The 52,813-nt window shown below is 59.4% G+C and carries 53 protein-coding genes, 1 tRNA gene and 1 pseudogene (1 of these 55 cut by a window edge); 33 read left to right on the top strand and 22 right to left on the bottom strand.

Going from position 1 to position 52,813, the window contains the following annotated elements; all coding sequences use genetic code 11:
- The first annotated feature begins 93 nt into the window (after positions 1–93).
- Positions 94–1,077: a putative bifunctional diguanylate cyclase/phosphodiesterase gene (locus tag N1078_RS01885; protein WP_274086501.1), complete on the top strand. Its 984-nt coding sequence runs from the start codon at positions 94–96 to the stop codon at positions 1,075–1,077.
- A gap of 150 nt (positions 1,078–1,227) precedes the next feature.
- Here N1078_RS01885 and folE read toward each other — a convergent pair whose 3' ends face one another.
- The 5 genes from folE to nhaD all read right to left on the bottom strand — a co-directional run bounded on the left by folE (position 1,228) and on the right by nhaD (position 5,151).
- Positions 1,228–1,776: a GTP cyclohydrolase I FolE gene (folE, locus tag N1078_RS01880; protein ID WP_274086500.1), complete on the bottom strand. Its 549-nt coding sequence runs from the start codon at positions 1,774–1,776 to the stop codon at positions 1,228–1,230.
- An 86-nt stretch (positions 1,777–1,862) separates the two neighbouring features.
- Positions 1,863–2,420 (bottom strand): Smr/MutS family protein, encoded by a 558-nt coding sequence (locus tag N1078_RS01875; RefSeq protein ID WP_274086499.1) that lies wholly within the window; start codon positions 2,418–2,420, stop codon positions 1,863–1,865.
- A gap of 118 nt (positions 2,421–2,538) precedes the next feature.
- Entirely contained in the window at positions 2,539–2,859 is a 321-nt protein-coding gene (locus N1078_RS01870) for a hypothetical protein (RefSeq protein ID WP_274086498.1), read from the bottom strand.
- A 115-nt stretch (positions 2,860–2,974) separates the two neighbouring features.
- A complete protein-coding gene (locus tag N1078_RS01865; RefSeq protein WP_274086497.1) occupies positions 2,975–3,571 on the bottom strand; it encodes a cysteine hydrolase family protein in 597 nt (198 codons plus the stop codon).
- A 290-nt stretch (positions 3,572–3,861) separates the two neighbouring features.
- Complete coding sequence (gene nhaD / locus N1078_RS01860; RefSeq protein ID WP_274086496.1) at positions 3,862–5,151, bottom strand: sodium:proton antiporter NhaD; 1,290 nt, start codon at positions 5,149–5,151, stop codon at positions 3,862–3,864.
- Between the two features lie 221 nt (positions 5,152–5,372).
- Here nhaD and prmB point away from each other — a divergent pair, with 221 nt between their 5' ends.
- On the top strand, positions 5,373–6,287 hold the full coding sequence (gene prmB, locus N1078_RS01855) for a 50S ribosomal protein L3 N(5)-glutamine methyltransferase (RefSeq protein ID WP_274086513.1): 915 nt from the start codon (positions 5,373–5,375) through the stop codon (positions 6,285–6,287).
- A 46-nt stretch (positions 6,288–6,333) separates the two neighbouring features.
- Here prmB and N1078_RS01850 read toward each other — a convergent pair whose 3' ends face one another.
- Positions 6,334–9,810 carry a hybrid sensor histidine kinase/response regulator gene (locus N1078_RS01850; protein WP_274086495.1) on the bottom strand — a complete coding sequence of 1,159 codons (3,477 nt, stop codon included), beginning with the start codon at positions 9,808–9,810 and terminating at the stop codon, positions 6,334–6,336.
- A 239-nt stretch (positions 9,811–10,049) separates the two neighbouring features.
- Here N1078_RS01850 and N1078_RS01845 point away from each other — a divergent pair, with 239 nt between their 5' ends.
- Positions 10,050–10,619 (top strand): GNAT family N-acetyltransferase, encoded by a 570-nt coding sequence (locus tag N1078_RS01845; protein WP_274086494.1) that lies wholly within the window; start codon positions 10,050–10,052, stop codon positions 10,617–10,619.
- A gap of 12 nt (positions 10,620–10,631) precedes the next feature.
- Positions 10,632–11,456: a helix-turn-helix transcriptional regulator gene (locus tag N1078_RS01840; RefSeq protein ID WP_274086493.1), complete on the top strand. Its 825-nt coding sequence runs from the start codon at positions 10,632–10,634 to the stop codon at positions 11,454–11,456.
- Here N1078_RS01840 and N1078_RS01835 read toward each other — a convergent pair.
- A complete protein-coding gene (locus N1078_RS01835; RefSeq protein ID WP_274086492.1) occupies positions 11,453–12,244 on the bottom strand; it encodes a hypothetical protein in 792 nt (263 codons plus the stop codon). The two genes, N1078_RS01840 and N1078_RS01835, sit on opposite strands and share 4 nt — an antisense overlap.
- 68 nt (positions 12,245–12,312) lie before the next feature.
- Positions 12,313–13,296: an alpha/beta hydrolase gene (locus N1078_RS01830; RefSeq protein ID WP_274086491.1), complete on the bottom strand. Its 984-nt coding sequence runs from the start codon at positions 13,294–13,296 to the stop codon at positions 12,313–12,315.
- A 161-nt stretch (positions 13,297–13,457) separates the two neighbouring features.
- On the opposite strand from N1078_RS01830, the gene aroC reads away from it, so the two are divergent.
- The 5 genes from aroC to N1078_RS01805 all read left to right on the top strand — a co-directional run bounded on the left by aroC (position 13,458) and on the right by N1078_RS01805 (position 17,223).
- Positions 13,458–14,549, top strand: coding sequence for a chorismate synthase (gene aroC, locus N1078_RS01825; protein ID WP_274086490.1), 1,092 nt, complete (start codon positions 13,458–13,460; stop codon positions 14,547–14,549).
- A gap of 88 nt (positions 14,550–14,637) precedes the next feature.
- Positions 14,638–15,789, top strand: a complete 1,152-nt coding sequence (locus N1078_RS01820) for an MFS transporter (protein ID WP_274086489.1) — start codon at positions 14,638–14,640, stop codon at positions 15,787–15,789.
- Between the two features lie 61 nt (positions 15,790–15,850).
- The gene (locus N1078_RS01815) at positions 15,851–16,399 is read left to right on the top strand and encodes an acireductone dioxygenase (protein ID WP_274086488.1); all 549 of its coding nucleotides are present in this window, start codon (positions 15,851–15,853) and stop codon (positions 16,397–16,399) included.
- 75 nt (positions 16,400–16,474) lie between these two features.
- Positions 16,475–16,666, top strand: coding sequence for a PLDc N-terminal domain-containing protein (locus tag N1078_RS01810; RefSeq protein WP_090385447.1), 192 nt, complete (start codon positions 16,475–16,477; stop codon positions 16,664–16,666).
- Positions 16,666–17,223: a histidine phosphatase family protein gene (locus N1078_RS01805; RefSeq protein WP_274086487.1), complete on the top strand. Its 558-nt coding sequence runs from the start codon at positions 16,666–16,668 to the stop codon at positions 17,221–17,223. The genes N1078_RS01810 and N1078_RS01805 overlap by 1 nt, the downstream gene beginning before the upstream one ends.
- An 11-nt stretch (positions 17,224–17,234) precedes the next feature.
- Here the strand turns inward: N1078_RS01805 and N1078_RS01800 are convergent, their stop codons facing one another.
- Positions 17,235–17,732, bottom strand: coding sequence for a methylated-DNA--[protein]-cysteine S-methyltransferase (locus N1078_RS01800; RefSeq protein ID WP_274086486.1), 498 nt, complete (start codon positions 17,730–17,732; stop codon positions 17,235–17,237).
- Positions 17,733–17,792: 60 nt separating this feature from the next.
- A complete protein-coding gene (locus tag N1078_RS01795; RefSeq protein WP_274086485.1) occupies positions 17,793–18,824 on the bottom strand; it encodes an AraC family transcriptional regulator in 1,032 nt (343 codons plus the stop codon).
- Positions 18,825–18,942: 118 nt separating this feature from the next.
- On the opposite strand from N1078_RS01795, the gene N1078_RS01790 reads away from it, so the two are divergent.
- The 8 genes from N1078_RS01790 (at position 18,943) to N1078_RS01755 (ending at position 26,901) form a co-directional block, all read left to right on the top strand.
- Positions 18,943–20,418, top strand: coding sequence for a flavin-containing monooxygenase (locus N1078_RS01790; RefSeq protein WP_274086484.1), 1,476 nt, complete (start codon positions 18,943–18,945; stop codon positions 20,416–20,418).
- A complete protein-coding gene (locus tag N1078_RS01785) occupies positions 20,402–21,355 on the top strand; it encodes an alpha/beta hydrolase (RefSeq protein WP_274086483.1) in 954 nt (317 codons plus the stop codon). The genes N1078_RS01790 and N1078_RS01785 overlap by 17 nt, the downstream gene beginning before the upstream one ends.
- On the top strand, positions 21,355–22,116 hold the full coding sequence (locus N1078_RS01780; protein WP_274086482.1) for an SDR family oxidoreductase: 762 nt from the start codon (positions 21,355–21,357) through the stop codon (positions 22,114–22,116). The genes N1078_RS01785 and N1078_RS01780 overlap by 1 nt, the downstream gene beginning before the upstream one ends.
- 305 nt (positions 22,117–22,421) lie before the next feature.
- Positions 22,422–22,757 carry a ribonuclease E inhibitor RraB gene (locus tag N1078_RS01775; RefSeq protein ID WP_090242544.1) on the top strand — a complete coding sequence of 112 codons (336 nt, stop codon included), beginning with the start codon at positions 22,422–22,424 and terminating at the stop codon, positions 22,755–22,757.
- Between the two features lie 112 nt (positions 22,758–22,869).
- Positions 22,870–23,577, top strand: a complete 708-nt coding sequence (locus N1078_RS01770) for a type 1 glutamine amidotransferase (protein ID WP_274086481.1) — start codon at positions 22,870–22,872, stop codon at positions 23,575–23,577.
- Positions 23,578–23,744: 167 nt separating this feature from the next.
- Complete coding sequence (locus N1078_RS01765) at positions 23,745–25,163, top strand: circularly permuted type 2 ATP-grasp protein (RefSeq protein ID WP_274086480.1); 1,419 nt, start codon at positions 23,745–23,747, stop codon at positions 25,161–25,163.
- On the top strand, positions 25,157–26,107 hold the full coding sequence (locus N1078_RS01760; protein ID WP_274086479.1) for an alpha-E domain-containing protein: 951 nt from the start codon (positions 25,157–25,159) through the stop codon (positions 26,105–26,107). Before N1078_RS01765 ends, N1078_RS01760 begins: the two co-directional genes overlap by 7 nt.
- Positions 26,104–26,901 (top strand): transglutaminase family protein, encoded by a 798-nt coding sequence (locus N1078_RS01755; RefSeq protein ID WP_274086478.1) that lies wholly within the window; start codon positions 26,104–26,106, stop codon positions 26,899–26,901. Before N1078_RS01760 ends, N1078_RS01755 begins: the two co-directional genes overlap by 4 nt.
- A 994-nt stretch (positions 26,902–27,895) precedes the next feature.
- Here N1078_RS01755 and N1078_RS01750 read toward each other — a convergent pair.
- Both N1078_RS01750 and N1078_RS01745 read right to left on the bottom strand, forming a co-directional pair.
- On the bottom strand, positions 27,896–28,705 hold the full coding sequence (locus N1078_RS01750) for a c-type cytochrome (RefSeq protein ID WP_274086477.1): 810 nt from the start codon (positions 28,703–28,705) through the stop codon (positions 27,896–27,898).
- The gene (locus N1078_RS01745; protein WP_274086476.1) at positions 28,702–29,061 is read right to left on the bottom strand and encodes a rhodanese-like domain-containing protein; all 360 of its coding nucleotides are present in this window, start codon (positions 29,059–29,061) and stop codon (positions 28,702–28,704) included. Before N1078_RS01745 ends, N1078_RS01750 begins: the two co-directional genes overlap by 4 nt.
- 713 nt (positions 29,062–29,774) lie before the next feature.
- Between N1078_RS01745 and N1078_RS01740 the strand changes: the two genes are divergently transcribed.
- Both N1078_RS01740 and N1078_RS01735 read left to right on the top strand, forming a co-directional pair.
- Positions 29,775–30,980, top strand: coding sequence for an acetyl-CoA C-acetyltransferase (locus N1078_RS01740; protein WP_274086475.1), 1,206 nt, complete (start codon positions 29,775–29,777; stop codon positions 30,978–30,980).
- A 16-nt stretch (positions 30,981–30,996) separates the two neighbouring features.
- Entirely contained in the window at positions 30,997–33,141 is a 2,145-nt protein-coding gene (locus N1078_RS01735) for a 3-hydroxyacyl-CoA dehydrogenase NAD-binding domain-containing protein (RefSeq protein ID WP_274086474.1), read from the top strand.
- Positions 33,142–33,499: 358 nt separating this feature from the next.
- Here N1078_RS01735 and N1078_RS01730 read toward each other — a convergent pair whose 3' ends face one another.
- Positions 33,500–34,159 (bottom strand): hypothetical protein, encoded by a 660-nt coding sequence (locus tag N1078_RS01730; protein WP_274086473.1) that lies wholly within the window; start codon positions 34,157–34,159, stop codon positions 33,500–33,502.
- A 215-nt stretch (positions 34,160–34,374) separates the two neighbouring features.
- Here N1078_RS01730 and N1078_RS01725 point away from each other — a divergent pair, with 215 nt between their 5' ends.
- A complete protein-coding gene (locus N1078_RS01725; protein ID WP_274086472.1) occupies positions 34,375–35,355 on the top strand; it encodes an IS5 family transposase in 981 nt (326 codons plus the stop codon).
- Positions 35,356–35,939: 584 nt separating this feature from the next.
- A complete protein-coding gene (locus N1078_RS01720) occupies positions 35,940–36,668 on the top strand; it encodes an amidotransferase (RefSeq protein ID WP_274086471.1) in 729 nt (242 codons plus the stop codon).
- A 54-nt stretch (positions 36,669–36,722) separates the two neighbouring features.
- On the opposite strand, the gene N1078_RS01715 is transcribed toward N1078_RS01720, so the two are convergent.
- Both N1078_RS01715 and N1078_RS01710 read right to left on the bottom strand, forming a co-directional pair.
- On the bottom strand, positions 36,723–37,445 hold the full coding sequence (locus N1078_RS01715) for a 1-acylglycerol-3-phosphate O-acyltransferase (RefSeq protein WP_274086470.1): 723 nt from the start codon (positions 37,443–37,445) through the stop codon (positions 36,723–36,725).
- A gap of 225 nt (positions 37,446–37,670) precedes the next feature.
- The gene (locus N1078_RS01710) at positions 37,671–38,360 is read right to left on the bottom strand and encodes a crotonase/enoyl-CoA hydratase family protein (protein ID WP_274086469.1); all 690 of its coding nucleotides are present in this window, start codon (positions 38,358–38,360) and stop codon (positions 37,671–37,673) included.
- A gap of 183 nt (positions 38,361–38,543) precedes the next feature.
- Here N1078_RS01710 and N1078_RS01705 point away from each other — a divergent pair, with 183 nt between their 5' ends.
- The 4 genes from N1078_RS01705 (at position 38,544) to efp (ending at position 40,949) form a co-directional block, all read left to right on the top strand.
- Positions 38,544–38,771 (top strand): hypothetical protein, encoded by a 228-nt coding sequence (locus N1078_RS01705; RefSeq protein WP_274086468.1) that lies wholly within the window; start codon positions 38,544–38,546, stop codon positions 38,769–38,771.
- Between the two features lie 92 nt (positions 38,772–38,863).
- Positions 38,864–38,953, top strand: a tRNA-Ser gene (locus N1078_RS01700).
- Positions 38,954–39,196: 243 nt separating this feature from the next.
- On the top strand, positions 39,197–40,330 hold the full coding sequence (gene earP / locus N1078_RS01695; protein WP_274086467.1) for an elongation factor P maturation arginine rhamnosyltransferase EarP: 1,134 nt from the start codon (positions 39,197–39,199) through the stop codon (positions 40,328–40,330).
- A gap of 46 nt (positions 40,331–40,376) precedes the next feature.
- On the top strand, positions 40,377–40,949 hold the full coding sequence (gene efp, locus N1078_RS01690) for an elongation factor P (protein ID WP_274086466.1): 573 nt from the start codon (positions 40,377–40,379) through the stop codon (positions 40,947–40,949).
- Between the two features lie 148 nt (positions 40,950–41,097).
- On the opposite strand, the gene N1078_RS01685 is transcribed toward efp, so the two are convergent.
- On the bottom strand, positions 41,098–42,054 hold the full coding sequence (locus N1078_RS01685) for a LysR family transcriptional regulator (RefSeq protein WP_274086465.1): 957 nt from the start codon (positions 42,052–42,054) through the stop codon (positions 41,098–41,100).
- A 106-nt stretch (positions 42,055–42,160) separates the two neighbouring features.
- Here N1078_RS01685 and N1078_RS01680 point away from each other — a divergent pair, with 106 nt between their 5' ends.
- Complete coding sequence (locus N1078_RS01680; protein ID WP_274086464.1) at positions 42,161–42,916, top strand: sulfite exporter TauE/SafE family protein; 756 nt, start codon at positions 42,161–42,163, stop codon at positions 42,914–42,916.
- On the opposite strand, the gene N1078_RS01675 is transcribed toward N1078_RS01680, so the two are convergent.
- Positions 42,906–43,760 carry a LysR substrate-binding domain-containing protein gene (locus N1078_RS01675; protein WP_274086463.1) on the bottom strand — a complete coding sequence of 285 codons (855 nt, stop codon included), beginning with the start codon at positions 43,758–43,760 and terminating at the stop codon, positions 42,906–42,908. The two genes, N1078_RS01680 and N1078_RS01675, sit on opposite strands and share 11 nt — an antisense overlap.
- 97 nt (positions 43,761–43,857) lie before the next feature.
- Here N1078_RS01675 and N1078_RS01670 point away from each other — a divergent pair, with 97 nt between their 5' ends.
- The 4 genes and pseudogenes from N1078_RS01670 (at position 43,858) to queF (ending at position 46,397) form a co-directional block, all read left to right on the top strand.
- Positions 43,858–44,091, top strand: a complete 234-nt coding sequence (locus tag N1078_RS01670; protein ID WP_274086462.1) for a DUF1127 domain-containing protein — start codon at positions 43,858–43,860, stop codon at positions 44,089–44,091.
- A gap of 84 nt (positions 44,092–44,175) precedes the next feature.
- Positions 44,176–44,645: pseudogene (locus tag N1078_RS01665) on the top strand (DUF3291 domain-containing protein).
- Between the two features lie 124 nt (positions 44,646–44,769).
- Positions 44,770–45,468, top strand: a complete 699-nt coding sequence (pyrF, locus tag N1078_RS01660; RefSeq protein ID WP_274086461.1) for an orotidine-5'-phosphate decarboxylase — start codon at positions 44,770–44,772, stop codon at positions 45,466–45,468.
- A gap of 98 nt (positions 45,469–45,566) precedes the next feature.
- A complete protein-coding gene (gene queF / locus N1078_RS01655; protein ID WP_274086460.1) occupies positions 45,567–46,397 on the top strand; it encodes an NADPH-dependent 7-cyano-7-deazaguanine reductase QueF in 831 nt (276 codons plus the stop codon).
- A 105-nt stretch (positions 46,398–46,502) separates the two neighbouring features.
- On the opposite strand, the gene N1078_RS01650 is transcribed toward queF, so the two are convergent.
- Both N1078_RS01650 and N1078_RS01645 read right to left on the bottom strand, forming a co-directional pair.
- On the bottom strand, positions 46,503–46,769 hold the full coding sequence (locus tag N1078_RS01650; protein WP_274086459.1) for a DUF4404 family protein: 267 nt from the start codon (positions 46,767–46,769) through the stop codon (positions 46,503–46,505).
- Between the two features lie 146 nt (positions 46,770–46,915).
- The gene (locus N1078_RS01645) at positions 46,916–47,626 is read right to left on the bottom strand and encodes an HAD family phosphatase (RefSeq protein WP_274086458.1); all 711 of its coding nucleotides are present in this window, start codon (positions 47,624–47,626) and stop codon (positions 46,916–46,918) included.
- Between the two features lie 233 nt (positions 47,627–47,859).
- Between N1078_RS01645 and N1078_RS01640 the strand changes: the two genes are divergently transcribed.
- Positions 47,860–48,561, top strand: a complete 702-nt coding sequence (locus N1078_RS01640; RefSeq protein ID WP_274086457.1) for an MlaA family lipoprotein — start codon at positions 47,860–47,862, stop codon at positions 48,559–48,561.
- Between the two features lie 65 nt (positions 48,562–48,626).
- On the opposite strand, the gene N1078_RS01635 is transcribed toward N1078_RS01640, so the two are convergent.
- Positions 48,627–48,926, bottom strand: a complete 300-nt coding sequence (locus N1078_RS01635) for a PilZ domain-containing protein (RefSeq protein ID WP_274086456.1) — start codon at positions 48,924–48,926, stop codon at positions 48,627–48,629.
- 215 nt (positions 48,927–49,141) lie between these two features.
- Here N1078_RS01635 and rssB point away from each other — a divergent pair, with 215 nt between their 5' ends.
- Positions 49,142–50,326, top strand: coding sequence for a two-component system response regulator RssB (gene rssB, locus N1078_RS01630; protein ID WP_274086455.1), 1,185 nt, complete (start codon positions 49,142–49,144; stop codon positions 50,324–50,326).
- Between the two features lie 8 nt (positions 50,327–50,334).
- Positions 50,335–50,817 carry an anti-sigma factor antagonist RssC gene (gene rssC, locus N1078_RS01625; RefSeq protein ID WP_274086512.1) on the top strand — a complete coding sequence of 161 codons (483 nt, stop codon included), beginning with the start codon at positions 50,335–50,337 and terminating at the stop codon, positions 50,815–50,817.
- A gap of 47 nt (positions 50,818–50,864) precedes the next feature.
- Here the strand turns inward: rssC and tal are convergent, their stop codons facing one another.
- Positions 50,865–51,791 carry a transaldolase gene (tal, locus tag N1078_RS01620; RefSeq protein ID WP_274086454.1) on the bottom strand — a complete coding sequence of 309 codons (927 nt, stop codon included), beginning with the start codon at positions 51,789–51,791 and terminating at the stop codon, positions 50,865–50,867.
- 41 nt (positions 51,792–51,832) lie between these two features.
- Positions 51,833–52,813, bottom strand: the 3' portion of a protein-coding gene (gene dusA / locus N1078_RS01615; RefSeq protein WP_274086453.1) for a tRNA dihydrouridine(20/20a) synthase DusA. Its footprint extends 24 nt past the window's final position; the window shows 981 of its 1,005 coding nt (coding positions 25–1,005); the start codon falls outside the window, past its right edge; its stop codon occupies positions 51,833–51,835.

Below are 52,813 nucleotides of genomic sequence, written 5' to 3'. Positions count from 1 at the left end.
CGCTGAGTTCGGAATAGGACATAGGGGCAGCACCGTACCGGAAAGGTCAGGTGTTGCACTCAGTTTTCGCGGCCGCCGGGTGTTGAATTTAGGGTGTCTGCCTGTATCGGTCTCACGGTTTACCCTAAAGATAATCGAAGTGTTGACACCCTGCTGCGTCATGCAGATCAGGCGATGTATGTGGCGAAGCAGAAAGGGCCGATGTCATACCATATTTTTGATGTCATTCATGACAGTAAGGTCAAGAGTGGCTTTAAGATAATAAATAGGGTTAAAGAAGCACTTAGGCTTGGTGAGCTGTCACTGTTTTATCAGCCTAAGATTTGTCTGAATGACTGCAGTGTTGTGGGTTTTGAGGCGTTGTTGCGTTGGCATGATCCCGAAAGAGGGTTGGTGTCGCCGTTGGATTTTTTACCGCAAATCGAAAACGATAAAATAATTTGCGACATTGGTGAGTGGGCCATTGAGCAAGCAGTCGCGCAAATCAGTGAGTGGTGCGCCACTGGGCGTAACTGGTCGATCAGCGTGAATATTGCTGCACGGCACTTTCAAGAACAGAGTTTTATTGAGCGGCTAGCGTTAGTGCTGAAGAATGCGGGGCACGTTAACCCAGGGTTGCTGGATATTGAAATCGTTGAGTCGGTTGCGCTGGATAATATCGAGTATGTGAATAAATGCATTGTGGGCTGCCAAGGCCTGGGCGTGACATTCTCGATTGATGATTTTGGCACTGGCTACTCCTCACTGAACTACTTAAAACAGTTGCCCACGCAGACGCTTAAAATTGATCAGTCTTTTGTCCGGGATATGTTGGTGGATGCCGAAGACTTTTCGATTACCTCGGCTATTGTCGGGCTGGCCAAGGCATTCAATAAAGTTGTTGTGGCGGAAGGCGTTGAGACGCAAGAGCACTTTTTTGCACTGAGGAAAATGGGCTGTGACCTTGCCCAAGGTTACTTGATTGCCAAGCCTATGCCCGCGGCCGATGTAGTGCGCTGGGAAGCTGAGTATGTACAGAGCGCTCAGTATCGCGCCTTGCGGCAGGCTCATGGAGTGGCTGAGGTGGCACTGGCATAAGCACGCTTTAGTACGTGTTGTGCTGCTGGGTGATCGCCATAGCAAGGTGGCCATGGTGGATGCGGTGAGCCGATCAGTACCGGCTGTCATGCGTGTTTCAGGCACAAAAAAACCGGCGCTAAGCCGGTTTTTTTGTGTGGCAAGTTTTGCTTAGTTATTAACCAAACTAAGGAATTCGCTGCGGGTTGCGGCGTTTTCGCGGAACTCACCGAGCATCACCGAGGTGACCATGGAGGAGTTCTGCTTTTCCACGCCGCGCATCATCATGCACATGTGCTGGGCCTCGATGACCACCGCCACACCGAGGGCGCCGGTGACGTGCTGGATGGCTTCGGCGATCTGCCGGCTGAGGTTCTCCTGAATCTGCAGGCGCCGTGCGTACATATCGACGATGCGTGCGACCTTCGACAGGCCGAGCACCTTGCCATTGGGGATATAGGCGACATGAGCCTTGCCGATAAAGGGCAGCATGTGGTGCTCGCACAGCGAATACAGCTCGATGTTTTTTACCAACACCATTTCGCTGTTATCGGAGCTGAACAGTGCGCCGTTGGTGACTTCTTCAAGCGTCTGCTGATAGCCCTTGCACAGGTACTGCATGGCTTTGGCGGCGCGCTTGGGGGTGTCGAGCAGGCCTTCGCGGGATACGTCTTCGCCGAGTTGGCCGAGGATCGCGGTGTATTGCTGTTCCAGAGACATGGACACTCTCGTTGGTCTTTGCAGAGCGCGCAGGGTAGGGCGCAGGGATAAGGCTGGCAAGTGTGCCAGCCGTTAGTTGCAGGGGCTTATTCGTCGCGGCCATCCATCATGGTGCGCTTGAGCATCACATAAACCGCGCCGGTGCCGCCGTGTTTGGCCAGGCAGGAGGTAAAGCCGAGTACTTGCGGATGCTGACGCAGCCAGGTGTTGACGTGGCTTTTGATCATCGGCTTGCGGCCGTCCATGCGTACCGCTTTGCCGTGGGTGATGCGTACGCAACGCACCTCTAGCTTGTTGGCTTCAGCGATAAATTCCCACAGGGTGTCGCGGGCTTTTTCCACGGTCATGCCGTGCAGGTCGAGGCTGCCTTCAAAGCTGATCTGCCCCAGCTTGAGCTTGCGCATCTGGCCTTCTTGCACGCCATTGGCTGCCCAGTAGAGTGGGTCTTCGGCGCCGACATCAATGACAAACTGATCAGACAGGCCATCGACCTTGATCGCGTCGACGCGCGCCGTGGCGGCCTGACGCAGGGTGGCCAGTTGGGCACGGTTGGGTTTTGGCTTGCCGGTGTCTGCACGGTCATGCTTGATCGGTCTAACGCCGTGCAACTGGGCTTTGAACAGGGAGAAATCGTCGTCTTGCATTTGGTGCCTGTTACCGTTTAGTTCATGGCCGCGCCGAAACGGCAGCAGGCCCACACTTGCGCGAAGGCCGTTAGTGTAACCAACCTGCCGGTCTTCGTGCTGTGCGGATCCGCCCGGCTCAGTCGCGCTTTTTCATCAGGTGCGGTGCCATGCTCAGGTCGCTGGGGCGGCGCAGGCGGCGCCGACAACGACGCCAGAGCAGTACGCCGACACTCAGCAGCAGCAACCCGCTAACGACGAACACGCTGGCCGTGGCCGGCGACTCGTTCAGCGGGCCCAGTGCGGCAGGCTGGCCAAGCAGGGTGGCGGTGCCTGCCAGGGTCAGCAGCACGCCGAATGCGGCGAACAACGCCCCCAGCCCAGCGCCCAGGCGCAAACGCCAGTTACGGGCATTGCGCGGGCGCAGGCGGCGTGCGTCAAAACCATCGGAGAATTTCATTCCGATTTACTCATGCCAATTTCCTCAGTGGCTATCGGCGATAAGACCGGTGTGTGCTGGCGTGGTTCAACTACGTCGGCCAGCACGGGTAAGTGGCGAGTTGCCCCCGCAGCTGTCAGATCAACGCGCTGGCGTGTGGCACAACGGCGGCAAAGTTGTCGGCCAGGGCGATCATTTCGGCGCGGTGCATGTCGGCGGCACTGATGACCTGACCATCGAGGGTTGGCAGATCACGGGTGGCGCAAGCCGCATCGACTAAGGTGCAGCGGTAACCATAGTCCTTGGTGGCGCGTACCGTGGTGCTGATGCTCGAATGCGTCATAAACCCGCAGACGATCAGGTCCAGGTGGCCGAGGGCTTGCAAGCGCTCATGCAGGTCCGTGCCGTTAAAGGCGTTGGGCATGCGCTTTTCGACGACGATTTCCCCCGGAAGCGGCGCGACTTCGGGCAGGTGCAGGCCGCGGGGGCCGCGGGGGTCGAGCAGGCCGTCGGGGATGCCGAGGTGTTTAACATGCACGATGGCGCTGCCCAGGGCACGTGCGGCGGCGAGCAGCTTGGCGATTTCCTCGAGCGCGGCATCCAGTCCGGGTAATTGCAACACGCCGCTGCGGTACTCCTCTTGCGCATCAATGATCAGCAAGGTTGCATTGCTCAAGCTGGCGGGCGCATGGCTGCGGCCAGTGAGGGCGAACATCGTTTTTACGGCGGACATGGCAGGGAACTCCAGGCTGGCATGGACAGTCTGGCCATTGTCCCCTTGTGCTGCGCTGCTGTGAACCATTGCGCTCAATGATCTTGCTGGCGAGCCGGTGCAAGTGGCGAACCGGGCCTGGTTTTTACCCGCAAAGTCGCTGCGTCATGGGCTGGTTTACCCGGTATTGCGAACATTTACGGCTGTTGTTCGGCCAGGCACTTTCCATCTCGGTACTGCAGCCATGGCGCCTAGAGCATGACGCGCACTGTTCCCAGTCCGCGAGTCATGCTTCGACGCCATGGCGATTGTCAGTAAAGCCCTAGCAATTCGAACTGCAGGTACCAGATACCCAGTGAGCCGAAGAAGTTGACCAGGATGGCGGGTAAGAACTTCAGGTGCACGGCGAAGCTGTAGGTCTTGTCCAGCGACATCGCCATCACGCCGGCCGCGGAACCCACCACCGTCAGCGAGCCGCCGATGCCGACCATCAGGGCATTCAACGCCCATTGATTGAGGCCCAACTCGGGGTTTGACATCAGCGCCGCCGCTTCCACCGGCACGTTGTCCATTACCCCGGACGCCACCCCGAGCACCACGTTGACCGCCGTGGGGTGCAGCACTTCAAACAGTCGCGAGATATACGACAACCAACCGACATGGTTGAGGCACGCCACCGAAGTAATGATGCCGATAAAGAACAGTAGGGCGTTCCACTCGACCTTTTGCAGTTGATCCTGCCAAGGCAGTTCGATGCCGCGGCGCATCAGCAGCCAGGCGTACAACGCGACAATGCCCAGGCCGATGCCGATGGCGAACTCAATGCTGACTTTCAACAGGACATTGCACAGCACTGCGCCGAATACCGCGCAGAAACCGACCAATGCCAGGCCCGCACCGCCGGGCTTGAGGGCGGTTTCTGACTGGTCCGCGAGGTGGATCAACGCTTGGCCATTGAGTTTGCGCAGATAAAAGAAATGCAGGCTGGCAGCAAACAGCAGCCAGCCTATCAGCGCAGAGGGGATCAGCAGGAGCAAGCCGGCGATGCTGATTTTCCCGGCCAGCACCACCATCAGGCTGGTCGAGGTGCCGAGGAACCACACCCCGGAGTTGGAGGCGACCACGATGTTGCACAGCGAAATATGCGTGTAACGCTGGTTGGTCGAGATGCTTTTCACTGTTTTGCCGAAGATCATCGCCGTGGTGATGTTGTTGAGAAACGGCGAGAGCATGGCCGACAGCGCGCCGGTCGCCCAGAACATGCCGCGCGCGCCAAGGCCCTTGCGCATCAAGTAGCCGTTGAGCGCGGTGAAGACGTTCCGCTCATTGAGCAGCTCGACCACCATCCACATAAACGCCATAAAGGCGATCAGGCCAAACAGCTCTTCCTTGATCTCGCTTTGTGCATGCAGGAAGTACTGGAAACCGTTGGGGTCATAAAACGCGTAGTGGGCGCCGATAACGATCAGGCCGGACATCATGAACATCGCCGGCTTGAACTTATCCATCTCCAGTTGTGCTTCAAAAACAATCAGCGTCATGCCAATCAGGAATATCGCCAGCACGAGCAAGCCCGTGAGCGAGAAAGGTTCTATGACCATTTTTAGGGGTTCTTAAGAAAGGATGGGAAGGGTTAGAAATTGGTAACAAAATTATACTGATGCGCGTAAGCCATAGGCAGGTTTACTTTGTGACTGCAGCGGCTTTTATGGTCAACAATGCGTCGTGCCGTTAAACAGCCGCTGAGCCTGGGCGCGGGTAAGCGTGACAGGCTGCTAGAATGGCGGACTTTTACCAGCGGAGAGCTGCCGTGACCGACGCCATACATGCCCACCCAACCCGCCTGCGCACTGTGCGTGACTACATTCGCTGGGCGGTCAGTCGGTTTCATGGTGAGGAGCTGTTCTTCGGCCACGGCACCGACAATGCCTGGGACGAAGCGCGCCAGCTGGTGCTCGGTGCCTTGCACCTGCCGTATGAAATAGCCGATGGCTACCTCGATTGCCGCCTGGAAGACGACGAGCATGCGCACCTGCAAACGCTGCTCACGCGGCGCATCGATGAGCGTGTACCGACCCCTTACCTGCTGGGCGAGGCCTGGTTTTGCGGCTTGGCGTTTATCGTTGATGAGCGCGTGCTGATTCCGCGCTCACCGATCAGCGAATTGATCGAGCAGCATTTCTCGCCATGGCTGGCCGTAGAGCCGGCACGGATTCTCGACCTGTGCACCGGCTCGGGTTGTATCGGTATCGCCTGTGCCTACGAGTTCCCCGACGCCGAAGTGGTGTTAGGCGATCTATCGTTTGAGGCGCTGGAAGTGGCCAACCAGAATATCGAGCGGCATGGCCTGGATCAGCGTGTTTACACCGTACAGGGCGACGGTTTTGATGGGCTGCCGGGGCAGCATTTTGACTTGATCGTGTCTAACCCGCCCTACGTGGACGCTGAGGATTTTGCCGATATGCCGGCCGAGTACCAGCACGAGCCAGAGCTGGGCTTAGCCTGTGGCGATGATGGCCTGGACCTGGTGCGACGCATGCTGGCTGAAGCGGCTGACCACCTGAGCGAGAAGGGTGTGTTGATTGTTGAAGTCGGCAACAGCCAGGTGCATGTCGAAGCCCTGTATCCGGAAGTCGACTTCACCTGGCTGGAGTTTGAGCGCGGCGGTCATGGGGTATTCCTGCTCGCCGCTGCGCAATGCCGTGAGCATCAGGCGCTGTTCCGTCAGCGCCTCTAGCAGGTTGTTGCAAAACTACCTGTCTCGCCAATGGTTCAATCGCCAGCTAGCGCAGTGTTAGGTGCCGGCTAATCAAGGCGCGCAGGGCCGCTGGCTTGACCGGTTTGGGCAGGAAATCGAGGCCGGCGGCATGCACTTGGGCGATCAGTTCGGGGCGGCCGTCGGCGCTGATCACCACACCTGGTAGCGGTTCACCCAGGCGCGTGCGCAGCCAGGCCATCAGTTCGGTGCCGGTTTCACCGTCATCCAAATGAAAGTCCACCAGCGCCAATTGCGGGCGCACGTCTTCACTGAGCAGGTGTTCGCATTCCAGGCGATTACGCGCGGTCCACACCTGGCAGCCCCAGCGTGAGAGCAGGCTGTGCATGCCCGTGAGGATGCTGTCTTCGTTGTCCACGCAGAGCACCTGAATACCGGCCAGTGGCTGACCGTGATGGTCCACCTGGGCAACCGGCGCCGGGGCTTCGGCATGCTGGGCGAGCGGTACGGTGACACTGAATACGCTGCCTTTGCCTGGCCAGGAGTGCACTTGCAGGGTGTGGCCGAGCACTCGGCACAGACCATCGGCAATCGCCAGGCCCAGGCCCAGGCCTTTTTCGGCGCGGGTCTGGTGGCTGTCCAAACGTTTGAATTCTTCGAAAATCACCTTGCGCTTGTCGTCCGGGATGCCCGGGCCACGGTCCCAGACTTCCAGGCGCAGGTGCCGGCCTTGGCGGCGAACACCCAGTACCACGCGGCCCTTGGCGTAGCGGAAGGCGTTGGTCAGGAAGTTCTGCAGGATGCGCCGTAGCAGCTTGATATCGCTGTCCACCCGCAAGCGGCTGCCGCGCAGGCGGAAGTCCACGCCTTGTTCGGTGGCCAGCACCTTGAATTCTGCACCGAGGGTGTCGAACAGGTTGTTCAGCACGAAGGCATGACGATCCGGGGTGATGCGACCGTTTTCCAGGCGTGAGATGTCCAGCAGGTCGCTGATCAGGTCTTCGGCCGAGCGCAGCGAGCTGTCCAGGTGGCGCACCAACTCCCGAGCGTCTTCGGGGAGTACGTCGTCCTGGTGAGACAGGGCCGCGGAGAATAGCCGTGCCGCGTTCAGCGGCTGCATCAAGTCATGGCTGACCGCGGCGAGAAAGCGAGTTTTCGACTGGTTGGCGCTTTCGGCCACGCCCTTGGCTTCGGTCAGTGCCTGATTTAGTTGCGAGAGTTCATAGGTGCGTTCGCTGACCCGTTGTTCGAGGCCTTCATTGGCGGCCTTGAGCGCGCGCTCGGCTTCACGGAACTCGGTGATGTCGGTAAAGCTCATGACAAAGCCACCGCCGGGCATTGGGTTGCCGATCAATTCAATGAACTGGCCGTTGGGGAACAGGCGCTCGGAGGTGTGCGCGGTGCCCTGGCGCATCCAGTGCAGACGCTTGCTGACATGTTCGTCGATATCGCCGGGGCCGAGCAGGCCGCGTTCGGCGTTAAAACGGATCAGTTCAGCCACCGGCCGCCCGACATAGACCAGGCCTTCGGGGTAGTTGAACAGCTGGATATAGCGGTTGTTCCAGGCCACCAGGCGCAGTGATTGATCGACAACGCTGATGCCCTGGGTGATGTTCTCGATCGCGCCTTGCAGCAGTGCACGGTTGAACTGCAGCACTTCGGAGGCTTCATCGACGATGCGTACTACGTCTTCGACCTGCATCTCGCGGCCTTCGATGGCTGCCTTGACCACCGCACGGGTCGACGACGCACCCAGTACGCCGGCCAGTAGGCGTTCGGTGTGGGCGATCCAGTCACTGTTGGCGGTCTGGCTGGGGTCGAAGCCTTTGCCCTGGCGGTAGGCAAAACGCATAAAGCTCTGGCGCGCACGGTCTTCGCCGACAAAGCGGTTGGCCAACAGCAGCAAATCGCCGACCTGCACAGCCAGCATGCTACGGCTACTCGGCTTATTGCCCAGGTCATGGCCAATAAAGCGCCCGGCCTGCCAGTACTCCGCTACCCGCGCGCGGGAAAAGTAGGACACCCAGGCAAACAGCAGGAAGTTACCGGCAAGCGACAACACCACGCCGCGGGTCAGTGGGTCGACCTGAAAACCAATCGGGCCATAGAGCAGGGTTTGGATACCCGGCAACACATCCACGGGCCAGCCGAGGCTGCGGGCGAGCAACGGCATCACCAGGGTGTAGAACCAGATCAGTGCGCCAAAAAACAGCCCGGCAAATACACCCTGACGGTTAGCCTGTTTCCACACCAGCGCGCCAAACATTGCCGGGGCCAACTGGCCGATGGCGGCAAACGACACCTGGCCGATGGTGGCTAGGCTGGCGTTGGAGCCCAGCAGGCGATAGCACACGTAAGCCAGCAGCAGGATTAGCACGATGCTGACGCGGCGCGCGGTGAGCATCCAGTGGCGGAAGGCTTCGAAGGGCCGTTCGGTGTTTTGCCGGCGCAATAGCCAGGGCAGCAGCATGTCGTTGGAGATCATGGTCGACAGTGCCACCGAGGCCACGATGACCATGCCGGTGGCGGCCGACGCACCGCCGATGAAGGCCAGCAGGGCCAGAGCCGGGTGGGCCTCGGCCAGCGGCAGGCTGATAACGAAGGAGTCCGGGGTAACCCCGGCCGGCAGCAGCATCTGTCCTGCCAGGGCAATCGGCACTACAAACAGCGCGGCCAACATGAGGTAAGCGGGAAACACCCAGCGCGCCAGTTTCAGGTCTTTGGGTTCGATGTTTTCCACCACGGCCACATGGAACTGCCGCGGCAGGCAGATGATGGCGATCATCGCTAGCCCGGTCTGCATCATCATCGCCGGCCAGTTCACTGTTTCTGCCCAGAAACTCTCCAGGGCGGGGCTGGCATTGGCCTGGCTGAACAGATCGGCAAAGCCGTTGTACAGGCCATAGGTGACAAAGCCACCGACCGCGAGGAAGGCCAGCAGCTTGACCAGCGACTCGAAAGCAATCGCCAGGACCATGCCGCGGTGGTGCTCGGTGACATCCAGGTTGCGCGTGCCGAACAATATTGTGAACAGCGCCAGAACCAGTGACACGATTAGCGCGGTGTCCTGAGCGCCTGTACCGTTGGCGCCCGCGCCCGCTCCACTGAGCAGGTTAACGCCGAGCACGATGCCTTTGAGCTGCAGGGCGATATAGGGCAACACCCCGACCAGGCAAACCAGCGCCACCACCACCGCCAGTGCTTGGGATTTGCCGTAGCGTGCGGCAATAAAGTCGGCAATCGAGGTGATGTTTTCCTGTTTGCTGATCATCACCATCTTCTGCAGCACCCAGGGTGCGAAAACCAGAATGATGATGGGGCCGAGGTAAATCGGCAGAAACGACCAAAGCTGCTCGGCGGCCTGGCCGACCGCGCCAAAAAATGTCCAGCTGGTGCAGTACACCGCCAGTGACAAGCTGTAGACCCAGGCCCGCACACGCGGCGGCATGGGCGCAGCGCGGCGGTCGCCGTAGAACGCGATGGCGAACAGAATGGCCATATAGATCAGCGCAACCGCGGCGATCAGTCCGCTGGACAAGGTCATGCATACTCCAAAAACAAACGAGAGGGGCGCTGCGCTCGCAATGGGCAGCGCTAGAGCCGCCAAAGCCTAACGCATCAGCGCCCTAGACAGATTATGGGCTGCAGTTTCGCAGCAAAATTACGATGCGTCAGGCACGACCAAGGTCGCACGCGCACAGCTCGTATGACTGTTGTGGATTGTGCACACTGGCACGCGCTGTTAGCGTGTCGCGTCTGCGACGCTGTCCGAGGAGGGACCCTATGTTCAAGCCGCAACTGATTACCCTGCAACGTGGTGGATTGCGCATCGAACCCATGGTCGATGCTGATATTCCGGCGTTGGTGAGCCTGGCCGAAGCCAATCGTGCAGAACTGGTGCATATGAATGGCACTCAGCGTCTGGACTGGTACCGCGAAGGCTTGCTTGAACAGCGCGAAGGGCGCGCCTTGCCCTTTGTCATCCGCCTGGATGATCAGCTGGTCGGTACCACCCGTTTTGCTGATTTTGTCAGCAGCCTGCCGGCCGCAGAAATCGGCTGGACCTGGTTGGACAGCAGCCAGCACGGCACGGGCCTCAATACCCTGATCAAATACCTGATGCTCAAGCATGCCTTCGAGAGTTGGCGCATGGTGCGTGTGCAGCTTAAAACTGCGGCCAGTAACCTGCGTTCGCAACGCGCCATCGAAAAGCTCGGTGCGCTGCGTGAAGGCGTGCTGCGCAACCACCGTCGCTTGGCCGATGGTCGTTTGGACGACACCGTGTTGTACAGCATCACTGACCATGACTGGCCCGTGGTCAAGCAACAGCTGGAGGCGCGTTTCAGCGGTTGATGGATGGCGCAGGTGGGCACCGAACAAACACGGTTTTGGCAGTCACGCGAGTTGGCTGGCGTGGAGTTGCTGCATGCGCAGTTTGTCGAGCAGCGTTTTTCACCCCATGTGCATGAAGGGTTTGTCTTCACTGTGATCGAGCAGGGCGCCCAACGCTTTCGCCACCGCGGCAGTGAGCATCTGGCGCCTGCTGGCAGTATGGTGCTGATTAACCCGGATGAGCTGCACACCGGCTCCAAGGCCCATGAGCAGGGCTGGCACTATCGCGGCTTCTATCCGGACAACGCGCAGGTGTGCGGTGTGCTGGCGGAGCTGGAGTTAGGTCGGCAGGGCATGCCGTCGTTTGCCCTTAGTGTGTTGCATGATCCGCAGCTGCATCGCCAATTTGGCAATCTGCATCAGTTACTGGATAGCCAGGCCTCCGCGTTGCAGCTGCAAACTGCCTGGCGTGAAGCGATTCTGCGGCTGTTTCAGCGCCATGCACGCTTGCCTGAAGGCTTGCAGCCGGGTGATGAGCCGCGCGCGGTGAGTCGCGCCAAAGAACTACTGGCCAGTCAGTTGGCGGCGCCGCCGTCACTGGAGCAATTGGCGCAGGCCGTGGGGTTATCACCGTTCCATTTCGCCCGGGTGTTTCGCCGTGCCACGGGCCTACCGCCGCACAGCTGGCTGATGCAGCGCCGGCTGGAGCAGGCGCGCGCGTTGTTGCGCGATGGCTGCACGCCGCTGAATGTGGCGATGCAGTTGGGCTTTGCTGACCAGAGCCACCTAAGCCGCCAGTTCAAACAAGCTTACGGCGTTGCACCGGGGCAATATCGCCAGGCCCGCGCCATTCGCTAGCGCGTGGCCATCCAAATCAGCAATCCCGCCTGAAACATGCAGAAGGCCACCAGGCAGGTGATGGTGAAACGTAAACTGCCGTCCTCGCGTTTAAACAGCTCGATGCGCTCGGTCAGTTTGCGCACCTTCACATCCAGCTCATGTAGGTTCTGATCGGCTTGCTGCAGCATGCCGGCGGCGTCCAGTAGCTTGATGATTTGCACTTTTTCCGACTGCCAGTCGCCATGCAGCGAACTGACCCGTGGTGCGCTGCACTGTGCCTTGATGTTTAACGGGTCGAGGTACTCAACAGTAAAACCCTGAGCCTTGAGGCAATGATCGCGGCGGGCGCGAGCTTCATCGCTGAAGGCGCTCTGGCTCGGCAGTTGTGTGCTTTCCACTTGGTAGTGGGCGAAGTGCTGCCGCGCCCAGGCAATCCCCTGGGCCAGTAGAAACCGCCCCAGGCCACGGTTTTCAGGCTCTACGCTGAGGCCTTTGTCCGGGCCAAAGCGCACCACCCGTTGCTCATGGTCAGCCCACACGTCGAGGATGTTCTGTTCCGGGCGTACCCGTTGCCCGGGCAGTTGCAGGGTCAAGCGCAGCAGACTTTGCTGCTTACTCTGGCGCTCGACGCGGCCCAGCTGGATAAAACGCAGCGGCCGCACGCCGGTGTGGCGGTCGGTGGGCAAGGGGGCCAGGCGCAATAACAGAAAGTGCTCAGGTGCCAGCTCTGCCCAAGGGTGAGCTGGCTCAGCGACTTCCTCAGAGGCTGCGTCGGTATCCGTTTGCGGCGCGGGGCTGGTGGTCATAAACAGCGGTCCTGTACGCGACGCTGAAACAGTTAGCGCCTGTTTGAGCGCTATCGGCCGTTAGTCGGCTAACTAGAGGCTGGCATTTTGCCGCTGCGCTGAATAAACCGGGCGATCTGCTCGCTCAGCCCGTGCGCCAAGGGTAAGCGAGGATTGTTATAACTGGCCAGTTGCGCGGGTAAATCCAGCGCGCTGATACGCAGCAGATGGTTCATCCCAGGGATGATCAGCAGTTCAGCATCAGGCGTGGCGGCCTTCAGGGCGTGGGCATCGGCGACGCTGACTTGAATGTCATGGCTGCCTTGCACGATCAGTGCGGGAATCTGCAGGCGTGCAAAGGCCTGGCCAGGGTTCTGTTGCAGCAGCGAGATCAAGTAAGGCTGCACGCTGGGGCGAAACAGCACCTGCAACGGCTTGGGTACCTGCGGGGTGAGTTGCCCGGCTAACAAACGGTCGAGGAGCTGATTACTTTGTGCAAGCAACGGCGGAGGAAGACGCGCCGCCAACTGCTCGCGCAACAGTTGGTCAATCGGCCGCGAGCTGCCGGCGATTGCTACGAGGGCGTCGGCGTGGGCTTGTTCGGCGGCTAGGCTGGCAATCAGCGCGCCTTCGCTGTGACCGATCAGAATCAGCCGGTCAAATGCCGGGTTGGCCTTGAGCAACTGCGCCCAGGCCACTGCATCGCTGACATAACGCTCGACACTGAGGTTGCGCTCATCCGGCGTGGCGGCGCGGCTGGCGGCGACCCCGCGCTTGTCGTAGCGCAGGCTGGCGATGCCTTGTTTAGCCAGGCTCTGCGCTAGGCGCTTGAGGCTGTCGCTCTGGCCGCCTTCGGGGTTGTTGCCGTCACGGTCGGTGGGGCCGGAACCGGCGATCAGCAACGCTACCGCTACGGGTGTGGGGCCGCTTGGCGTGAGCAAGGTGCCGTGCAGCGTGCCCTCGGCTGTTTGCAGGTGCAGCGGTTGCTGCACGCTGCTGTGTGAAGCGCTATTGGCAGCGGCTTGAGCCAGGGGCGGGAGTAGGCAAAGGGTCAATAGAAGCGCTCGCAACATGGGTAACAACTGCCAGAGGGGGAACTGTTGGACGGTTATACGCGCTGAAGGTTCGAGGATGAACTGTGCGAACGCCACGGGTATACTCGCCGCCTTTATTCACGTGGGCGCTGCGCGAGTTGGCGTAGGCTCTGAGCTGATTTTCGCGGAGCGTTTTGCACATGTCCGGCAATACCTACGGCAAGCTGTTCACTGTCACCACCGCTGGCGAAAGCCATGGCCCGGCGTTGGTCGCCATTGTCGATGGCTGCCCGCCGGGGCTGGAGATTAGCCTGGAAGACCTGCAGCGCGACCTCGATCGACGCAAGCCGGGCACCAGCCGCCACACCACCCAGCGCCAGGAAGACGACGAGGTGGAAATCCTCGCCGGGGTGTTCGAGGGCAAAACCACCGGTTGCTCGATCGGCCTGCTGATCCGCAATACCGACCAGAAGTCCAAGGACTACTCGGCGATCAAGGATTCCTTCCGTCCGGCCCACGCCGATTACACCTATCACCACAAATATGGCATCCGTGACTACCGTGGTGGCGGCCGTAGCTCCGCGCGGGAAACCGCCATGCGCGTGGCCGCCGGTGCCATCGCCAAAAAGTACCTGGCCACCCAGGGCATTGTGATCCGCGGCTATATGAGCCAGCTGGGGCCAATCGAAATCCCGTTCAAAACGTGGGACAGCGTCGAGCAGAACGCCTTCTTCTGCCCTGACCCCGATAAAGTGCCGGAGCTGGAAGCCTATATGGACCAGCTGCGCCGTGATCAGGACTCGGTTGGGGCGAAGATCACCGTGGTCGCCGAAGGCGTAATGCCCGGCCTGGGCGAGCCAATTTTCGACCGTCTGGACGCCGAACTGGCCCATGCGCTGATGAGCATCAACGCGGTCAAGGGTGTGGAAATTGGTGCAGGTTTCTCCAGCGTGGCGCAGCGCGGCACCGAACACCGCGATGAAATGACGCCAGAGGGTTTCCTCTCCAACAACGCTGGCGGCATTTTGGGTGGGCTCTCCAGTGGCCAGCCGATTGTCGCGCACCTGGCGCTGAAGCCAACGTCGAGCATCACCACACCAGGCCGCTCGATTGATGTTGATGGCAACCCAGTGGATATCATCACCAAGGGCCGTCACGACCCCTGCGTAGGCATCCGCGCCACACCCATCGCTGAGGCGATGATGGCCATCGTGCTGATGGACCACCTGCTGCGTCATCGTGGGCAGAATGCAGATGTGCAGGTCAGCACGCCGGTGCTGCCACAGCTGTGATCAGCCGCGTAGGTTGGCTTGAGCGCAGCGATAGCCAACATTGCGGCCCCTGGGTATCGCTCTGCTTAACCCAAGCTACGGCTAGTTCATGAACAGCGCATTGCCTTACTGGCGCCTATCCGGCTTTTACTTCTTCTATTTCTCGCTGCTCGGCGCCACCGCGCCGTTTCTCGCGTTGTATTTCGACCACCTGGGGTTTTCCGCAGCACGCATCGGCGAGCTGATCGCCATTCCTATGCTGATGCGCTGCATTGCGCCGAATATCTGGGGCTGGCTGGGTGACTACACTGGCCGGCGCCTGGCCATCGTGCGTTTTGGCGCACTCTGCACGCTGCTGTGTTTTGCCGGCATCTTTATCAGCCAGAGCTATGCCTGGCTGGCGTTGATCATGGCGCTGCATGCGTTCTTCTGGCATGCGGTGCTGCCGCAGTTTGAGGTCATCACCTTTGCCCACCTCAAAGAGCAGGCCGCGCGCTACAGCCAGATTCGCCTGTGGGGCAGCATCGGCTTTATTGTCGCGGTGGTGGGCCTGGGCAAACTGTTCGAGCTGCTTAGCCTGGACGCCTATCCCTGGGCGCTGATTTTGATCATGGCTGGCATCGTGCTGAGCAGCTGGTGGGTGCCCAATGCGCAGCCGCAGATGCGGCCCAATACTCAGGAGCAGGGCGGCTTCCTGCAGCAGCTAAGGCGACCGGGGACTCTAGCCTTCTACCTCAGCGCTGGCTTGATGCAGCTGAGCAACGGTCCGTACTACACCTTTCTTAGCCTGCACCTGGAAGCGCTGGGGTACTCGCGCGGAGTGATTGGCCAACTGTGGGCGCTGGGCGTGCTGGCCGAGATTGTGTTGTTTATGGTCATGGCCCGGTTGCTTGCGCGCTATTCAATAAGGACCGTGCTGCTGGCGAGTTTTCTGATTACCGCGCTGCGCTGGTTGCTGCTGGGTAATCTGGCCGGGCATCTGCCAGTGCTGCTGTTCGCCCAATTGATGCACGCGGCGACCTTTGGTGCGTTTCATGCGGCAGCCATGCATTTTGTGCAACGCAGTTTTGCCGATCGCCAGCAAGGCCAGGGCCAGGCGCTGTATGCCGCGCTGGCCGGTGTCGGTGGTGCCTTGGGCGCACTGTATTCCGGCTACAGCTGGCACAGCCTAGGTGCGGCCTGGACCTTTGCCATCGCCAGCCTGATTGCCCTGTGCGCCACTGTGATCACCGCGCGCTTTATGCATGATGAGCGTCCGTAACCCTATTCACTGAATTCAAGGCTTGAATTGAGCCCTTTCTGATCGTACGAGAGCCCTGCCCATGAGCTGCCTGACCGTCTACCACCAGTCCGCCCCCGCGCATCCGAACAAGCTGCTGAGCCATGCCGAAGACATTGCCAGCACCCTGGCCACTGTCGGCGTGCAGTTCAGCCAAGTGCCTTTGCAGGAGCCGGTGATTGCCGGTACGGCCAGCGCTGAGCTGATGGCGGCCAATCGCGCGCAAATCGATCAGCTGCTGACTGCGCATGGCTATGCCAGTGCCGAGATACTGAGCTTGTGTGATGAGCGCGGCGAGGGCAGCGAGTTGGCCCGCGCGCTTAGACAGGAAAAGGCCTGCCAGCCCGCTCATCTGCACTATTACTTGGCGGGGCGCGGCCTGCTGGCGCTGCATATCGGTGAGTATGTCTACGGCCTGCTGTGTGAGAAGGGCGACTTGGTACAACTCCCCGCTGGTACTGCGCACTGGTTTGATGTTGGCGAGCATCCGCGCTTCGCCGTGTTGCGCCTGTTCGACAGCGCCCAGGTGCCGGTTTTTAGCGCGGTAGAGGGTGATTTCGCCGCTGCATTTGCCGGCCTGGATGACTGCTAACAGGTCAAGCATCTGAACTCTTCTGCCGAACGTCTATCCTAGGTAAGCGATCCCTTCGCATAGGAGCGACACCATATGGGTTCAATGTTTAACGGTTTACTGGGGTTGGTCATTCTGGCGCTGGATATCTGGGCGATTCTCAGCGTGATCAAAAGCAACGCCGAAACGGGCATCAAGGTGTTGTGGATATTACTCATCGTCTTGCTGCCGGTGATCGGCCTGATCATCTGGGCGTTGATGGGGCCGCGTGGCACGGTCAAGTTCTAATGCCGTGGCGCTCTGGTGCGTGGCTGTTGGTGTTGTGCCTGCTGGGCAGTGCCGCTCAGGCCGACGATGAGCAGGCCTGGACGGCGCTGCGTGAAGGCCGCGCCGTTTTGTTGATGCGTCACGCTACCGCGCCCGGCACCGGTGACCCTGCGAATTTTCAGTTGGGTGACTGCCGTACCCAACGCAACCTCAATCAGGCCGGTCGCGAGCAGGCGCAGCGCTGGGGGCAATTGCTGCAACGTCAGTGGATTAAACCGCGGCTGCTCAGCAGCCGCTGGTGCCGCGCTCAGGATACCGCTCGGGAAATGGGCATTGCTGCAGTCGAAGCGTTGCCCGCCCTGGATTCGTTCTTTCAAACCCTCACCACTGCCCGAGAGCAGACGGCTGCGCTGATCGAACAGATCAATGCGCAAGCCCGTGGCGCACCGATGGTGCTGGTCTCCCATCAAGTCAATATCACGGCCTTGACCGGTATCTATCCGGCGTCTGGCGAAGGACTGATTCTGGCGTTACCGCTAGAAGCTCCGGCGCGTGTGCTGGCGCGTATTCAGCCCTGAACTATCGTGCGTTAAATACTCAGCAGCCGCTGTTCCGGTAGCTGCGCACCTTCTAGTTTGAGCAACAGTGCTTTGCGCGGCAAACCGCCGGCATAACCCGTGAGGCTGCCGTCGCGGCCGATTACTCGGTGGCAGGGAATGATGATGGCAATCGGGTTCGCGCCATTGGCAGCACCCACCGCGCGAAATGCTGTGGGCCTTGCGATCTCGGCGGCGAGGGCGCTGTAACTGCTGGTCTGCCCGAAGGGAATGCGCAGCAGCGCCTGCCACACGGCGAGCTGAAAAGCCGTGCCTTGCGGCGCTAAGCGCAGCTCGAAGCGCTGCCGGCTCCCGGCGAAGTACTCATCCAGTTGCTTGCACACTTCATCCAGTTCACCGGTGGCGCTGCGCCAATCCTCAGCAATACGCCAGGGCTTGCCGTCGATATCCATCAGCAGTTGCTGCAAGCCGCGTTCATCAGCGGCCAGTAGCAGGCGGCCGATAGGGCTGTCGTGGTAGCGGTAGAACATCGGTCAGCCCTCGCGTGAGTGGTGCCATCTGTGCGCGGTGCATAGGCGCGTTTAAGGCGGTTATGCGCTTGAGCCCAGTGTCTGCCGATATTGCCCGGGCGTCAGGCCTTTCCAGCGTTTGAAGGCGTGCAGGAAGTTCGACACTTCGCTGTAGCCGAGGCGTTCGGCAATGTCTTCCTGGCTCAGGCTGGCAATGGCCAGTAGCTCTTCGGCCAAGGCTTGGCGCACTTCCTCCTGCAGTTGGCGAAAGCTGCTGCACTGGTCTTCCAGGCGACGGCGCAGGGTGCGGCTGCTGATATTCAGCTCACTGGCGATCACTTCCATATCGGCCAGCCGTCCCGGGGTACTCAGCAGACGATCGCGGATCTGCCCGGCCAGGCCACTGCGCACTCGGCGTTTGGCCAGCAGCGCCTGGCACTGCAGCTCGCAGAGCTGGGCGCTGTGCGGATTGGCGCGGGGCAGGGGCAGGTCGAGCAGGTGGCGGGGGAAACTGATGCGGTTGTGCGCGCAGGCGAATTCCGGCAGCAGGCCGAATTGTTCGCTAAATCGCGCCGGGTCGGCCGGTGCTGACTGGCTCAGTTGCACGCTGCTCAGGGGCACCTTAGCGCCGGTCAGCTCGCGTTGAATGACCATCACCGCGACGGCGTCACGTAGCAACAGAAAATCGCGCACGCTGTCTGGCAGGTGGCTGCCATCCAGCTCCAGGTGCGCCTGGCTGGTATCTTCGCGCAAGGTGATGCGGTTAAAGGCAAAGGTCAGGTCCAGATAACGCAGGCCCAGTTCAGCCGCCTGGCGGAAGGTCTGGCTGCTGAGCAGGGCGTAGCCCCAGATACCGTAGGTGGTCAGCTGATAGCGCAAGCCAGCCTGTAGGCCCAGGTCATCCTGGCCGGGCAGGGCGTCGATCAGGTTGCGGATCAGTTGCAGTTCCTGCGCGCCTTCGATTTCGCTGTGCAGCTCGGCCAGTTGCAAGGGGCTGAGGCCGGTATTCAGGAGGCAGCGCTCGACACTCAGGCCGTGGTCGAGGCCCAGCTGGGTCAGCAGTTGTGCGCTGGTGATGCTGCGCTTTGGCAGGGTGTAGGAGACGGCTGACATGCAGTTGTCCGGTGGCTTGTCCGAAAGTCACAATCGATTGGCCGACTATGCCATAACTGATGAGGCGGCAGGCAAGTAGCATTCAGCTACCGCTACTGACAGCGATTGGGGAATAACAATGCATAACAACACCCAACGTCCGGCCCCCTTGCGCGTGCTAATTATCGGCAGCGGCTTTGGTGGCCTGGGCATGGCCATTCAATTGCAGAAGGCTGGTATTGAGGACTTTCTGCTGCTGGAAAAAGCCGCAGAAGTCGGCGGCACCTGGCGTGACAACAGCTATCCCGGTGCGGCGTGCGATGTGCCGTCGCACCTGTACTCGTTTTCTTTCGAACCGAAAACCGACTGGAGCCGCAAGTTCGCGCCCCAGGCGGAAATTCACGCGTACATGCTGCACTGCGTAACCAAGTATCAGTTGCGCCCGCGCATTCGCTGCAATGCCGAGGTGGCTTCGGCGGCATTTGATGCGGCAGCGGCGCTGTGGCGAGTGACCCTGAGCAATGGCGAAGAACTCTGCGCCGAGGTGCTGATCAGCGCCTGTGGCCAGCTCAATCAGCCGGCCTATCCGGCGCTGCCGGGGGTTGAGCAGTTTACCGGTGAGGCCTTTCACTCAGCGCGCTGGCGGCATGATCTGGACCTGACCGGCAAGCGTGTGTCGGTGATCGGTACCGGTGCCTCGGCGATCCAGTTTGTCCCGCAGCTCCAGCCTAAGGTGGCCGAAATCAAGCTGTTCCAACGCTCGCCGGCTTATGTGCTGGCCAAGCCCGATCGCGCCTACAAAACCTGGGAGTTGGCGCTGATGCGTAAGCTACCCTGGCTGCAGCGCATCGATCGTGGCCTCAAGTACCTGCAATATGAGATGCGCGGCCTGGCGTTTATCAGCCTACCGTGGCTGATGAAGCTGATGCGCTTCACCTTTGACCGGCATTTAAACCAGCAGATCAGTGACCCGCAGTTGCGTGCGCAGTTGCAGCCGGATTACCCCATGGGCTGTAAGCGCATCCTGATTAGCAATGATTACTTCCCGGCCCTGGCAAAGCCCAATGTGACGGTGATTAGCGAGGCGATCAGCCGCGTGACTGAGACCGCTATTGTTACCGCCGATGGCCGCGAACACCCCTGCGATGTGCTGATTTACGGCACCGGCTTTGCCGCCACGGATTTTCTTGCACCGATGCAAATTACCGGGCTTGCTGGGCTGGAGCTGAACCAGGCCTGGCGCGATGGCGCCGAAGCCTACAAGGGCATCAGCGTCAGCGGTTTCCCCAACCTGTTTATCCTTTATGGGCCCAATACCAACCTGGGGCATAACTCGATCATCTACATGCTGGAAAGCCAGTTCCGTTACGTGCTTGGTTGCATTGATGTGCTGCGCCAGCAGGATGTGCGTTATCTCAACGTCAAGGCAGCGGTACAGCAGCACTACAACCAGCAGATCCAGGCCAGCTCGCATCGCACGATATGGGAACAGGGCTGCTCAAGCTGGTACAAAACTGCCTCCGGCAAAAGCACCAACAACTGGCCGGGCTACACCTTTACCTACCGCCAGCAGACCCGCGCCCCGGAGATAAACGACTATGACCTCACCCGCTGAATTCACCGCGCCAGCGGCCGATCAGGCGCTTTTGCGCAGTGTGCTGCGTACCAGCCTACGCGTGCTGTTCCGTGGTTTGGTGCGGCCACCCATGCCAATTGCCGGGCAGCGTGCGGTGCTGCGTGTGCTTACTGCGTTCAGCCCGACGCCGCGCGGTATCACCCGCAGCCCTGGCACCCTGGGCGGGCGAGCCTGCGAATGGCACAGGCCGCAAAGCGGGCAATGGCCTCGCCCGCAAAAGGGCCGTGGCACGGTGCTGCTCTACCTGCATGGTGGGGCGTATCTGATTGGCGGTGCGAATACCCACCGGGCGATTTGTTCCAACCTGGCTAGGCTCGGGCAAATGGAGGTGTGCGCGCTGGATTACCGCCTAGCACCCGAGCATCCATACCCGGCCGCCCGCGATGATGCCCTGGCGGCGTTCCGGGCGCTGATTGAGCAGGGTTACGCACCCGCGCAAATCGTTATCGGCGGCGACTCGGCCGGTGGCAACCTGAGCTTGATCAGCAGCCTGCGCCTGCACGACCTGGGCTTGCCGCAACCTGCGGCACTGCTGTGTTTCTCCCCGGTCACGGACTTTACCGGCACCCAGTTGCATGAGCCGCCGGCGGGTGATCCGCTGATCCACCCCAAGTGGATCGAGCAAGCGTTGGCGCTTTATTGCCCGGCCGATGTGGCGCATGACGATCCAGGCCTGTCGCCGCAGTTTGCCGATCTACATGGCCTGCCACCGGTGCTGATTCAGGTGGGAGAAGATGAAATTCTGCGCAACGACAGCCTGCGCTTTGCCGACAAGGCCAAGGCCGCAGGGGTGGATGTGTGCCTGCAGCGCTATCCGGGGCTGTGGCATGTGTTTCAGGCCCACGCCGGCATGCTCAAGGCGGCTGACTTCGCCTTGGCCGAAGTGGTGAGCTTTTTGCGAGCGCGAGGTTGCTGATGCACAACATTCTGATTACGGGGGCGGCGTCTGGCATCGGTGCCGCCACCGCGCGCTTGTTTCACCAGCAGGGCTGGCAAGTGGGCCTGCTCGACATCAACCCTCAGGCGCTGGCCGCGCTTGCCGCCGAGTTGGGTGACGTTTGGCATGCGCAACTGGATGTGACGGATGCCGCAGCGGTCAAGGTCGCCTTGGCGGACTTTTGCGCGTTGCACGCAGGGCAACTGCGCCTGCTGTTTAACAGCGCTGGGGTTTTGCAGTGTGGCCATTTCGAGGAAATTGAACTGGCCGAGCATGCGCGCATCTTGCAGATCAATGTGCAGGGCACGCTGAACATGACGCATGCGGCGTTCCCTTACCTGCAAGCCACACCGCAGGCCCAGGTGATCAACATGGGTTCTGCTTCCGGGCTGTATGGCGTGCCGCACCTGGCCAGTTATTCGGCGTCCAAGTTCGCCATTCGCGGCCTGACCGAGGCGCTGGAGCTGGAGTGGGCCAAGTACGACATTCGCGTTGGCGACCTGATGCCGCCCTTTGTCAGCACGCCGATGCTCAATAATCAGCGCTTCCAGGCACCGGTGCTGCGCCGCCTGGGCGTTAAGCTTGAGGCGCACGCTGTGGCGCAGGCGGCCTGGGCGCAGGCGCAGAGCAATAACGTACACCGGCCGATCAGCCTACAGTTCAAGCTTTTGTACGGCTCGGGCCAGCTAACGCCGGCCTGGCTGACGCGGCGCATCATGGCTTGGCTAAGCCGGGAGTGAATAGGTCAGCGTATTTTTAGCTGGGCAAACGCCGCACGATAGGGCTAGTCTGCACTTAACGCTTCTGACTTGTTCACCCTGAACAAGCCTGCGTTGACCAGCCCTGGTTTCAGGTCTGGCTTATGACCTATCAAGCAGCGTGATCGCTTGATTCTCGGGCGGCACTGCCACTGGTGCCGCGACATCGCTGAAGCTCAAGCGGTAGCAATGGGAAAGCGTTTAACAGGTTCTCGCACTGCAGTATCGACACCTTGTTGGTTCTTTAGCGTCCTGTAAATTTATCCATCGCCTGAGGAGTTCACTTCATGAGCACAGCCTTGCATGACGATGTTAGCAATGGGGTTCTACGGCGGATGAAGGAAGGTGGCTTTGACTTTGCCAGCTTCCATCCCATCGAGTTCTATGCCCTTTTTCCGGATGAGGCGCGAGCCCGCCAGGCCACCCGTAAATTCCGTGGTGAGTCGTTACACGCCTTGGTGACCGAACGCGATGACGGCGTTTGGCACCTGCAAGTCAGTAAAGTGATGTTTGCCACCTGCTACGGGATTGATGACTTTGAACATGACCTTGGGTCAGTCGTCATCCCCCTTGGCGGTAAGCTGGATGGTTGGGGCGTAACCCAGGAGGTCAGACAGCCCTGAGCGCCATACACCGGACAGCCATACGCTGGCCGGTGTCATTTCTACCTCGCTAACTCACGCCTCAACTAATCGCCCCTCGACCCCAGCCTGCGCTTTGCTTCAGACTTGGCCCATGACCGATATCCTGATTTTTACCCATGTTGATTACTGCCCACCGGCCCACCTCGGCAAGGTGCTGGAGCAGGCTGGCCATGCCTTTACGGTGCTGCGTGCTGATCTTGGCGAACTGGAGGGCATCGACCTTGACCGCCCCAAAGCCGTGGCCATTATGGGCGGGCCGATGAGCGTGAATGATCCGCTGCCCTGGATCGCCACTGAAGTGGCGGCGCTGCAGCATTTAATCCGCCGCGATATCCCGCTGATCGGTCACTGCCTGGGCGGCCAGTTGTTGGCCAAGGCTCTGGGCGCGCAAATTCAGCGTATGCCCTATACCGAAAGTGGCTGGCAGCCGCTGAGGCGGCTCGATCAGGCCGCACCCAGCCCGTGGCTGGCGCACTTACCCGACAGCTTTACGGTGTTTCAGTGGCATGGCGACAGTTTCGCCATCCCGGCCGGTGCGCAGCCGTTGCTCAGCAGCCCCTGGTGCAGCAATCAGGCGTTTGCCTGGGGCGATAAAGTGCTGGCCCTGCAAGGCCACCCGGAAATGGACGAAGCTTTAGTGCGCCAATGGCTAGACGATTGGCACCACCTGCTAGATGACACCCAGCCAAGCCAGCAGAGCAGGGCGCAGATGCTTGAAGATCTGCCGGCTAAGATCGCTGAACTGAATCGCGTGGCCGAAGGCTTCTATCGCCACTGGCTGCATTTGGCCGGTTTGTAGGTCGCCGCCATAAAATGGCGCGGCCTGTCATGGGCAAGCCAGTGACGCGTCTCATCTTGGTGCGTAATGATTGCAGGATTTATTTAACCTATTGAAATGTAAGCCATTTCACTAGTGGCGCGGGCTTTGCAATGTTGACTCCATGACCGGCTGACAAGGAGTACGGCATGGGCCGCACCTTTTATGATGAGATGTACGACGCGAGTGGTGCAGTCCGCCCGCACTATCAGGCCTTTTCCCGTTGGCTGGCGGACACCCCGGAGGAACTGCTGGCCCAGCGCCGCCGTGAAGCTGACCTGCTGTTCCACCGCGCAGGGATCACCTTCACCCTTTATGGTGATGATCAGGGCACTGAGCGCCTGATTCCATTCGATATCATCCCGCGCAGTATTCCGGCCAGCGAATGGCGCATGGTCGAGCGCGGCTGCATCCAGCGCGTGCAGGCGCTGAATATGTTCCTTGGCGACCTCTACCACGATCAGCGCATCATCAAGGCTGGCATCGTGCCGGCCGAGCAGGTGCTGGCCAACGAGGGTTACCAGATCGCCATGCAGGGCCTCAACCTGCACCGCGATCTGTACGCACACATCGCCGGGGTCGATCTGGTGCGTGATGGCGACGGCAGCTACTACGTGCTGGAAGACAACCTGCGCACCCCCAGCGGCGTCAGCTACATGCTCGAAGACCGCAAGATGATGATGCGCCTGTTCCCCGAGCTGTTCGCCGCCCAGCGCGTGGCGCCGGTCGATCACTACCCCAGCTTGCTCCTCGATACGCTGAAATCCTCCAGCCCGCTGGATAACCCTAATGTCGTGGTGCTGACGCCGGGGCGCTTTAACAGCACGTACTTTGAGCATGCCTTCCTTTCCCGCGAGATGGGCGTGGAGTTGGTCGAGGGCGCAGACCTGTTTGTGCGCGACGACAAGCTCTTTATGCGCACCACCTCCGGGGCCGTCCAGGTGGATGTGATCTACCGCCGCCTCGACGATGCCTTCCTCGACCCACTGGCGTTCAACCCGGGCTCTATGCTCGGTGTACCCGGCTTGCTGGCCTGTTACCGCAGCGGCAACGTGGTGCTGGCCAATGCCGTCGGCACCGGTGTGGCGGACGATAAATCGGTCTACCCCTATGTCGACGACATGATCCGCTTCTACCTGAGTGAAGAGCCGATCCTGAAAAACGTGCCGACCTTTCAGTGCCGCAAACCGGCCGAGCTGTCCCACGTGCTGGCCAATCTGGAACAGTTGGTGGTCAAGGAAACCCAGGGTTCCGGCGGCTATGGCATGTTGGTGGGGCCGGCGGCCAGCAAGGCCGAGATCGCAGAATTTCGCACGCGGCTGATCGCCCGCCCAGAAGCCTATATCGCCCAGCCGACGCTGTGCCTGTCGACCTGCCCGACCTTTGTTGAGCGTGGTATTGCACCGCGGCATATCGACCTGCGCCCGTTCGTGCTGTCGGGCAAGGAAACCCGTATCGTCCCTGGCGGCCTGACCCGCGTGGCGCTGCGCGAAGGCTCGCTGGTGGTCAATTCGTCCCAAGGGGGCGGTACCAAAGACACCTGGGTCGTGGAGGATTCATCATGCTGAGTCGAACGGCCTCTGACCTGTACTGGATGTCGCGCTACCTGGAGCGTGCGGAGAACCTGGCGCGCATGCTGGATGTCAGCTACTCGCTGTCATTGATGCCGCAAGACGGTCGCGGTGATGGCTTGGAAGAACTGGCCTTGCCGCTGCTGATTACCGGCACCCTGGATGAATACCTGACGCGCCATGGCCCGATGCATGCCGAGCGCATGCTGAATTTCTTCGCGTTGGATGCGAGTAATCCGGGGAGCATTTATTGCTGCCTGCAGGCCGCACGCAGCAACGCTCATGCGGTGCGCGGGCGGATCACCGCCGACATGTGGGAAAACATCAACGCCACCTGGCTGGAGATTCGCGGCATTGCCGAACAGGGCCTGGGCCGTTACGGCATCAGCCGCTTCTGTGAGTGGGTCAAGGAGCGCTCGCACCTATTCCGCGGCGCCACTTTCGGCACGATTATGCGTGGCGACCCGTACCGTTTTATCCGGCTGGGCACCTTTATCGAACGCGCCGATAACACGCTGCGTCTGATCGATGCGCGCTATGAAATGCTCGGCGAAGACATCGACGAAATCGACGGCCGCCCAGCGCGTAGCTACTACCAGTGGACCGCGCTATTGCGCGCCTTGTCGTCATTCGAGGCGTTTGCCGAGATCTACCGTGGCTCGCCTGATACGTGCAAAGTCTCCGAGCTCTTGCTGCTGCGCGCCGACATCCCGCGCTCGCTGCGCGCCTGCATGGACGAGCTCAACCTGATGCTCGCCAGCCTGCCCGGCGACAACGGCCGCCCAGCCCAGCGCCTGGCCGCCGAACTGGAAGCACGGCTGCGCTACACCAGCATCGAAGAAGTGCTCGACGAGGGCCTGCACGCCTGGCTCACCGATTTCATCCTGCTGGTTCGCCAGTTAGGTCAAGCCATCCAAAGCTCCTACCTGGAGGTCGCATGAGACTGTCAATCAGCCACGACACTACCTATCGCTATGAAGATCAGGTACGCAACAGCATCCAGTATTTGCGCATGACCCCGCACGACAGTGAGCGCCAACACGTAATCAGCTGGGCATTAAGTTTGCCGCGCCCGGTGCGTGCGCAGATCGACCCCTACGGCAACATCCTGCACGTGCTGACCCTGGATGAACCGCACGAGTCCATCGTCATCGGTGCCCGTGGCCAGGTGGAAATTGATGAGTCGCGCGAAGCCGAGCACGAAAGCCAGTCGGCTTGGCCGTTTCTGCGCTTTACCCGCCTGACCGAAGCCGACGCCGCACTGCGCGAGTTCGCCCAGTTGCAAAGCCACAGCCGCGCTGACCGCAGCGGCCTGATCGACCTGATGTACGCGCTGAATGCGCACATAAGCTACCAGCCCGGCACCACCGCCGTGGAAACCAGCGCCAGCGAGGCCTTCGCCGGCGGCAGGGGCGTCTGCCAGGACCACGCCCACGCTTTTCTCGCCTGCGCGCGCAGCCTGGGTGTTCCGGCGCGTTATGTGTCGGGTTATCTGTTCACCGACAGCGAAGATCACCTAGCCAGCCACGCCTGGGCCGAAGCCTGGCTGGATGGCGCCTGGTACAGCTTTGACGTAACCAACTGCCTGGCCAAGCCAGAGCGGCATTTGAAGTTAGCCGTCGGCCTGGATTATCTGGACGCCTGCCCGGTACGCGGCATGCGCCGCGGTGGCGGCATCGAGCAAATGCAGGCGCAGGTGGATGTAGCGCCGTTGCTGCAGGTGCAGCAGCAGTAGGCGCGCTGCGCTAGCTTCGCAGGATGGGGTAGGGTGGGTTAGTGGCGCTGGATCCGAGATTAATTGTTCAGCTCGGAGCATGAGCGCCACTTAACCCACCGAGCGGTGGTCGCGGTTGTGGCTGTGGGCACTTCTAGTTCCTTAGTCCGTAGTCCGTAGGATGGGTTGAGCACAGCGATACCCATGCTGCTGATGTGATAGATGCAGCGCAGCGCGACTCGTCCATCCACGCGTTGATGCATAACGCCAGTTTTGTAGGAGGGGCTTTAGCCGCGATTTTTGCTGCTTTTGATGCTTTCTGTTCAGGTTCTGCGACAAGTTCATTGGCGTGGTGATTTCTGATTTTAGTTTCGCCCCTTACGAGCGAGTCTCTTTATCCAGTCGCGGAAAAAGTAACCAAAAACGCTTGCCCCAACATCCGGCCCTGCCTGCGGCAGGGTTCGTTCACGCCATCGTTGCTCTAGGGGCCCGCCCGGATGCGGCCCACCGACGAAGGGCCATCCCTGGCCCATCGCGGCTCTCGCGGCATCCATGCCGCTCAACGCCATCCACAACGATTCTGTTCACCCTCTTGAAGGGGCGTTTGGCGTCGTCTGCACGTTTTGTGTGGCTGAATCAAAAGCAACGCCTGCCACCACTGCGGTTTGATGGGTATCGCGTTGCTCAACCCATCCTACGGCCAAGGGTTTTAAGCATTTCGGTTTCTAAACACATATCTCAGATGCGCGCGCAAAATCCCCGTCAGGAGGCCGAGTGGAGGTGTTGCGTAGGGGGACGAGCCGCATGGATGCGGCGAGAGGCGTAATGGGCCAGGGACGGTCCATGTACGCCGGCCCCCGGATGCAGGGGCGCATTCTCTTTGGTTACTTTCTCTTGTGCGAAGCAAGAGAAAGTAACTCGCCGTAAAGGCGAAAGCGTAGGTTCAGTCGACCAAGATGTTTTGTGAAACAGTGCTAATGAATAAGCAAAGTGTTCGCGGCTCTCCATGAAGCCATCAAGGCTTCACTTTCCTCCCGACCATATGCCCCAAATACTCAACCAACTCGCCCAGCGCCTTGTCACTCAAAACCTCAACCGCAAACCCCGGCATCTTGCCTTGCGGCCAGCGGCGCAAACTCTGTGGGTCGCGGATGTAGCGGGTTAGAAAGTCGCCGCTGAAATACTCGGTCGGGTTATGCGGAATATTCAGGTCGGGGCCGAATTGCGAGTCGCCGGCACCGTTCAGGCGATGGCATGCCATACAGTTCTTCTGGTACTGGGCAAAACCCGCCTGCACCGCCGGGCTGGCGTCTGCCGCTGGCAGCAGTTGCGGAAAGCGTTGCGCCACCGGGGCTAATTTGCGAATGGCGGCCAATTGGAACGGCCACTGTTCCGGGCTTATCTGGCTGGCGGCTGGGTTTTGCCAGACTAGGTAAAACGGCCCGGCGCTGGATTTGCCTTTACCCAGGGGCGGCCAGGGTTGCGCCGGGTCTTCAATAGCCAGCCAGGCTTGGCTGCCGGTTTTGCTCAGCACAGGCGCAGCAGACAGCTCGGCGGCAAAGCCGTCGCTGGCCACCAGTTGCAGGTGATCACCCGGTTGCACGCCTTTCAGCAGCGCTGTCAGCGGCACGGCGCGGTAGTGCATACGGCGTTTGTAACTGACGTCGTTGTCGATCTCGACGCTTTGCGTCTGTGGGTGGGCGAGCAGTTGGGCGGTGCTCAGGCGCTGGCTGCCGTTGCCTAACTCCAGGGTCAGTTCGGCGGCGTGCAGCTGGCTAAAGGGCAGCAGGCTGAGCAGGGCAATGCAGGCGATGCGGGTGTTCAATCCTGAGACTCCAGGGCGAATTTAAGCTCCTCATAGCCGCCGGCGTTGATCAGGTTGCTGTAGCCCATGGCGCGCAGGCTTTCTTCGGCAATGCCGGAGCGACGACCGCTTTGGCAGTAGAGGACGATTGGGGTGTCTTTGTCCGGGGCGAGGGCGCTGATCTGGCTGGCAATCTGTTCATGGCCCATGCGTTCGGCGTTTGGCAAAGCACCGGCGGCGAATTCTTCGGCCGTGCGTACATCAATAAGCAGCGTGTCGGGGGATTGCAGGGCGGTGACGGCGGCATTGAGTTCAGCTTCGCCGGCCATAAGCGGTAGGCTAATTAGCAGGCAGAGAGTGGCGAGTAGGCGACGCATGGTGTGCTCCTTGGGGTGATTGCGGTCACCCTAGCACAGGCGCTGATCTTCCCGCTTTGCGGCGATTGTGCTGCCCTGCCAGCGCACTCCACTGTGGCGGGCAGGGCAGCACACGAGTGGCTGACCGCGCTTCAATAACAGGCAATGAAGCGGTGCGATTTCCAGCGTTAACTAATCAAACGGGTCAGGTTGGGAAGGATCAGAATCACGGTGGTGGCAAAAACGATCATGCCTGCTTGGCGCATCTTCACGGGATTGAACATGGCGATTGGCCTTGTTGTTTTTTGCGGCGGGTAGTCGCTGGCCTGCTAATTGTGCGGGTGCGACGCCTCACCTCATGTTGAGCATTAAAACCGTCCCGGCAAAACCCGGCGACGATGCCTTCAACCGCCTGCACTGCATTTCAGGCGGCTTGATTCAACTGTAGGGGCGCCTAAGCACTTGCCATAGACGCCTTGATTACTAAGGCCGGTGGGTTAGGTGCTGGTGGTTATGACCGTAGTGTTGCCACCCGCATTCGAGCCTTGAGTTAGACGCTGTTTTGCCCATTCGCTCAGCAATTGACCGTTGGTCTGAGCTGAGCGGTCAATAGCCCTGAGCGCTTCGGTCATTGAGCCTGTCTGCGCGCGGCGTATGGTGACTGCACTCAACAAAAATAGGCGCGGGTAACACCTGCGCCATCAGCCACCCTCCATTGGAGGTCTGAGGACGCCATGACCGAAGCATTTATTTTCGATGCCGTGCGCACGCCCCGCGGCAAGGGTAAGAAGGACGGCGCGCTGTACAGCGTTAAGCCTGTCGACCTGATCGCCGGCCTGCTCAAGGCGCTGCAAGCGCGCAATAATCTGGATACCAGCCAGGTCGACGACATCGTGCTCGGCTGCGTGACGCCGGTGGGTGATCAGGGTGCTGACATCGCCAAGACGGCCGCCATGGTTGCCGATTGGGATGTCAGTGTGTCGGGCGTGCAGCTCAACCGTTTCTGCGCCTCGGGCCTGGAAGCAGTGAACCTCGGCGCGATGAAGGTGCGTTCCGGCTTTGAGGACTTGGTGGTGGTCGGCGGCGTCGAGTCGATGTCGCGCATCCCGATGGGTTCCGATGGCGGTGCCTGGGTGATGGACCCGGCGACCAATATGCACACCCATTTCACCCCCCAGGGTATTGGCGCCGATCTGATCGCCACCCTTGAAGGGTTCAGCCGCACGGATGTCGACAGCTTTGCCCTGCGCTCGCAACAGAAGGCCGCTCGCGCCAGCAAGGACGGTTCGTTCAACAAGTCGCTGATTCCGGTGGCCGACCAGAACGGCATCGTGCTGCTCGATCACGACGAATTTATCCGTGGCGAGTCCACCCTCGAGGGCCTGGGCAAGCTCAAGCCGAGCTTCGAGATGATGGGCCAGATGGGCTTCGACAGCACCGCGCTGCGCGTCTACAGCCATGTTGAGCAGATCAATCACGTTCACACCCCGGGCAACAGCTCGGGCATCGTCGATGGCTCGGCCTTGATGCTGATTGGCTCCGAAGTCAAGGGCAAGGAACTGGGCTTGAAGCCGCGTGCGCGCATCGTCGCCACCGCCGTGACCAGCACCGACCCGACCATCATGCTCACCGGCCCAGCGCCGGCGACGCGCAAGGCGTTGGCCAAGGCCGGGCTGAATATTGCTGATATCGACCTGTTTGAAGTCAACGAAGCGTTCGCTTCGGTGGTGATGAAGTTTATGAAAGAGATGGGCGTCAGCGAAGACAAGGTCAACGTCAACGGCGGCTCCATCGCCATGGGCCACCCGCTGGGTGCGACCGGTTGCGCCATCCTCGGCACCCTGCTCGACGAGTTGGAGAAGCGCCAGCTGCGCTATGGCCTGGCCACCCTCTGCGTGGGTGGCGGTATGGGCATTGCCACGATTATTGAAAGAGTTTGAGGTGGAGATAAGAAAAATGACTGACGCCATCCGTTACGAAAAAGGCCAGGACAATATCGTCGTTCTGACCATGGACATGCCCGGCCAGAGCGCCAACACCATGAACGCGGTGTACCGCGAGGCCATGGGCAAGATCGTCGAGCGCCTGGAAGCTGAGAAGGACTCCATCGCTGGGGTGATTGTCACTTCGGCGAAGAAGACTTTTTTTGCCGGCGGCGACTTGGGGGAGCTGATCAAAGTCACCAAGGCTGACGCGCAAGCCTTCTACGGCATGATCCTCAACATCAAAGGCCAACTGCGCCGCCTGGAAACCCTCGGCAAACCGGTGGTCGCGGCGATCAATGGTGCGGCTCTGGGCGGTGGCTGGGAAATTGCCCTGGCCTGCCACCACCGTATCGCCCTGGACAGCTCCAGTGTGCAACTGGGCCTGCCGGAAGTGACACTTGGCCTGCTGCCGGGCGGTGGCGGGGTGGTGCGTATGGTGCGCCTGCTCGGCCTGGAAAAAGCTCTGCCGTATTTGGCCGAAGGTAAGAAGGTTCGTCCGGAGGCCGCGCTTAAAGCGGGTTTGATTCATGAGTTGGCTTCCGACAAGGATGATCTGCTGGCCAAGGCCCGCGCCTGGATTGCGGCCAACCCGGCGCCCAAGCAGCCTTGGGATGTGGCTGGTTACAAGATTCCGGGGGGTACGCCGTCGAGCCCGAACGTGGCGCAGATGCTGGCGATCGCTCCGAGCGTGCTGCGTGATAAAACCAAGGGCTGCTTCCCCGCGCCGGAGAAGATCATGTGTGCCGCCGTCGAGGGCGCGCAGGTCGATTTCGATACTGCGCAGATCATCGAAGCGCGCTACTTCACTGAGCTGACCACCGGCCAGGTGGCGAAGAATATGATTGGCACCTTCTGGTTCCAGCTCAATGAAATCAACGCCGGCGGCTCGCGCCCGCAAGGCTTCGCGCCCTACGTGACCAAGAGGGTCGGCGTGCTCGGCGCTGGCATGATGGGCGCCGGTATTGCCTATGTGTCGGCTGTTGCCGGGATCGAGGTGGTGCTCAAGGACATCTCCATCGAAGCCGCCGAGAAAGGTAAGGCCTACTCGGCCAAGCTGCTGGAGAAGAAAGTCGGCCGTGGCCAGATGAGCGCCGAGAAACGCGATGGCATCCTGGCGCGAATCAAACCGACGATCAGCGATGCCGATTTCGAAGGCTGCGACCTGATCATCGAAGCGGTGTTCGAGGACCGTGACCTCAAGGCCAATGTCACCGCCGCGGCCGAGCGTGCGGCGTTGAGCGACGCGGTGATTGCCTCCAATACCTCGACTCTGCCGATCACCGGTCTGGCCACTGCTGTACAGAACCAAGATAAATTTATCGGGCTGCATTTCTTCAGCCCGGTGGACAAGATGCCGCTGGTGGAAATCATCAAAGGCGAGCAGACCAGCGACGAGACCCTGGCGCGTGGTTTTGACTACGTCATGCAGATCAAGAAGACCCCGATCGTGGTTAACGACAGCCGCGGCTTCTTCACCTCGCGGGTGTTCGGCACCTTCACCAACGAAGGCTTGGCCATGCTGGGCGAAGGCGTGAGTGCGGCGATGATCGAGAACGAAGCACGAAAGGCCGGCATGCCGGTCGGCCCGTTGGCGATCAGCGATGAAGTGTCGATGAGCCTGATGAATCATATTCGTCAGCAAACCATCAAGGATCTGGCCGAAGAGGGTAAACAAATCCCCGAGCATCCGGCCTTTGCGGTGATCGACATGATGCTTAACGAGTACAAGCGGCCTGGTAAGGCGGCGGGTGCGGGCTTTTACGACTATCCGGCCGGTGGCAAGAAGCACCTGTGGCCTGAGCTAAAAGCGCGTTTCGAGAAGCGCGATGCGCAGATCTCTCAGGTCGATGTACGTGATCGCATCCTGTTTATCCAGGCCATCGAAACCGTGCGTTGTGTGGAAGAGGGCGTACTCAAATCGGTTGCTGATGCCAATATCGGTTCGATCTTCGGTATCGGTTTTGCCGCCTGGACCGGCGGTGCGTTGCAGTTTATCAACCAGTACGGCGTGCAGGACTTCGTCGCCCGCGCCGAGTACCTGGCTGAACAATACGGCGAGCGCTTCCTGCCGCCGGCGTTGCTGTTGGAAAAGGCGGCTAAAGGCGCGCACTTCTAGCCATGGTGGCCCCAATGCGAGCGCTTTATGGCGGCCCCTAGAGGTGAACCTGTTGAAGAGTATCCGGTCGCCTGAAGCGGTCAGGGGGGAATGAAAATCCCTGGGAGCAATATGCGCCCAGGGAGCGTGATGGTTATGGAAATAAACAGCGAGGTAAAAGCCTTGGCCGAGTTAAATCATGATCGGCCAATATGATATTGATTAATTGTGGGCGTAATTATGCGCAGTATGAGTTTGCACAGCTAACGTGCCGGCGAGATTAAGCGGGAGAGGTGGTCGAGAGATGGGTGATAAAGAATCAGTTGTTGTAACGGCTATTAGTGTTGTGTGGTGAACATCCCTGTTCCTGCGTTTTAAATTAACGCATGCTCAGGGCGAAGTTGTTCTGCAACCAACTTTGGTGATGCGCATCGCTGCGGTCTATCGACCACTTGGTTAGGCTCAGCATGGCTAGCGTAGCGCCGACGATCATCAGCGGGTAAGCCGTCATGAGTTCGCTCAGCGAGTATTTCCACGCGAGCGGGTGACCCACGCCGAGCAGGGCGGCGTAGAACCAAGACACCCCCGACAGCGCGCCGGTAAAGATCGCCAGGTTGCGCATGCTCAATGGTAGCTTGAGTAGCGAACCGGCCTGCTGCAGAGCCGGCAGCACGGTATTGTGTAGCACCATGCCGTTAATGGTCAGCAGTATCACAACGGTGATCTTGGCTTGTAGCTTGGGGTTGAGGAAGTACTGCAGGCCGGCGCTGGATGCGTCCATCGCGATAATGCCGATGCCGCTAACCCACAGGACGATAAGCGAAAGACCCTCTGCGTTCTTCAAGTGCTCAAGGTGTTCGTTGCACTGTTTGACGCCTCGACCTTTGAATAATTGCTTGAGCATGGCTAGGTCACTGGTTAGTACCAGGCCCACTGCAACGCAGCAGGCGATCAGGTGAACGTAAACGACCCCTAGGCGCATCAGGGTCATAACTTCTTTTTGTTGCAAAGTTGCAATGAGGAAGGTGTAAAAATCCATGGGTGCCTCTTATTGTTTAATTACTAATTAAATAGTGCATGTGGGGTGGGTTTTATAGGTTGGCACATGCGCGAGTTAATATTTAATAGTGTGCTTGTCAGTGTTCTGCTCGTAGGTGTTGAAACATGACCCCTTTTGTCCGGGCACTAAGGAAACTCTGAAGAAGACTTCCTGATTTTGGCAAAATGCCCGGATTCCACCCGCCGAGTTTTCCAATGAAGCAGATGACCTTCGCCGACGCCGAGTACGCCGGTAAGCGCAAGCAGACCCGCAAAGAGCTGTTCCTGATCGAGATGGATCGGGTGGTGCCGTGGAAGGGTTTGATTGCCTTGATCGATCCGCATTACCCCAAGGGTGAGGGCGGCCGGCCAGCCTATCCACTGATGGCAATGCTGCGGGTTCATCTGATGCAAAACTGGTTCGGCTACAGCGACCCGGCGATGGAAGAAGCGCTGTACGAGACGACCATCCTACGCCAGTTTGCCGGGTTGAGCCTGGAGCGCATTCCGGACGAAACCACCATCCTCAACTTCCGCCGGCTGCTGGAGAAACACGAACTAGCTACCGGCATCCTGGCCGTGATCAATGGCTACCTTGGTGACCGAGGCTTGTCATTGCGGCAAGGCACCATCGTCGATGCCACGCTGATCAATGCGCCGAGTTCGACTAAGAACAAGGACGGCAAGCGTGACCCGGAAATGCACCAGACCAAGAAGGGCAACCAGTATTACTTTGGCATGAAGGCCCACATCGGCGTCGATGACGAGTCGGGTTTAGTGCACGGCGTGGTTGGCACGGCAGCCAATGTTGCAGACGTTACCCAGGTCGACAAGTTGCTGCATGGCAAAGAAAACATGGTCGGTGCCGACGCAGGTTACACCGGCGTAGAAAAACGCCCAGAACATGAGGGTCGGGAGGTGATCTGGCAGATCGCTGCCCGCCGCAGTACATATAAGAAGCTGAGTAAGCGCAGCGCGCTGTACAAAGCCAAGCGCAAAATCGAGAAGGCCAAGGCCCAGGTGCGTGCCAAGGTCGAACACCCGTTCCGGGTGATCAAGCGTCAGTTTGGTTATGTGAAGACGCGGTTCCGTGGCCTGGCCAAGAACACGGCGCAACTGGTGACGCTGTTTGCGTTATCAAATCTGTGGATGGCACGCAGACATTTACTGATGAATGCAGGAGAGATGCGCCCGTAATATGGGCAATAGCCGCCGCGAGGTGCTCGCGGCGGTTAGAAATACAGAAATTAGCGGGTGATCTGGTCGTTTTTGATCGGTTTGCCGCTTTCAAAATAGGCAAGTGCTGAAGTCAGCCTGAAATACAGGGCTTTTTCAGACCATCCCTAACCAAGTGCTGGCACACTCTCTTGTGGCCAAGAATCTTCCTGATTCAGCGGGGGGCTAGTACCTCGTGGATGGCACCACGTGGCCAGACTTTGGGGGTGAATGTAGGAGCGATGACTGAGATGGGTAGTTCAATTTTTGACCAGCCGTTCGTCAGCTCTGGCGTCTTTAGTGCCAATAAGCTACGGACTGATTTATGGCGCAGAAGCCCGTTCTTGTCGCATTTTTAGCTGTTCTTACGAGGGGTTACTAAAACGACGTGCGGTATAAAGGGTCGGTCGCTTGCAGCGAATTGCATTTTGCGTCACAGACGTCTTGTCCATGAGGAGGATGGCTGTAGGATAGCCCGCTGCCTAGGGAAGCTATTCCTTTGCGCAGAGCTGTATGTTAAGAAGCCGCACTCAATATTGCCCTCGGCGTTCACCTCAGGAAACCTCATGTCGCTGCGTATCTGCATCCTGGAAACCGATGTTCTTCGCCCTGAATTGGTCGACCAATACGACAGCTACGGTCGTATGTTCGAGCAGTTGTTTGCCCGACAGCCGATTGCTGCCGAGTTCAAGGTGTACAACGTGATGGAGGGGCACTACCCGCCAGACAGCGAGCGCTACGATGCCTATTTGGTGACGGGCAGCAAGGCAGATTCCTTCGGAAGCGAGGCCTGGATCCAAACGCTAAAAACCTACCTGCTGGAGCGCTACCGCCGTGGCGACAAGCTGTTGGGCGTGTGTTTCGGTCATCAGATTCTCGCCCTGCTGCTCGGCGGCAAGACTGAACGCGCCGTACAGGGCTGGGGCGTGGGCATTCACCAGTACCGCATGGCCAACAAACCGGGCTGGATGAGCCCCGACCTGGAAGACCTGACCCTGCTTATCAGTCATCAGGACCAAGTCACCAAGCTGCCAGAAAACGCCACATTGCTGGCCAGTAGTGAGTTCTGCCCGATTGCTTCTTACTGCATTGGCGATCAGGTGCTGTGCTTCCAGGGCCACCCCGAGTTTGTCCATGACTACTCGCGCGCGCTGCTCGACTTGCGCCAACAGCATATCGGTGAGGCGGCCTACACCAAGGGTGTCGACAGCCTGCAGCATGACCACCAAGGCCACACCGTGGCTGAGTGGATGATGCGTTTTGTTGCGCAGGGCCGTGCCGGTCTGGCGGAGTAAGTCGCTGTTGCAAAAAAAGCCCGGTCAATGACCGGGCTTTTTTATTGCTGACGCTTAGGCTGGGCTGATCTGCTGATCCATGGCCTCAATGCACTGCTGCATCTGCCTCTGGCAGGTTTCGATCAGCTGCGGCAGGTCGTCCTGGCTCAGGCCGGCGGTGGGAATGGCTGGTAGTGAGCGGATCATGATCTCGCCGCTGTTCCAGCGGTTAAGCTGCAAGTGGTTGACGTAGGTGCTGACGCACACGGGGATGATCGGCACGCCGGCGGCAATTGCCATCTGAAAGGCCCCCTTCTTGAAGGGCAGCAAGCCTTTACCCAAATTACGCGTGCCTTCGGCGAACACCCAGATTGAGGTGTCTTTATGCTTGAGGGTGTCGGTAGTCGTGAGCATGGATTTTTTCGCGCGAACGGCATTGCCACGATCGAGCAGTACGTTGCCTGCCAGCCAGTACAGCTGGCCAAAGAACGGCACCCACTTCAGGCTTTTCTTGCCGATGCTGACGGTGCGCTCGGGCACCACACGGCCAAGCACGTACAGGTCATAGTTGGACTGGTGGTTGGCGATAATCACGCAGGAGCGCTGGTGGTCGAGCAGCGGCTGCACATCGGTCTTGAGCTTCCAGCCCAGCAGCCACTGCGCCGGAATGCTGTAGAGGCGCGCACAGAGGCGGCTGTTGTCCGGGTTGAACGGCCGACAAATGCCGATTAATAACCCCAGGATGCCGGCGAGGATAAAGTGCACGCCCATCGCCAGCATGCGCAGTAGAAAAAGCATTTGGTACGCCCGTCATAGGAAAAAGGCGCGAAGTGTACGGGCGTACACTGTTTTCGGCAATTGATGCTGATAAGAGGTCGTTACAAGGTTTTTAGCGGCATTAAGCGACGTTTAAGCCGCGTAAAGGATGGATGTACTGCGGGGTGCCTGATGGCGTTTCGTGGGTACGTCACTAAACACAAAGCCCGGCGTTTGGCCGGGCTTTGCGGTGCGGCACAGAGTGGTTTACACCAACTGCTTCTTATCCAGCTCAACAGCGTTGTCCAGCGCGTCGAGTAGCGCTTTGCGCACCTTCAGCTTGGTGTTCTTGTGCGCGGTCATGTTGATCTTCTTCATCTGCTGGGCAACAGCCCGCGCCGTGGCCTGCAGTTCGTCGGCCGGCACGACCTTGTCGAGGAAACCGGCATCCACAGCGCTTTGCGGGTCGAACATCTCACCGTTGATCACCGAGCGGTGGAAGACCGATTTACGCAGGCGGTCGCGGGCCAATTCGATGCCTGCGTGGTGCATGGTCATGCCGATCAGTACTTCATTAAGCCCGATGGTGAATGCCCCTTCGGTGCCGATGCGGTAGTCGGACGACAGCAGGATAAATGCACCCTTGGCCACCGCATGGCCCGGGCAGGCGACGATGATCGGGAAGGGGTGGGCCAGCATGCGCCGCGCCAGGGTCGAACCGGCGGCAACCAAGTCGATCGCATTCTGAGGGCCGGAGGTCATCACCTTGAGGTCGTAACCACCGGAAAGGATGCCCGGTTGGCCTGTGATGATGACGATGGCCTTGTCTTGTACGGCGCGATCCAGAGCGGCATTAAACGCCGTGATCACATCCGGGGAAATAGCATTCACCTTGCCATTGCACAGGGTCAGGGTGGCAATGCCATCGTCGAGTTGGTAGCTGATCAGGTCGCTCATGGTGGGTTCCTTGTGCTGAAGTGTCGCAGACGTTACCCACCCACATCGGTCAGGTAAAGCACGATGACTGACTGGCTGGTCAGTGATTACCGGCGACTCGGGCTATGGCGGCGATCAAGATCGCCAATTGGGCTACCCGGTTTACTCGCAATTAAGCTCACTCCTCTATAAGGAGTGATCGACATGCCTGGTTTAATCAGACGTATTAAGTACTGGCGCGCTGCATTGGCGTTGCTGCTGTTGGTCAGCATGCTCTGGCTTGCGAGTGATCAGCACAGCCAAAGCCCGCTTGGTGTGCTGGGACTGTTCGGCTTCGGCCTGTTTATCTCCCTGGGATTTATCCTGTTCGGCCAGCAGCGATTCGAACCGAGTACCGCCAATCCCGCCGCCGACGACCAGCACTTGGCTTAAGCGCATGAATTTTTTGAAAAAATATTTTGCCTTTGGCGGGCTCTTCGGCTACATTTGCGCGCCTCGACAGACAGCAATGGCCGTCGAGACCCGGTGAAGTGTCCGAGCGGTTGAAGGAGCACGCCTGGAAAGTGTGTATACGAGAAATCGTATCGTGGGTTCGAATCCCACCTTCACCGCCAGACATTGAAAACCCCAGAGAGAGCAGTCTTTCTGGGGTTTTTTCGTTTCAGGCCCCGCATGTCTCCGCCCGATTGGTACAGCGGAGTGGTACAGATGACTGTCATGGCCCAACCTTGGAAGCACCCTGTAAGTGGCATTTTTTACTTCCGTCGCGATGTCCCCGAGAGTATTCGTGGAGTCATGTCTAGCCCGCTCACCGCTGGGCGCTTGTTAGACTGCGTGTCTGACGGTTGGGGTTGGGCATGAAGGCGACTTGGGACATTTTCTGCAGCGTTGTCGATAACTACGGCGATATCGGAGTGACCTGGCGGCTCGCGCGGCAGTTGGCGGCCGAGCATGGCCTGACGGTGCGGCTGTGGGTGGATGATTTGGCGGCTTTTGTACGCCTCTGCCCACAAGCGGATAGCCAGGTGCTGAGGCAGGTACAGCAGGGCGTTGAGGTGTGTCTGTGGCCCGTCGATTGGCAAGCGGTCGAGCCGGCGGATGTGGTGATCGAGGCGTTCGCCTGTGAATTGCCGGCGGCTTATATTGCAGCGATGGCGGGGCGTGAGCAGAAAGTCCTCTGGCTTAACCTGGAGTACCTGAGCGCCGAGGACTGGGTGGAGGGTTGCCATGGTTTGCCCTCGATGCAGTCCAACGGTTTGTCGAAGTTTTTCTTCTTTCCAGGGTTTACCCCAGGCAGCGGTGGTTTACTGCGTGAGCGTGGGCTGCTGGCGCTGCGTCGAGCATTTCAGGCGGACGAGCGTGCGCGCGATGAGTTTCTGCGCGGCCTGGGTGTTGAATCGCTGGCTGGTGCGCTGCTGATTTCGCTGTTCGCCTATGAAAATGCCGCCTTGGGCAGTTGGCTGGAGGTGTTGGCAGCAGGGCCGCAGCGGATTCAGCTGTTAGTGCCTGAAGGGCGCATTTTGAGCAGTTTGCAGGGCTGGTTGGGCAGCCCCGCATTGCAGGTCGGTGAAGCTTATCAGCGTGGCCAGCTGCATATCCAAGTGCTGCCGTTTATCTCGCAGGATCAGTACGACCGCTTGTTGTGGAGTTGCGACTTCAATGCGGTGCGCGGTGAGGATTCGTTTATTCGCGCGCAATGGGCCGGGCGGCCGCTGCTTTGGCATATTTATGAGCAGGCTGATGGCGCGCACCTGGAAAAGCTCAACGCATTTTTAGCGCTCTATAAAGAAGGCTTGTCAGCCGAGGCGCAAGTAGCCCTAACCCGTCTATGGGGTGCCTGGAATAGCAACGGGCCGATGGGCGAATGTTGGACGCAGCTGCTGAAAAATTGGCCAGAGCAGGTTGCACACGCCGAACAGTGGTCTCTAGAACGGGCCTCGCAGGCCGATCTTGCTGAGGCGCTGGTGCAGTTTTACCTAAATTGGCTATGATACGCGGCCAAGAATTTTGTAATTCCATCCAAACCCGGATATTCGTATGAAAACCGCACAAGAAATGAAGCCCAACAGTGTGGCCCTGATCGACGGCCAACCTTGGCTGATCCAGAAGGCCGAATTCACCAAGTCCGGTCGTAACAGCGCCATCGTTAAAATGAAGTTGAAGAACCTGCTGACCGGTTCCTCGACTGAAACCGTGTACAAGGCTGATGACAAGCTTGAGCCGGTTATCTTGGATCGCGTAAACGTAACTTACTCGTACTACAGCGAGCCGAACTACGTCTTTATGGACGAAGAGTTCAACCAGTACGAGCTGAACAAAGACGATCTGGAAAGCATCATGCCGTACATCGTCGATGGCATGACCGACGTCTGCGAAGCCGTCTTCTTCGAAGGCAAAGTGGTTTCGGTTGACCTGCCGACCACCATCGTTCGCCAGATCACTTACACCGAAGGTTCCGCTCGCGGTGACACTTCCGGCAAGGTGATGAAGCCAGCTAAGCTGAGTAACGGTACTGAAGTTAAGGTTGCGGATTTCTGCAACATTGATGACTGGATCGAGATCGACACCCGTACCGGCGAGTACAAATCCCGCGCTAAAGCCCCGGTCTAAGACTGGCTTTAACGGCGAGAAGAAAACCCGACCTAGCATCGGGTTTTTTATGGCCAGCCATTCATGGCGGCCACCCTTTGGGTCGTCGCTGCGCGACGCTAAAAATGATTCCGGATCATTTTTTCTGCCTGCGATTTAGGGGCAGCCCTTAACTGCGCTGTAAGCCGCTTTGCAGGGCCAGGTCCCAGGGCGCTATTGGGCCAAAACGCGCTTTGAGAAACTCCAATAGCAAGCGGCTGCGCGAGTCGGTTTCGCGCTCCAGACGCAGGGCATAGATACCGCTGGGCTCGGGTGCGGGTAAGCCGTTTTCGCAGAACAACGGCAGTAATTCGCCGCGCACTAGGTAGTCGCTGATCAGCCAGGTTGGTAGGTGGGCGATGCCCAAACCGGCGAGGGCGCTAAACAGTAGAGCTTCGGCGTTGTTGGCGGTCATGCGCAGGCGTTTGGGGCGGCACAGCTGCAGCTTGCCGTGCTGCTCGAAGCGCCAGGCGTATGGCGGGGCCAGGCTATCCCAGTCGAGGCCGTCATGTTCCAGCAACTCTGCAGGTGTGCGCGGTACACCGCGTTGTGCCAGGTACGCGGGGCTGGCACAAACAACCCGCACCATCGGTGATAGCGCGGTGGCAACCAGGCGCGTATCGGCCAGCGGACCAATGCGCAGCACCAGATCGACCTCGCCCAAGTGCGTGCCGTGCAGGTCGACGAAGCTGTCGATCAGGCGCAGTTGTACATCCAGCCCGGGATAGGCGACGAGAAACTCTGCAATTGCCGGCGCGAGATGTCGGCGACCGAACGGCGCGGGTGCGTCGATGCGGATCAACCCTTCGGGCGCGCTGCTCAGCGACACTGCCTCGGCGCGGGCCAGGTGCAGCTCGGCAAGAATGCGCTTGGCGCGCTCGGCAAACGCCAGGCCGGCGGAGGTGGCGCGCACGGCATGCGTGCTGCGGCTAAACAACTGGCTGCCCAGCGAGCGCTCCAGCGTATCAATGCGCCGCGCCACCGCAGAAGGGGTGAGTGGATGGCGACGGGCGGCGGCGGAAAAACTGCCCGTTTCCAGCACATCGAGAAACAGGCTGAGCTGGTCGGTTAGGTTGTCAGGGTTCATGCGTTGCTTCTGCTGTGCGTTAAGGGCATAGCCATTTTGCGTTGCTATGCGTTTCGCGGCCAGTAGCGAATGACTAAGGTGTGCAACATCTTTGTGGAGACTGCCGATGACCGTGCTTGATTTTGCTCTGAACCTGCTGCTCGGGTTGGTTCTCGGTACCTTGGGTGGCCTGTTTGGGATCGGCGGCGGCTTGATCGCCATTCCGGCGTTGGGCGTGTTGTTTGGCTTGGATCAACAACTGGCTCAAGGCACCGCGCTGGTGATGGTGGTGCCTAATGTGTTGCTGGCCTTATGGCGCTATCACCAACGCACGCGTATCGAGTGGCGGCATGCGTTGGCGCTGGCGACCAGCAGTTTGGCCTTTGCCCTGCTGGGTGCGGGTTGGGCTGTCACCTTGGATGCGGATTTGATGCGTCAAGGGTTCGTGATCTTCCTAGTGCTACTGGCGGCTTACAACGTCTCTCGCTTGCTCAGTAAACCGCCCGCGTTGTCGGCGGGGCTGCGTTATCCCTGGCCCTGGTTGACGCTGCTAGGCAGTGGTGCAGGTTTGCTTGGCGGTTTATTCGGGGTTGGCGGTGCGGTGTTGGCGACGCCAGTATTGACCCTGGTATTTGGTGCCAGCCAAGTGATGGCGCAGGGCCTGTCTCTGACCCTGGCTGCGCCGAGTACTGCTGTTACCTTGGCGACCTATGCTGCGCATGGTCATGTCGACTGGGTATTGGGAGCGCCCCTGGCGATTGGTGGTTTGCTGAGTATTAGTTGGGGCGTGAAACTGGCCCATGCTTTGCCCGAGCGCGTGCTCCGCGGGTTGTTTGCCGGCTTTCTGCTGCTGTGCGCGCTGCTGCTGGGGCTTAAAGCCTGAAACCCTCGGCAATCTGCTCGGCCAGGGTTTCAGTCACTTGGGTTTGCGTATTGCTGTTGCGCAGCAGGACGATGCTGGCCGAGGGTAGGGCGGGCATGCCCTCGTCCTCGCCAATAATCTGCATATCTGGGGTGATCAGGCTTTGCAGCTGTGCGGTAATGGCCAAGCCGGCGCTGACCGCGGCCATGATCGCCGACAGGCTTGGACTGGTGTAAGCGATGCGGAAATCACGCCCCAGCGCCTCCAGGCCATTGCAGGCCCAGGAACGGCAAAAGCACTGCGAGTTGAACATCGCCAGGGGCAGGGTTTCCAGTTCATGCAGGTTGGCGTCGCGGGCCTGCGCCCAAACCAGATGTTCCTGGCGCAACAATTGACCGATCTCGGTGCCCGGTTCGCGGGTGACGATTGTCAGGTCGAGGTCCTGGCGTTGCAGTAACTGGAAGGACGGCTCGCAGTGCAGTTCTACCTGCACCAGCGGATAGGACTGGGCGAAGCGCACCAAAATGCCCTGCATAAAGCGCATCACATAATCATCGGGTGTGCCGATGCGTACGGTGCCGACCATATGCGGCTCGCGCATGCTGTTCATCACCTCGGCATGCAGTTTCAAAATGCGCCTGGCATAGCTCAGCAGTAGCTGACCCTCGGCGGTCAGGCTGAACTGGCGACCATCGCGAACAAACAGCGGGCGCTGCATCACGTCTTCTTCCAGGCGCTTCATCTGCATGCTGACGGCCGACTGGGTGCGGTTGACCATTTCCGCGGCGCGGGTAAAGCCGCCTTGGTCTGCAATCGCGACAAAGGTACGCAGCAGTTCACTGTCGATGCTGGGATAGCTGGCCATACATCAATCTCCGAGATGTATTGCATAAGAAACATTCGTTGGATTGATCATAAGCCCAGCGCGAGACTGTCGCCAACCCCACGAGGAGGGCGTCAAGATGAAAGGTCAAAAAGCTTATGCGCTAGTCGGTAGTGATCGTCTACAGGGCCGCCGGCCGCTTGAAATACTGCGTGCAGTCGGTCGTCAGTTATACCGTTGGTGGCAGTTGTCTGAGCAGCGGCGGCGTTTGGCCATGCTCGATGAAGCGGCATTGAAGGACCTCGGGCTGAGCCGCAGTGATGCCATGCAGGAGAGCGAGCGCCCATTCTGGGATGACCCACTGGGGCGCTAACGGTTGGCCTTGGTGCGTTGAGGCTGAATGCATGCTCAGGGCCGCGGTTATTCACAGAGTGAATACATTGAAAGGAGGGCGTCGATGTCCATTTATCAACTCGCGCAGTTGAATATCGCCAGCATGAAGGCGCCGTTGGAGTCGCCGAGCATGACTGACTTTGTCGCCAATCTGCAGTGCATTAATGCGCTGGCTGAAGCCTCGCCAGGCTATGTATGGCGATTACAGGACGAGGCGGCGATGCCACCGCATTGCGCCCGTTTGGCGACGATGTACTGGTGAACCTCTCGGTCTGGCGTGATGTGCAGGCGCTGAGCGATTACGTGTACAAGTCCGCGCATACCGAGATGCTCAAGCGCCGCCAGGAGTGGTTCAGCAAGGTCATTGCGGCGCATATGGTGCTGTGGTGGGTGCCGGCGGGGCATCGTCCATCAATGGTCGAAGCGGCCGCGCGTTTGGCGCTGCTGCGCGACCAAGGGGCGAGCGCAGACGCGTTCAGTTTTCGTCAGGCCTTTGCGGCGCCCAATGCGCCTGTGGCTCAGTCTGTCGAATAACCGCAACTCATATCTTTTGCGTGCTGCTTGAACCGTGAGCGAGGCTGGCGGATCACCGGGGCGGCAAGCGCGCTGCGCATCCGCTACAATGCGCGCCGAATTTGTCATGCCCGAGAGCCCGCCCATGTCCGCTTGCCAAACCCCGATCATCGTTGCCCTGGATTTTCCGACCCGTGATGCCGCGCTGGCATTGGCTGATCAGCTCGATCCTGCGCTGTGCCGGGTTAAGGTCGGCAAGGAACTGTTCACCCGTTGCGGGCCGGAGATCGTCAATGTGCTGGCCGGCAAGGGCTTCGAGGTGTTCCTCGACCTGAAATTCCACGACATCCCCAATACCACGGCCATGGCCGTCAAGGCGGCGGCCGAGATGGGCGTATGGATGGTCAATGTGCATTGCTCGGGCGGTCTGCGCATGATGGCGGCTTGTCGCGAAACCTTGGATAAGCTCGCCGGCGCCAAGCCGCTGCTGATCGGCGTGACCGTGCTGACCAGCATGGAGCGTGAAGATTTGGCGGGCGTTGGCCTGGATGTTGAGCCGCAGGCCCAGGTGTTGCGGCTTGCCGGGCTGGCTGCGCAAGCCGGATTGGATGGCTTGGTGTGCTCGGCCCAAGAAGCGCAGGCGCTAAAGGCGGCTCATCCGGCGTTGCAGTTGGTGACCCCGGGGATTCGTCCAGCCGGCAGCGCTCAGGATGATCAGCGGCGTATTCTGACCCCGCGTCAGGCATTGGATGTGGGCTCGGATTACCTAGTGATTGGCCGCCCAATCAGCCAAGCCGCTGACCCGGCGCAGGCCTTGGCCGCTGTTGTCGCCGAGCTGGCCTGAGGCATTGCTGTGCGGCAGAAGATCTAATGCGCCTGCCGCGCTGAAGCCACGTTCAAGCTCTACTCACTCATCGCGTTTTGACTAACCAGGTTCTCTCTATGCATCCCGCCGCCGAAGATTCGCCACTGGGTAAATCCAGCGAATACATCGCTACCTATACGCCCGCGTTGTTGTTCCCCATTCCGCGTGCGGCTAAATGGGCCGAGCTGGGGCTGAGCGCTGAAACGCTGCCGTATCAGGGCGTGGATTTCTGGAACTGCTTCGAGCTGTCCTGGTTGCTGCCGTCGGGCAAACCGGTGGTGGCCATGGGGGAGTTCGCGATTCCTGCCGACTCGCCGAATATCATCGAGTCGAAATCATTCAAGCTGTACCTCAACTCGCTGAACCAGTCGGTATTCAACACGGCTGACGAACTTGTGGTCGTGCTGGTGAAGGACCTTTCGGCGGCGGCGGGCAAGCCAGTGGGCGTGCGAGTGCGCAGCCTGGCCGAGGTAACGGCTGACGGTGTGGCCGCTGCGCCCGGCATCTGCATTGATGAGCTGGACGTGAGCATCAGCAACTATGCGCAGCCGCAGCCTGAGTTGCTGCGCTGTGACGCGGCGCAGGTGGTTGAAGAAAGCCTGCACAGCCATCTGCTCAAGTCCAACTGTCCGGTCACCGGTCAGCCGGATTGGGGCACGCTGGTGGTGCAATACCGTGGCCTGGCGCTGGATCACGCCAGCTTGTTGGCCTACTTGGTGAGCTTTCGCCAACATGCGGATTTTCACGAGCAATGCGTTGAGCGGATCTTTCTCGACCTGCAACGCTTGCTCAAGCCCGAGCATTTGACGGTGTATGCGCGTTACGTGCGCCGCGGTGGGTTGGATATCAACCCCTATCGCAGTACTAGGCCTATCAGCCCGAATAATCAGCGTTTGGCGCGCCAGTAACGCAAACCCCAGCCGTTGAGCTGGGGTTTTTCTGGGTGTTGTTCTCGGCAGTTTTGCCTCGTCTCGCTGCGCTTGCGAGGTACGCCCCGCGCGTGCCGATAAGGCTTAAATACCCATATTAGCCAGGCTCTGCACGATATTGCGCAGGGTGCCCGCAATGGTCGGGTGGCTGGCTTCGAAGCGCTCTACCGCCAGGTTAACCCCGTCGATCAGCGTCGCATCCGGCGCGGCGGCGGCCTGGCGGGCCAGTTGTAGTTCAATTTCCTGCGTAAGCACAAACAGCTCGGCGCGTTCTTCTTCAGTGAGTGGTGGTTGTTCGACCAGTTGGTCGCGCAGGTCTTGCAGTTGTTGCTGCAGGCGGCTTGCAGGCATGGAACTCTCCCTTTATTGATCGACAGATGGGCTGACCTTGCACCAAGGCGAAAGGTTCTGCATGACGTCAGGGTAATCCAAGCTCGCGGGCTTTGCTTGCTTTGGGTCAAGTGCATGCATTGGCCAGTGGGCAAGCTGCGATGGGTTTAAGGCTTTTCGCCTTTTTGGCGGCGCAGGCTAAGGTCCGCAAGGCAGGCGGGCAGGTCGCTCAGTTGGTCAATCACCGAGTGCACGCCAAGCCGGTAAAGGCTCAGGGTGGCCTGGCTGCGCAATCGATCACGTTCGTCGATGGTTAGGCGCTGCCAGTCTGCCAGCGCTACTCCGCACAGCGGGCCGCTGATGGCCAGGCCAATGGTCCAGATGCCGGCATTAAGCGCCGCCTGTAACAAACGTGGTTCGCCACTGACCAGCACGCAGCCTTCAAGCTGGTTCACCTGCAGCTCCAGCAGGCTAAGCCAAATTGCGTCCGGTGCTGGCCATGGGCGGTAACTGCGGCTAGGTGTGCCGCGTAGCCAGGCCGGTAATACGCTGGCCAGGCAAGTGCTGGCATCGGGTGGCATTTCATCCAACCAGGCGCAGGGCACGCCTTGCTGTCGCAATTGCTCCAGCAAGGGTAAGGCTGCGTGCGTGGCTTGTGCATGCTCGCGCGCGGTCTCGCAAAGGGCTTGTTGGTAAGCCAGGCGTTCCTCGGGCAGGGCTTGGCGCCCCAGTACCTGTTCAAGGCTCTGGGGATTAGGTGCATTGGGATAAAGGCGTTGCAGGGCCAGCGCAATGCTGCGTGCGCCAAAATCAACCAGGCAGCCGGAGAGGCTAAATAATAGGGCGTTGAACGCGGGCGAGGCGGCAGGGGTTTGCATGAGCCTTCCTTGAAAAGGACTAGTGCAGGCTATTCCTCGCAGGTTACAGGCAGATGAACAGATTGTTTTCGTGCAGTGTCGCGGCCATTCGGCGCGGTGTAAGGCCTTGCCAGGACGGTTTTCCAGGTACTTGTTCGTCCGCTATGCTGCCCCTTTAGCGAGCTGTGGTCTTATACTGCGCCACCTGATTTGGCCGCCTGTGGCAGCCTGAGTATTTCCAAGGAGTGACTGTGATGCGTGTGACCGGTGCGAGTTGGATTAAACGATTGAGCCTATTGGTTGCCTGTACCGGCGTGCTATCGCTGCCTGCACTGGCGCAAGCCAACGACGAAGACCCTTGGCAGGGCTACAACCGTTTTATGTTCCGCATCAACGATAACGTTGATATGTATACCCTCAAGCCTCTGGCTAAAGGCTACCAGGCAGTTACGCCGCAATTTCTTGAAGATGGCGTGCATAACGTCTTCAGCAACATCGGTGATGTCGGCAATCTGGCCAACAACCTGCTGCAAGGTAAGTTGCACGACGCAGGGGTTGATACGGGGCGGCTGATTTTCAACACCACGTTCGGTCTACTGGGCTTCTTCGATGTGGGAAGCGCCATGGGCCTGCAGCGCAGCGATGAGGATTTTGGTCAGACCCTAGGCGTGTGGGGCTTGGGTAGCGGTCCTTATGTCGTACTGCCGTTGCTCGGGCCGAGCACAGTGCGCGACGCATTCGGCAAATTGCCGGATGGTGCATTGGCTGCCAATGGCTATATCAATCATGTGCCGACGCGAAATGTAGTGCTGGGCGTTGATGCCGTCGATACACGCGCGCAACTGCTGTCGGTCGAGCGTTTGGTCAGTGGCGACAGGTACATATTTGTCCGTAACGCTTACCTGCAAAATCGTGAGTTCAGGGTGCGTGACGGTCAGGTCGAAGACGATTTTTAAATCGATTGTTCTGAAAATCAAAAAGGCGACTTCAATAGTCGCCTTTTTTCTTGCCTGCAATGGCCTTAGTTCATTGAAATGATCGCTAAGCCAAGCGCCTGGCGTCCATCGTCCATCGCGCTTACGCGAACCACCTCGGCTTGCGCATCCAGGCCGCGTAGGGCGTTGTGGTCTGAGGCAATATGGATACGCACCTTGTCGCCGATGCTGACCGCGCTTTCAGCTTCCAGCTGCATGCCAGTACTGGACAGATCGAGGCACAGTGCGGGAATGTCCTTGCCGTCATGGTGCAGCGTGACGGGCGCTTCGAGCCGCATGCGGATGTAATCGCGTTTTTCACTGTAATCACGATCATTTTGGCTCATGGGCATTTTCCTCATGTGATTAGGGCTGTCCTACTGTTCTTATAACCTTGGCCTATTTGAGGTGTAAAGGCGTGTTTCGACGGCCGGCGTGCGCTTGAATCGCTTAGCGGATGGGAGTACCGTCTGCGCCTTGAAGCAAGCCGAGTTCGCGCGTCCAGGCTTTTGCCTGAACGTACCAAGCCAACCCTACCCGGCGCAGTTTGCCTGGATACCTCATGCACACAACCAGTGCCACGCTGCTGATAATCGATGACGACGACGTAGTGCGTGCGAGCCTCGCCGCCTACCTGGAAGACAGTGGTTTTCATGTGCTCCAGGCCGCCAACGGTTTGCAGGGGCTGGAAGTCTTTCATGCCGAGTCCCCAGATTTAGTGATCTGCGATCTGCGCATGCCACAAGTCGACGGTCTCGAATTGATCCGCCGTATTAATGCTCTGCACGTGGAAACCCCGGTTATCGTGGTGTCCGGGGCCGGCGTGATGAGTGATGCTGTTGAGGCTTTGCGTCTAGGGGCTGCCGATTACCTGATCAAGCCCCTGGCTGATCTCGCCGTGCTTGAGCATTCCGTTCACCGGGCGTTGGATCGTGCCAATTTGCGCCTGGAAAACCAGCGCTACCGTAACGAGCTGGAAACCGCCAACCGTGAGCTGCAAGCCAGCTTGCATTTGTTGCAGGAAGACCAGAACGCCGGTCGCCAGGTACAGATGAACATGCTGCCAGTGACGCCTTGGCAGGCTGACGGCTTGAATTTTGCGCACCAGATCATTCCTTCTCTTTATCTGTCTGGCGACTTTGTCGACTATTTCCGCGTTGATGACAGTCGTATCGCCTTCTACCTGGCTGACGTGTCAGGGCATGGTGCGTCTTCAGCATTTATCACCGTGCTGCTGAAGTTTATGACCACCCGTTTGCTCTACGAGTCGCGCCGTACCGGCAGCCTGCCGGACTTCAAGCCGTCCGAGGTGCTTGGCCATATCAATCGCGGCTTGATCAACTGCAGCCTCGGTAAGCATGTGACCATGCTCGGCGGTGTGATCGACCAGACCAACAACAGGCTGACCTACAGCATTGGCGGACATCTGCCGCTCCCGGTGTTGTACAGCGAAGGTCAGGCTCGCTATTTGGAGGGGCGTGGCTTACCGGTCGGGTTATTTGTCGATGCCCAATACAACGATCTGGAGCTGGAATTGCCGGAGACCTTTAGTTTGACGCTGCTTTCCGATGGCATCCTGGATCTGCTGCCGGGTGATACCTTAAAAGACAAGGAAACCCTGTTGCCGCAATTGATCAGTACTGCAGGCGGTACCCTGGATGGCCTACGCAAGGCTTTTGGGCTGGCCAATCTAGGGGATATGCCGGATGATATCGCCTTGCTGGTGTTAAGCAGGAACCTTGCATGAGCCTTGGGATGAGCCCCGGTAGAATTCAGTTTGCAGAGCAGGATGGCACCTTCATCTTGAAGTTTGTCGGCGAAGTGCGCCTGACGCTCTGTTCCGCCTTGGATTCGACCATCGAGAAGATTTTTACAGCGCTGAATTTCTCAGCCATCGTGATTGATCTCACTGAGACGCGCAGTATCGACAGCACGACGCTCGGATTGTTGGCCAAGTTGTCGATTTTGTCGCGGCAGAAAGTGGGTCTACTGCCGACTGTAGTAACCACCCATCCCGATATCACTCGGTTGCTGCAATCTATGGGTTTTGATCAGGTGTTCAATATCGTTGATACACCGCTGCCATGCCCGGATTGCCTGGATGATTTGCCGTCGCAGGATCAGTCCGAAGAGTTGGTGCGCGCCAAAGTGCTTGAGGCGCACCGCATTCTGATGGGCTTAAACGAGTCCAATCGCGAAGCCTTCCACGACTTGGTCAGTGCGCTTGAGCATCACTGATTGGCCGGGTTAAACAAACGGGGCGCTATTAAGCGCCCCGTTTGCATTTAGACCTGACTGCTCAGTAGCTTTTCCAGTTTCTCCTGGTCGCGGGCGAACAGACGAATGCCTTCGGCCAGCTTTTCGGTGCCCATGGCATCTTCATTCATGGCCCAGCGGAATTGGCTCTCACTCAGGCTTTGTTTGGCCTGGGCCGGTTGGCCTGAATTGAGTTTGCGTTGCAGTGGATTTAGGTCATCGGCCAGCTGCTGCAGCAGTTCCGGGCTGATGGTCAGGCGGTCGCAGCCGGCCAGTTGTTCGATCTGGCCGATATTGCGGAAGCTCGCGCCCATCACCACGGTTTGGTAAGTGTTGGCCTTATAATAGTTGTAGATGCGCGTGACTGACTGCACGCCAGGGTCTTCGGCGCCGACAAAATCACGACCTTCGGCCTTCTTGTACCAGTCATAAATACGCCCTACAAAAGGCGAAATCAAAAACACGCCAGCATCGGCGCAAGCCTGCGCTTGGGCGAAGCCGAATAGCAGCGTCAGGTTGCATTGAATACCGGCTTTTTCCAGTTGCTCGGCGGCGCGGATACCTTCCCAGGTCGAGGCGATCTTGATCAGCACGCGCTCGCGGCCGATGCCAGCCTCTTCATACAAACCGATCAAGCGTTCGGCGCGGCGAAGCGTGGCTTGAGTGTCGAAGGACAGGCGCGCATCCACCTCGGTGGAAATCCGCCCAGGAATGACCTTGAGAATTTCGCCACCCACCGCCACGCCAAAATGGTCGCAGGCCATGCCCAGGTCGCCTTTACTGGCGGTAACGGCGCTTTTTAGCAGCTCGCTGTAGCCGGGCATGGTTGCGGCTTTCAGCAGCAGGGAAGGGTTGGTGGTGGCATCAACCGGCTTTAGGCGGGCGATGGCATCAAGGTCGCCGGTATCGGCGACCACGGTGGTGAACTGCTTGAGTTGATCCAGCTTGGAAGTCATGACACAGCCTTGTCGTTGCAGATGAGCCGACCTTACCCGAGTCAGCGACCTTGCAGCAATTGCGCCGCTTGATCGAACAGCGCCAGCGGCTCACTGGTTTTATGAATATCCACCGAGAGCAGTTGGCGAAAGCGTCGCGCGCCGTTAAAGCCCTGGGCCAGGCCGAGCATATGGCGGGTGATGTGGTGCATGCTGCCGCCTTCGGCGAGATGCGCTGCGATGTAGTCGCGCATGCTGTGCATAGCTTCGAAGCGGCTCATCACGGCGCGATTGGAGCCAAATAGCAGTTGGTCTACCTGGGCCAGCAGGTAAGGGTTGTGGTACGCCTCGCGGCCTAGCATCACGCCGTCAAAGGTTTGCAAGTGCTGCTGGCAATCCTCTAGGGTCTTAATGCCGCCGTTGAGGATGATCTCCAGTTCCGGAAAGTCCTGCTTGAGCTGTGCGGCCACGTCATAACGCAGTGGTGGTACTTCGCGGTTTTCCTTGGGCGATAGCCCTTCGAGAATGGCGATACGCGCATGCACGGTAAAGCTGCGGCAGCCTGCATCGCGAACTGTACCGACAAAATCACACAGCTCGGCATAGCTGTCGCGGCCGTTGATACCGATGCGGTGTTTCACTGTTACAGGGATCTCGACGGTATCCTGCATCGCCTTAACGCAATCAGCCACCAGTTGTGGATGACCCATCAGGCAGGCGCCGATCATGTTGTTCTGCACCCGGTCACTGGGGCAGCCGACGTTCAAGTTGACCTCGTTATAACCTGTCTCTTGTGCCAGCTTGGCGCAGGCCGCCAGATCGGCTGGCACGCTGCCACCCAGCTGCAATGCCAGCGGATACTCGGCGGCGCTATGACGCAGAAAACGCGCCGTATCGCCATGCAAGATTGCACCCGTGGTGACCATCTCGGTGTATAGCAAGGCGTGATGCGACAGCTGGCGTAGGAAGAAGCGGCAATGGCGATCAGTCCAGTCCATCATCGGCGCTACTGAGAAGCGGCGGGACACTGGAGGCGGCGTGGT

Origin of the sequence: Pseudomonas sp. MIL19 (genome assembly GCF_028680365.1) — a bacterium.
Taxonomy (GTDB): Bacteria; Pseudomonadota; Gammaproteobacteria; order Pseudomonadales; family Pseudomonadaceae; genus Aquipseudomonas; species Aquipseudomonas spirodelae.
The sequence above is the reverse complement of the archived record's forward strand: the minus strand, read 5'-3'. Positions and strand labels throughout refer to the sequence as shown.

Coding starts and splice junctions, on each gene's coding strand:
- N1078_RS01785 (WP_274086483.1), top strand. CDS start 20,402: ATGACCTCACCCGCTGAATTCACCGCGCCAGCGGCCGATCAGGCGCTT.
- rssB (WP_274086455.1), top strand. CDS start 49,142: ATGCACACAACCAGTGCCACGCTGCTGATAATCGATGACGACGACGTA.
- N1078_RS01780 (WP_274086482.1), top strand. CDS start 21,355: ATGCACAACATTCTGATTACGGGGGCGGCGTCTGGCATCGGTGCCGCC.
- N1078_RS01770 (WP_274086481.1), top strand. CDS start 22,870: ATGACCGATATCCTGATTTTTACCCATGTTGATTACTGCCCACCGGCC.
- aroC (WP_274086490.1), top strand. CDS start 13,458: ATGTCCGGCAATACCTACGGCAAGCTGTTCACTGTCACCACCGCTGGC.
- N1078_RS01735 (WP_274086474.1), top strand. CDS start 30,997: ATGACTGACGCCATCCGTTACGAAAAAGGCCAGGACAATATCGTCGTT.
- N1078_RS01710 (WP_274086469.1), bottom strand. CDS start 38,360: ATGAGCGACCTGATCAGCTACCAACTCGACGATGGCATTGCCACCCTG.
- N1078_RS01835 (WP_274086492.1), bottom strand. CDS start 12,244: ATGACCACCAGCCCCGCGCCGCAAACGGATACCGACGCAGCCTCTGAG.
- N1078_RS01760 (WP_274086479.1), top strand. CDS start 25,157: ATGCTGAGTCGAACGGCCTCTGACCTGTACTGGATGTCGCGCTACCTG.
- rssC (WP_274086512.1), top strand. CDS start 50,335: ATGAGCCCCGGTAGAATTCAGTTTGCAGAGCAGGATGGCACCTTCATC.
- N1078_RS01740 (WP_274086475.1), top strand. CDS start 29,775: ATGACCGAAGCATTTATTTTCGATGCCGTGCGCACGCCCCGCGGCAAG.
- N1078_RS01850 (WP_274086495.1), bottom strand. CDS start 9,810: ATGACCTTGTCCAGCGGACTGATCGCCGCGGTTGCGCTGATCTATATG.
- N1078_RS01765 (WP_274086480.1), top strand. CDS start 23,745: ATGGGCCGCACCTTTTATGATGAGATGTACGACGCGAGTGGTGCAGTC.
- N1078_RS01745 (WP_274086476.1), bottom strand. CDS start 29,061: ATGCGTCGCCTACTCGCCACTCTCTGCCTGCTAATTAGCCTACCGCTT.
- efp (WP_274086466.1), top strand. CDS start 40,377: ATGAAAACCGCACAAGAAATGAAGCCCAACAGTGTGGCCCTGATCGAC.
- pyrF (WP_274086461.1), top strand. CDS start 44,770: ATGTCCGCTTGCCAAACCCCGATCATCGTTGCCCTGGATTTTCCGACC.
- N1078_RS01830 (WP_274086491.1), bottom strand. CDS start 13,296: ATGTTGCGAGCGCTTCTATTGACCCTTTGCCTACTCCCGCCCCTGGCT.
- nhaD (WP_274086496.1), bottom strand. CDS start 5,151: ATGGTCATAGAACCTTTCTCGCTCACGGGCTTGCTCGTGCTGGCGATA.
- N1078_RS01820 (WP_274086489.1), top strand. CDS start 14,638: ATGAACAGCGCATTGCCTTACTGGCGCCTATCCGGCTTTTACTTCTTC.
- N1078_RS01870 (WP_274086498.1), bottom strand. CDS start 2,859: ATGAAATTCTCCGATGGTTTTGACGCACGCCGCCTGCGCCCGCGCAAT.
- N1078_RS01680 (WP_274086464.1), top strand. CDS start 42,161: ATGACCGTGCTTGATTTTGCTCTGAACCTGCTGCTCGGGTTGGTTCTC.
- N1078_RS01705 (WP_274086468.1), top strand. CDS start 38,544: ATGCCTGGTTTAATCAGACGTATTAAGTACTGGCGCGCTGCATTGGCG.
- N1078_RS01720 (WP_274086471.1), top strand. CDS start 35,940: ATGTCGCTGCGTATCTGCATCCTGGAAACCGATGTTCTTCGCCCTGAA.
- N1078_RS01795 (WP_274086485.1), bottom strand. CDS start 18,824: ATGTCAGCCGTCTCCTACACCCTGCCAAAGCGCAGCATCACCAGCGCA.
- N1078_RS01730 (WP_274086473.1), bottom strand. CDS start 34,159: ATGGATTTTTACACCTTCCTCATTGCAACTTTGCAACAAAAAGAAGTT.
- earP (WP_274086467.1), top strand. CDS start 39,197: ATGAAGGCGACTTGGGACATTTTCTGCAGCGTTGTCGATAACTACGGC.
- N1078_RS01805 (WP_274086487.1), top strand. CDS start 16,666: ATGCCGTGGCGCTCTGGTGCGTGGCTGTTGGTGTTGTGCCTGCTGGGC.
- N1078_RS01670 (WP_274086462.1), top strand. CDS start 43,858: ATGAAAGGTCAAAAAGCTTATGCGCTAGTCGGTAGTGATCGTCTACAG.
- N1078_RS01875 (WP_274086499.1), bottom strand. CDS start 2,420: ATGCAAGACGACGATTTCTCCCTGTTCAAAGCCCAGTTGCACGGCGTT.
- folE (WP_274086500.1), bottom strand. CDS start 1,776: ATGTCTCTGGAACAGCAATACACCGCGATCCTCGGCCAACTCGGCGAA.
- N1078_RS01810 (WP_090385447.1), top strand. CDS start 16,475: ATGGGTTCAATGTTTAACGGTTTACTGGGGTTGGTCATTCTGGCGCTG.
- N1078_RS01800 (WP_274086486.1), bottom strand. CDS start 17,732: ATGTTCTACCGCTACCACGACAGCCCTATCGGCCGCCTGCTACTGGCC.
- N1078_RS01715 (WP_274086470.1), bottom strand. CDS start 37,445: ATGCTTTTTCTACTGCGCATGCTGGCGATGGGCGTGCACTTTATCCTC.
- N1078_RS01865 (WP_274086497.1), bottom strand. CDS start 3,571: ATGTCCGCCGTAAAAACGATGTTCGCCCTCACTGGCCGCAGCCATGCG.
- N1078_RS01725 (WP_274086472.1), top strand. CDS start 34,375: ATGAAGCAGATGACCTTCGCCGACGCCGAGTACGCCGGTAAGCGCAAG.
- N1078_RS01650 (WP_274086459.1), bottom strand. CDS start 46,769: ATGCCTGCAAGCCGCCTGCAGCAACAACTGCAAGACCTGCGCGACCAA.
- N1078_RS01675 (WP_274086463.1), bottom strand. CDS start 43,760: ATGGCCAGCTATCCCAGCATCGACAGTGAACTGCTGCGTACCTTTGTC.
- N1078_RS01635 (WP_274086456.1), bottom strand. CDS start 48,926: ATGAGCCAAAATGATCGTGATTACAGTGAAAAACGCGATTACATCCGC.
- N1078_RS01790 (WP_274086484.1), top strand. CDS start 18,943: ATGCATAACAACACCCAACGTCCGGCCCCCTTGCGCGTGCTAATTATC.
- N1078_RS01815 (WP_274086488.1), top strand. CDS start 15,851: ATGAGCTGCCTGACCGTCTACCACCAGTCCGCCCCCGCGCATCCGAAC.
- N1078_RS01755 (WP_274086478.1), top strand. CDS start 26,104: ATGAGACTGTCAATCAGCCACGACACTACCTATCGCTATGAAGATCAG.
- N1078_RS01775 (WP_090242544.1), top strand. CDS start 22,422: ATGAGCACAGCCTTGCATGACGATGTTAGCAATGGGGTTCTACGGCGG.
- tal (WP_274086454.1), bottom strand. CDS start 51,791: ATGACTTCCAAGCTGGATCAACTCAAGCAGTTCACCACCGTGGTCGCC.
- N1078_RS01645 (WP_274086458.1), bottom strand. CDS start 47,626: ATGCAAACCCCTGCCGCCTCGCCCGCGTTCAACGCCCTATTATTTAGC.
- N1078_RS01640 (WP_274086457.1), top strand. CDS start 47,860: ATGCGTGTGACCGGTGCGAGTTGGATTAAACGATTGAGCCTATTGGTT.
- N1078_RS01845 (WP_274086494.1), top strand. CDS start 10,050: ATGTTCAAGCCGCAACTGATTACCCTGCAACGTGGTGGATTGCGCATC.
- N1078_RS01685 (WP_274086465.1), bottom strand. CDS start 42,054: ATGAACCCTGACAACCTAACCGACCAGCTCAGCCTGTTTCTCGATGTG.
- queF (WP_274086460.1), top strand. CDS start 45,567: ATGCATCCCGCCGCCGAAGATTCGCCACTGGGTAAATCCAGCGAATAC.